This is a genomic window from Nonomuraea sp. NPDC049625 (assembly GCF_040675285.1).
GTDB lineage: Bacteria > Actinomycetota > Actinomycetes > Streptosporangiales > Streptosporangiaceae > Nonomuraea > Nonomuraea angiospora_A.
Genome location: NZ_JBFAOQ010000036.1, coordinates 1 through 56963 on the forward strand (window position 1 = coordinate 1; position 56963 = coordinate 56963).

At 70.0% G+C, this 56963-nt stretch carries 50 protein-coding genes and 3 pseudogenes; 27 read left to right on the top strand and 26 right to left on the bottom strand.

Annotated features, from left to right (window positions below):
* The coding region (locus AB0J87_RS62190) for an LLM class flavin-dependent oxidoreductase (protein WP_363985146.1) at nucleotides 1–389 on the top strand (389 nt) is incomplete at its 5' end.
* Between the two features lie 141 nt (nucleotides 390–530).
* Here AB0J87_RS62190 and AB0J87_RS62195 read toward each other — a convergent pair.
* The 3 genes from AB0J87_RS62195 to AB0J87_RS62205 form a co-directional block, all read right to left on the bottom strand.
* Nucleotides 531–1250: a GNAT family N-acetyltransferase gene (locus tag AB0J87_RS62195; RefSeq protein ID WP_363985148.1), complete on the bottom strand. Its 720-nt coding sequence runs from the start codon at nucleotides 1248–1250 to the stop codon at nucleotides 531–533.
* Nucleotides 1247–2359 carry an LLM class flavin-dependent oxidoreductase gene (locus tag AB0J87_RS62200; RefSeq protein WP_363985150.1) on the bottom strand — a complete coding sequence of 371 codons (1113 nt, stop codon included), beginning with the start codon at nucleotides 2357–2359 and terminating at the stop codon, nucleotides 1247–1249. The genes AB0J87_RS62195 and AB0J87_RS62200 overlap by 4 nt, the downstream gene beginning before the upstream one ends.
* A gap of 232 nt (nucleotides 2360–2591) precedes the next feature.
* Nucleotides 2592–3104 (bottom strand): flavin reductase family protein, encoded by a 513-nt coding sequence (locus AB0J87_RS62205; protein ID WP_363985152.1) that lies wholly within the window; start codon nucleotides 3102–3104, stop codon nucleotides 2592–2594.
* 306 nt (nucleotides 3105–3410) lie between these two features.
* On the opposite strand from AB0J87_RS62205, the gene AB0J87_RS62210 reads away from it, so the two are divergent.
* A complete protein-coding gene (locus tag AB0J87_RS62210; RefSeq protein WP_363985154.1) occupies nucleotides 3411–3923 on the top strand; it encodes a hypothetical protein in 513 nt (170 codons plus the stop codon).
* Between the two features lie 540 nt (nucleotides 3924–4463).
* Here the strand turns inward: AB0J87_RS62210 and AB0J87_RS62215 are convergent.
* Together AB0J87_RS62215 and AB0J87_RS62220 are read right to left on the bottom strand one after the other, a co-directional pair.
* On the bottom strand, nucleotides 4464–4685 hold the full coding sequence (locus tag AB0J87_RS62215; RefSeq protein ID WP_363985156.1) for a hypothetical protein: 222 nt from the start codon (nucleotides 4683–4685) through the stop codon (nucleotides 4464–4466).
* Between the two features lie 27 nt (nucleotides 4686–4712).
* Nucleotides 4713–5156, bottom strand: a complete 444-nt coding sequence (locus AB0J87_RS62220) for a MarR family winged helix-turn-helix transcriptional regulator (RefSeq protein ID WP_363985158.1) — start codon at nucleotides 5154–5156, stop codon at nucleotides 4713–4715.
* A gap of 105 nt (nucleotides 5157–5261) precedes the next feature.
* Between AB0J87_RS62220 and AB0J87_RS62225 the strand changes: the two genes are divergently transcribed.
* Nucleotides 5262–6647, top strand: coding sequence for an MFS transporter (locus AB0J87_RS62225; protein WP_363985160.1), 1386 nt, complete (start codon nucleotides 5262–5264; stop codon nucleotides 6645–6647).
* Nucleotides 6644–7045 carry a PPOX class F420-dependent oxidoreductase gene (locus AB0J87_RS62230; protein WP_363985162.1) on the top strand — a complete coding sequence of 134 codons (402 nt, stop codon included), beginning with the start codon at nucleotides 6644–6646 and terminating at the stop codon, nucleotides 7043–7045. Before AB0J87_RS62225 ends, AB0J87_RS62230 begins: the two co-directional genes overlap by 4 nt.
* Before the next feature lie 208 nt (nucleotides 7046–7253).
* Here the strand turns inward: AB0J87_RS62230 and AB0J87_RS62235 are convergent, their stop codons facing one another.
* On the bottom strand, nucleotides 7254–7439 hold the full coding sequence (locus AB0J87_RS62235) for a hypothetical protein (protein WP_363985164.1): 186 nt from the start codon (nucleotides 7437–7439) through the stop codon (nucleotides 7254–7256).
* On the opposite strand from AB0J87_RS62235, the pseudogene AB0J87_RS62240 reads away from it, so the two are divergent.
* Both AB0J87_RS62240 and AB0J87_RS62245 read left to right on the top strand, forming a co-directional pair.
* Nucleotides 7414–7662: pseudogene (locus tag AB0J87_RS62240) on the top strand (helix-turn-helix transcriptional regulator); the annotation flags it as partial. The gene AB0J87_RS62235 and the pseudogene AB0J87_RS62240 sit on opposite strands and share 26 nt — an antisense overlap.
* Nucleotides 7663–7801: 139 nt before the next feature.
* Nucleotides 7802–8253: pseudogene (locus tag AB0J87_RS62245) on the top strand (hypothetical protein).
* A gap of 194 nt (nucleotides 8254–8447) precedes the next feature.
* On the opposite strand, the gene AB0J87_RS62250 reads toward AB0J87_RS62245, so the two are convergent.
* Nucleotides 8448–9356, bottom strand: a complete 909-nt coding sequence (locus AB0J87_RS62250; protein ID WP_363985166.1) for an NmrA family NAD(P)-binding protein — start codon at nucleotides 9354–9356, stop codon at nucleotides 8448–8450.
* Between the two features lie 94 nt (nucleotides 9357–9450).
* On the opposite strand from AB0J87_RS62250, the gene AB0J87_RS62255 reads away from it, so the two are divergent.
* The gene (locus AB0J87_RS62255; RefSeq protein WP_363985168.1) at nucleotides 9451–10035 is read left to right on the top strand and encodes a TetR/AcrR family transcriptional regulator; all 585 of its coding nucleotides are present in this window, start codon (nucleotides 9451–9453) and stop codon (nucleotides 10033–10035) included.
* Here AB0J87_RS62255 and AB0J87_RS62260 read toward each other — a convergent pair.
* A complete protein-coding gene (locus AB0J87_RS62260) occupies nucleotides 10013–10306 on the bottom strand; it encodes a hypothetical protein (protein ID WP_363985170.1) in 294 nt (97 codons plus the stop codon). The two genes, AB0J87_RS62255 and AB0J87_RS62260, sit on opposite strands and share 23 nt — an antisense overlap.
* 664 nt (nucleotides 10307–10970) lie before the next feature.
* On the opposite strand from AB0J87_RS62260, the gene AB0J87_RS62265 reads away from it, so the two are divergent.
* From AB0J87_RS62265 to AB0J87_RS62280, 4 genes are all read left to right on the top strand, one after another.
* Nucleotides 10971–12209 carry a glycosyltransferase gene (locus AB0J87_RS62265; protein ID WP_363985172.1) on the top strand — a complete coding sequence of 413 codons (1239 nt, stop codon included), beginning with the start codon at nucleotides 10971–10973 and terminating at the stop codon, nucleotides 12207–12209.
* 331 nt (nucleotides 12210–12540) lie between these two features.
* Entirely contained in the window at nucleotides 12541–13197 is a 657-nt protein-coding gene (locus tag AB0J87_RS62270) for a dihydrofolate reductase family protein (protein ID WP_363985174.1), read from the top strand.
* 103 nt (nucleotides 13198–13300) lie between these two features.
* The gene (locus AB0J87_RS62275; RefSeq protein ID WP_350730763.1) at nucleotides 13301–13624 is read left to right on the top strand and encodes a YciI family protein; all 324 of its coding nucleotides are present in this window, start codon (nucleotides 13301–13303) and stop codon (nucleotides 13622–13624) included.
* A gap of 230 nt (nucleotides 13625–13854) precedes the next feature.
* Entirely contained in the window at nucleotides 13855–14094 is a 240-nt protein-coding gene (locus tag AB0J87_RS62280; RefSeq protein WP_363985176.1) for a hypothetical protein, read from the top strand.
* 127 nt (nucleotides 14095–14221) lie between these two features.
* Here the strand turns inward: AB0J87_RS62280 and AB0J87_RS62285 are convergent, their stop codons facing one another.
* Both AB0J87_RS62285 and AB0J87_RS62290 read right to left on the bottom strand, forming a co-directional pair.
* Nucleotides 14222–14656 (bottom strand): VOC family protein, encoded by a 435-nt coding sequence (locus AB0J87_RS62285; RefSeq protein ID WP_363985178.1) that lies wholly within the window; start codon nucleotides 14654–14656, stop codon nucleotides 14222–14224.
* Nucleotides 14657–14895: 239 nt separating this feature from the next.
* Complete coding sequence (locus AB0J87_RS62290) at nucleotides 14896–15018, bottom strand: hypothetical protein (protein WP_363985180.1); 123 nt, start codon at nucleotides 15016–15018, stop codon at nucleotides 14896–14898.
* A gap of 74 nt (nucleotides 15019–15092) precedes the next feature.
* On the opposite strand from AB0J87_RS62290, the gene AB0J87_RS62295 reads away from it, so the two are divergent.
* Both AB0J87_RS62295 and AB0J87_RS62300 read left to right on the top strand, forming a co-directional pair.
* The gene (locus tag AB0J87_RS62295; RefSeq protein ID WP_363985182.1) at nucleotides 15093–15419 is read left to right on the top strand and encodes a hypothetical protein; all 327 of its coding nucleotides are present in this window, start codon (nucleotides 15093–15095) and stop codon (nucleotides 15417–15419) included.
* 66 nt (nucleotides 15420–15485) lie between these two features.
* Nucleotides 15486–16379: an IS982 family transposase gene (locus AB0J87_RS62300; protein WP_363985185.1), complete on the top strand. Its 894-nt coding sequence runs from the start codon at nucleotides 15486–15488 to the stop codon at nucleotides 16377–16379.
* A 248-nt stretch (nucleotides 16380–16627) separates the two neighbouring features.
* On the opposite strand, the gene AB0J87_RS62305 is transcribed toward AB0J87_RS62300, so the two are convergent.
* Complete coding sequence (locus AB0J87_RS62305; RefSeq protein WP_363985187.1) at nucleotides 16628–17602, bottom strand: acyl-CoA desaturase; 975 nt, start codon at nucleotides 17600–17602, stop codon at nucleotides 16628–16630.
* A 217-nt stretch (nucleotides 17603–17819) separates the two neighbouring features.
* Between AB0J87_RS62305 and AB0J87_RS62310 the strand changes: the two genes are divergently transcribed.
* The 5 genes from AB0J87_RS62310 (at nucleotide 17820) to AB0J87_RS62330 (ending at nucleotide 26625) form a co-directional block, all read left to right on the top strand.
* On the top strand, nucleotides 17820–19151 hold the full coding sequence (locus tag AB0J87_RS62310) for a cytochrome P450 (RefSeq protein ID WP_363985189.1): 1332 nt from the start codon (nucleotides 17820–17822) through the stop codon (nucleotides 19149–19151).
* Nucleotides 19152–19153: 2 nt separating this feature from the next.
* The gene (locus tag AB0J87_RS62315) at nucleotides 19154–20740 is read left to right on the top strand and encodes a peroxidase family protein (RefSeq protein ID WP_363985191.1); all 1587 of its coding nucleotides are present in this window, start codon (nucleotides 19154–19156) and stop codon (nucleotides 20738–20740) included.
* Nucleotides 20741–20793: 53 nt separating this feature from the next.
* Nucleotides 20794–22902 carry a hypothetical protein gene (locus AB0J87_RS62320; RefSeq protein WP_363985193.1) on the top strand — a complete coding sequence of 703 codons (2109 nt, stop codon included), beginning with the start codon at nucleotides 20794–20796 and terminating at the stop codon, nucleotides 22900–22902.
* A 10-nt stretch (nucleotides 22903–22912) separates the two neighbouring features.
* Complete coding sequence (locus AB0J87_RS62325) at nucleotides 22913–23155, top strand: hypothetical protein (RefSeq protein WP_363985195.1); 243 nt, start codon at nucleotides 22913–22915, stop codon at nucleotides 23153–23155.
* Nucleotides 23156–23613: 458 nt separating this feature from the next.
* Nucleotides 23614–26625: an NEW3 domain-containing protein gene (locus AB0J87_RS62330; protein ID WP_363985197.1), complete on the top strand. Its 3012-nt coding sequence runs from the start codon at nucleotides 23614–23616 to the stop codon at nucleotides 26623–26625.
* 37 nt (nucleotides 26626–26662) lie between these two features.
* Here AB0J87_RS62330 and AB0J87_RS62335 read toward each other — a convergent pair whose 3' ends face one another.
* Both AB0J87_RS62335 and AB0J87_RS62340 read right to left on the bottom strand, forming a co-directional pair.
* The gene (locus AB0J87_RS62335) at nucleotides 26663–27670 is read right to left on the bottom strand and encodes an aldo/keto reductase (RefSeq protein WP_363985199.1); all 1008 of its coding nucleotides are present in this window, start codon (nucleotides 27668–27670) and stop codon (nucleotides 26663–26665) included.
* A gap of 75 nt (nucleotides 27671–27745) precedes the next feature.
* Nucleotides 27746–28516 carry a methyltransferase domain-containing protein gene (locus AB0J87_RS62340; RefSeq protein ID WP_363985201.1) on the bottom strand — a complete coding sequence of 257 codons (771 nt, stop codon included), beginning with the start codon at nucleotides 28514–28516 and terminating at the stop codon, nucleotides 27746–27748.
* A gap of 153 nt (nucleotides 28517–28669) precedes the next feature.
* Between AB0J87_RS62340 and AB0J87_RS62345 the strand changes: the two genes are divergently transcribed.
* A complete protein-coding gene (locus AB0J87_RS62345; RefSeq protein ID WP_350730796.1) occupies nucleotides 28670–29866 on the top strand; it encodes a cytochrome P450 in 1197 nt (398 codons plus the stop codon).
* 32 nt (nucleotides 29867–29898) lie between these two features.
* Nucleotides 29899–30531, top strand: a complete 633-nt coding sequence (locus tag AB0J87_RS62350; RefSeq protein WP_363985204.1) for a helix-turn-helix domain-containing protein — start codon at nucleotides 29899–29901, stop codon at nucleotides 30529–30531.
* Nucleotides 30532–30629: 98 nt separating this feature from the next.
* Here AB0J87_RS62350 and AB0J87_RS62355 read toward each other — a convergent pair whose 3' ends face one another.
* The 5 genes from AB0J87_RS62355 to AB0J87_RS62375 all read right to left on the bottom strand — a co-directional run bounded on the left by AB0J87_RS62355 (nucleotide 30630) and on the right by AB0J87_RS62375 (nucleotide 39510).
* A complete protein-coding gene (locus tag AB0J87_RS62355; protein WP_363985206.1) occupies nucleotides 30630–35489 on the bottom strand; it encodes a DUF4132 domain-containing protein in 4860 nt (1619 codons plus the stop codon).
* A gap of 218 nt (nucleotides 35490–35707) precedes the next feature.
* The gene (locus AB0J87_RS62360; RefSeq protein WP_363985208.1) at nucleotides 35708–36853 is read right to left on the bottom strand and encodes an NlpC/P60 family protein; all 1146 of its coding nucleotides are present in this window, start codon (nucleotides 36851–36853) and stop codon (nucleotides 35708–35710) included.
* A complete protein-coding gene (locus tag AB0J87_RS62365; protein ID WP_363985210.1) occupies nucleotides 36850–37155 on the bottom strand; it encodes a hypothetical protein in 306 nt (101 codons plus the stop codon). The genes AB0J87_RS62360 and AB0J87_RS62365 overlap by 4 nt, the downstream gene beginning before the upstream one ends.
* Nucleotides 37156–37429: 274 nt before the next feature.
* Nucleotides 37430–38530 (bottom strand): winged helix DNA-binding domain-containing protein, encoded by a 1101-nt coding sequence (locus tag AB0J87_RS62370; protein WP_363985212.1) that lies wholly within the window; start codon nucleotides 38528–38530, stop codon nucleotides 37430–37432.
* On the bottom strand, nucleotides 38527–39510 hold the full coding sequence (locus AB0J87_RS62375) for an NADP-dependent oxidoreductase (RefSeq protein WP_363985214.1): 984 nt from the start codon (nucleotides 39508–39510) through the stop codon (nucleotides 38527–38529). Before AB0J87_RS62375 ends, AB0J87_RS62370 begins: the two co-directional genes overlap by 4 nt.
* A gap of 91 nt (nucleotides 39511–39601) precedes the next feature.
* Between AB0J87_RS62375 and AB0J87_RS62380 the strand changes: the two genes are divergently transcribed.
* Entirely contained in the window at nucleotides 39602–40573 is a 972-nt protein-coding gene (locus AB0J87_RS62380; protein WP_363985216.1) for a YafY family protein, read from the top strand.
* Nucleotides 40574–40729: 156 nt separating this feature from the next.
* On the opposite strand, the gene AB0J87_RS62385 is transcribed toward AB0J87_RS62380, so the two are convergent.
* The 6 genes from AB0J87_RS62385 to AB0J87_RS62410 form a co-directional block, all read right to left on the bottom strand.
* Nucleotides 40730–41641 carry a carbohydrate ABC transporter permease gene (locus AB0J87_RS62385; protein ID WP_363985218.1) on the bottom strand — a complete coding sequence of 304 codons (912 nt, stop codon included), beginning with the start codon at nucleotides 41639–41641 and terminating at the stop codon, nucleotides 40730–40732.
* Nucleotides 41638–42552: a sugar ABC transporter permease gene (locus AB0J87_RS62390; RefSeq protein ID WP_350730815.1), complete on the bottom strand. Its 915-nt coding sequence runs from the start codon at nucleotides 42550–42552 to the stop codon at nucleotides 41638–41640. Before AB0J87_RS62390 ends, AB0J87_RS62385 begins: the two co-directional genes overlap by 4 nt.
* Before the next feature lie 5 nt (nucleotides 42553–42557).
* On the bottom strand, nucleotides 42558–43901 hold the full coding sequence (locus AB0J87_RS62395) for an extracellular solute-binding protein (RefSeq protein ID WP_363985220.1): 1344 nt from the start codon (nucleotides 43899–43901) through the stop codon (nucleotides 42558–42560).
* Between the two features lie 181 nt (nucleotides 43902–44082).
* Nucleotides 44083–45162 (bottom strand): LacI family DNA-binding transcriptional regulator, encoded by a 1080-nt coding sequence (locus AB0J87_RS62400; protein ID WP_363985222.1) that lies wholly within the window; start codon nucleotides 45160–45162, stop codon nucleotides 44083–44085.
* Nucleotides 45163–45219: 57 nt separating this feature from the next.
* Nucleotides 45220–46230: a LacI family DNA-binding transcriptional regulator gene (locus tag AB0J87_RS62405; protein ID WP_363985224.1), complete on the bottom strand. Its 1011-nt coding sequence runs from the start codon at nucleotides 46228–46230 to the stop codon at nucleotides 45220–45222.
* 276 nt (nucleotides 46231–46506) lie between these two features.
* The gene (locus AB0J87_RS62410) at nucleotides 46507–47016 is read right to left on the bottom strand and encodes a hypothetical protein (protein ID WP_363985226.1); all 510 of its coding nucleotides are present in this window, start codon (nucleotides 47014–47016) and stop codon (nucleotides 46507–46509) included.
* Here AB0J87_RS62410 and AB0J87_RS62415 point away from each other — a divergent pair.
* From AB0J87_RS62415 to AB0J87_RS62425, 3 genes are all read left to right on the top strand, one after another.
* Nucleotides 47006–48106, top strand: a complete 1101-nt coding sequence (locus AB0J87_RS62415; RefSeq protein ID WP_363985228.1) for a hypothetical protein — start codon at nucleotides 47006–47008, stop codon at nucleotides 48104–48106. The genes AB0J87_RS62410 and AB0J87_RS62415 overlap by 11 nt on opposite strands.
* Nucleotides 48107–48771: 665 nt before the next feature.
* Nucleotides 48772–49494: a GDSL-type esterase/lipase family protein gene (locus AB0J87_RS62420; protein WP_363985230.1), complete on the top strand. Its 723-nt coding sequence runs from the start codon at nucleotides 48772–48774 to the stop codon at nucleotides 49492–49494.
* An 85-nt stretch (nucleotides 49495–49579) separates the two neighbouring features.
* Entirely contained in the window at nucleotides 49580–52669 is a 3090-nt protein-coding gene (locus tag AB0J87_RS62425; protein WP_363985232.1) for a TIM-barrel domain-containing protein, read from the top strand.
* A gap of 224 nt (nucleotides 52670–52893) precedes the next feature.
* Here AB0J87_RS62425 and AB0J87_RS62430 read toward each other — a convergent pair whose 3' ends face one another.
* Both AB0J87_RS62430 and AB0J87_RS62435 read right to left on the bottom strand, forming a co-directional pair.
* The gene (locus tag AB0J87_RS62430; protein ID WP_363985234.1) at nucleotides 52894–53871 is read right to left on the bottom strand and encodes a hypothetical protein; all 978 of its coding nucleotides are present in this window, start codon (nucleotides 53869–53871) and stop codon (nucleotides 52894–52896) included.
* Between the two features lie 356 nt (nucleotides 53872–54227).
* A pseudogene (locus tag AB0J87_RS62435) lies at nucleotides 54228–54502 on the bottom strand (helix-turn-helix transcriptional regulator); the annotation flags it as partial.
* Nucleotides 54503–54763: 261 nt separating this feature from the next.
* On the opposite strand from AB0J87_RS62435, the gene AB0J87_RS62440 reads away from it, so the two are divergent.
* The 3 genes from AB0J87_RS62440 to AB0J87_RS62450 all read left to right on the top strand — a co-directional run bounded on the left by AB0J87_RS62440 (nucleotide 54764) and on the right by AB0J87_RS62450 (nucleotide 56777).
* Entirely contained in the window at nucleotides 54764–55018 is a 255-nt protein-coding gene (locus AB0J87_RS62440) for a hypothetical protein (protein WP_363985236.1), read from the top strand.
* 353 nt (nucleotides 55019–55371) lie between these two features.
* Entirely contained in the window at nucleotides 55372–56046 is a 675-nt protein-coding gene (locus tag AB0J87_RS62445; RefSeq protein WP_363985238.1) for a hypothetical protein, read from the top strand.
* 203 nt (nucleotides 56047–56249) lie between these two features.
* Nucleotides 56250–56777, top strand: coding sequence for a hypothetical protein (locus AB0J87_RS62450; protein WP_363985240.1), 528 nt, complete (start codon nucleotides 56250–56252; stop codon nucleotides 56775–56777).
* The last annotated feature ends 186 nt before the right edge of the window (nucleotides 56778–56963 follow it).

Here is a 56963-nt window from a genome sequence, read left to right on the forward strand (position 1 = left end):
ACCCTCCACTGGAGTTCGGGCTGCGCATCACCACGCTGGTGCGCGACACCACCGAACAGGCCTGGGCCGACGCCGAGGCCAAGGTCGAGGAGATGGCGAAAGGCGCCATCAAGCGCGACCCGAACCGGCACGCCGCCGTCGGCCAGCAGCGGCTGCTCGACCTGGCCGCGCGGGGAGAGGTGCTCGACGGCAACCTCTACACCGCCCCCGGCAGGTACGGGGGCGGCGGCGCGGGCACCACCTGGCTGGTCGGCTCGGCCGAGGACGTGGCGAAATCCTTGCGCGACTACCAGGCACTCGGCATCACCCACTTCGTCCTCTCCGACACCCCCTACCTGCCGGAGATCAGACGCCAGGGCGACCAGCTTCTCCCCTTGCTGCGCGGATGAGCGCGACGTTCTCGCCCGCGCATGGCTTTATCGCGCCATGCGCGACGTTTTCGCCCGCGCATGGCGCGATATGCCGACCGATGCCGCGTCTCAGGCCAGACCGCGCCAACCCCTCCGGCTCAACCGCGCCACGCGGCTCCACTAAGGGCCACCGGTGTACTCCAGGACGGGGTCCCGCGCCGGAACCCGTACGGTGCGGAAGTCCGTGGTGCGGCGCAGACGGAAGCCGAGCCGCTCGTACAGGCGGATCGCCCCGACGTTGGCGGCCGACGCGTGCAGGAACGGTGTCTCGCCCCGCCTCCTGATGCCGGCGGCGACGGCGAGCACCAGCCGGGTCGCCAGGCCGCGGCCTCGATGGGCGGGGTCGGTGCAGACGGCGCTGATCTCGGTCCAACCCGGCGGGTGCAGGCGTTCGCCGGCCATCGCCACCAGCACGCCTCCGGACCGTATCCCGAGGTAGACGCCGAGCTCGACGGTACGCGGCAGGAACGGGCCCGGCTTCGTCCGCCCGGCGAGATCCAGCATCTCCGGCGCGTCCCGTGGCCCCAGCCGGACCACGGCGGCGTCGTCCGCACCGGCGACGCGCTCGCCGGTGAGCTGGACTCCCGGCACGTTCGCCACCTCCTCCCAGCCGGCCGGAAGCGCCGATACCGTGCCGGGCAGGGACACCTGCCCGGCGGGTCCCACCAGCGCGGCGACATCGTCCCAGTCGGCCGGGCCGGGTTCGGGCGGCATCGACAGGAACGGCGAGACGTCGAGGGGATAGCGCAACACGCGGCCGCGCCGTTCGGTCAGATGGGCGTGCGCTCCCAGGAGCGAGGCCCGTACCGGGTCGTCCAGGACGGCCGGGGAAGCGGTCATGGCGCGACCGGACTCAGCCGCGCCCGGGCCGCCCGCTGCCGGTCCCGCTCGGCGACCCCCTCGCGGACCAGGGGGATCACATGCCGCCCGAAGTCGATGGCGTCGTCCAGGATGTCGTAGCCACGGGCCGAGAGGATCTCGACGCCCAGATCGTAGTAGTCCAGCAGGGCCTCGGCGACGGTCTCGGGGGTGCCGACGAGCGCCGTCGAGTTGCCCGCGCCTCCCGTGGCCGCAGCGGTCGGCGTCCACAGCGCGCGGTCGTGGCGCTCCCCCTTGGCCGCAACGCCGAGCAGCCGCTGCGAGCCGGCGTTCTGCGGGGGGCCGGACAACCGGCGCCGGTTCGCCCCCACCCGGTGCAGATCGTCCAGGATGCGATGGGCCTTCTCCCATGCCAGTTCCTCGGTCGGCGCGATGATCGGCCGGAACGCCACCTGGAATTTGGGCACGTCACTCCGGCCCGCCCGCGACGCCGCCTGTTTCACCGAGGCGATCTGCTGTGCCGTCTCGGCCAGCGGCTCCCCCCACAGGCAGTAGATGTCGGCCTCCGCCCCGCCTGCCGCGTAGGCGGCCTCCGACGAGCCGCCGAAGGACACTCTGGGGCGCGGCTGCTGCACCGGGAACACGTCAGAGACGAAGTCCTTGAAGGAGTAGTGCTCGCCCTCATGGTCGAACGGCTCCCTCGACGTCCAGCCCTCCTTGACGATCTGGATGTACTCCCTGGTCCTGGAGTAGCGCTCGTCCTTGGTCAGGACGTCGCCCTCCCTGCCCTGCTCCCGGTCGTTGCCGCCCGTGATGAAGTGCACCGTCAGCCGCCCGTCGCTGATCTGGTCGAGGGTGGCGAAGGTTTTGAGCGCGTACGTCGGGTAGGACACGTTCGGCCGGTGCGCCAGAAGAATCTGCAGGTCTTCGACCCTGGTCGCCACGTAGGCGGCCACCTGCGCCGGATCGGGCGAGCCCGAACCGTGGGCGAACAGCACCCGATCCCAGCCGTACTCCTGATGGGCGCGCGCGAGCCGCAGCGCGTACTGCTTGTCGAAAGAGGCGCCGGAGCGCGGCGAGGTCTCCGAGCCGTCGTTGGTCCCGCCGATCCCGAGGAACTCCACAGGCATGAGCCAAGGCCTTTCTGATGTTCGTCAGCGAACATCAGCTCAACACAGCCATCCATAACCCGTCAAGACCTACTTGTTTAGTGGGTTTCTATCGATAGACATCCTGCGGACCCGGCCCGCAGGCCGGACGCGGGCGCCTGCCGGGCGTCGCATCGTCCGCGGGCCTCATCGATGTCGTCTTGGTGCTCCCGCACCCAGTCGAGCAAGCCTCCCATCCACTCCGCCCTGGGGCTCAGGAGTCGGGGTGGGCCAGGAAGCGGCCGAAGCGGCCCTGGTGGTACAGGAGCGGGCGGCCGGCGTGCCGTACGTCGACATGGGCGACCAGGCCGACCACGAGGAAGTGGTCGCCGACCTCGACTCTCTCGTAGGGCCGGCAGATCAGGTGCGCCGAGACATCCTGCAGCAGCGGGGCGCCCAGCGCTCCGGGCCGCCAGCGGGTGGGCGCGGCGAACCAGTCGATGTCCTTGCGGGCGAAGCGGGCCGCCAGCTCGGCCTGGTCACCGGCCAGGATGTTGACCGCGAAATGGTCGGCGTCGCCCAGTTGCGGCCAGGTGGTCGAGGAACGGTCCACATAGAAGGAGACCAGGGGTGGTTCGAGGCTGACGGAGGAGAACGACGTGGCCGTGAGGCCGACAGGGATGCCGTCGTTCTGCGCGGTGATGACCACGACGCCGCTGGCGTGCACGGCGAGCGCCTTCCTGAACCGGTCGGCCGCGATGGCGCGGCCGGGCAGGGTGTCGGTCACGCGGGGATCCCCCTCCGGTGCGGGCGGTGACCGGGATGGCCGGATGTTACGGATGGCACGATCACGAGAGGGTTCCTCACGGGAGAAGGCATGATCACGCGGCCTCGGCGGCTGCCGGGGGCGCGAAGGCGTTCCGATCCCCGACGGCTCTGATCCCCCGACAGCGGACCAGGACCGCCCGGAACGACCGCCCCCTTGTCCGGAAGCGCCGGTGGCCGATCACCATGCGATAGGCAGCCGCCTCTCGTCTCACCTCAAGCCCCGTGCTAGCTTTTCCATGTCTTTCAAGTAGAGAAAGCAGGAATAATGAGCGCCGATCTCGCCGGACTCGCCGCCACCCACCGGCCGTACAAGCCGGAGGAGTGCGCCGAGCTCGCCCGCCGGGCCGCGGAGTTCATCGACATCGGCGAACTGCCGCAGAGCGGGCCCGGCGGGTATGTGCTGCTGTGGTCGGACGAGCACTCCATCGCGTGGCTCAACACATGGTGGGAAGCTCGCGACACCGGCTTCCACGACCACGACGGATCGGCGGTCGGCGTACACGTCCTGGCGGGCAGGGTTTCCAACGAAGGGCTCCCGATCGCAGGCCCGCGGCGGGTCGGATTCTACGGAGCGGGCGAGTCGTTCTCCTTCCCCGGAACCGGCATTCACCGGATGGATCACGAGGCGGGCGCGATCACGATCCACGTCTACTCGCCGCCGTTGCGCGGCATCGGGCACTACGAGGTGGTGGACGGGTTCCTGCGACGCACGCCCGGCTCCCCCGACGAGGCCTCACCGCCGAGCCCGGGGCTACGCGAGGCGCTCGGCGTCGGCTGATCGAGATCACCAGCGGTCAAGTCGTGGCCGACCTTCAGCACCGATGTAGCGACACAGACGGACCCCCATGGGGCCAAGGCATTCGACACCATCGCCTTCTACCGCCTGCCACCTTCGCCAATCCTCCGACGCCGCCCATCGCGGCGCTCCGTCCCCCGCGACCACCGACGCCACCCCAGCGCCCTCGTCTGCCTCGATCACCGCCAGGATGTACGGGCGCTGCCCAAGCGAGGGTGACGGTCTCGATGAAGTCGCAGGCCAGCAGCACCTCAGCTTGCGAGCGCAGGAAGTCAGGTCAGGTGCTGGACGCCCGCTCAGGTGCCGGATCAGTGCCTTCCTGCTTGAGGATCTCCCACACGGTGGAGGGCGCGACCTTGATGCCGAGCACGGTCAGCTCACCATGCACCCGCCGATATCTCCAAGACGGGTTCCCCGGACCAGGCGCAGGATGAGCGCACGGACAGAGCGGACCGTGGGCGGGCGCCCCGGCCGCTTCGGGCGGCAGGTACGGGCATGACGCCGTCTCCTCAGATCGCGGTATCAGCGCAAAACGGTGTCCGGGCGAACGAGGAGCCGCAGCCGGCGCAGGACCTTGCGCGGCAGTGATATCAGCAGGGCGGCGAGGAGGGCACGGTCCTCGGGGCCGAATCTCACCCTGGCGTCGGCGCCGAGCTGCCGTTCGAGAACGGTGATCTGGTGGCGAAGAGCGAGGATCTCGACGTCCTTGTCCCGCGCGCCGTCAGGTGGGCCCTTGCAGGCCATCTTGTGACCTGCCCGGAGAAGCGCTCTCTAGCGGGTCTGCGCGAGCAGGATAGTCAAGGTGTCGGCGACCCGCAGCCTGTCCTCCCCCGGCAGGTCCGCGGCCAGCGCCTCCAGCCTGCTGACGATCTCCCCGTGCACCCGCACGGCGAGATCCTCGCCCTCGGGCGTCAACTCGACCCGGCACGCGCGCCGGTCGGCGTCGTCGCGCACGCGGCGGACCAGGCCGCGCCGCTCCGCCCGGTCCACCAGCCCGGTGAGGCTCGGCTTCTCCAGGTGCAGGAGCCTGCTGAGGTCCGTCATCCCGACCCCGTCGCCGCTCGTCAGCACGCATAGCAGTTGCGCCTGCTGCGGGGTGACGTCCCGCTCGCGGCTGACGTCGGCGAAGACGTGCTGCACCAGGTGCGACATCCGCACCAACGCCGCGGCGAAGCCCAGCCCGGCCCGCGCCCCGGCGTCCGTCGCGCTCTCCATCCGCACCTCCTGCCGCCGAGTGTAGTTGCGAACAGTTCGTACTCCAAACTATGTTGTTAGGACTACGAACTGTTCGTAGTACTAATTATCTCTGGAGGTGAGACCATGCCGACATCCCCCCGGCAGATCGTGACGGCGCTCGTCACGACGGTCTTCGGCTACTCCCTGATGCAGACGGTCGTGGTTCCCGCACTCGGCCTGCTCACCCGCGAACTGCGCACCACACCGACCTGGTCGGCCTGGATCCTCAGCGCGTTCCTGCTGTCCAGCGCGGTGCTCACCCCGCTGCTCGGACGGCTCGGCGACCTGTACGGCAAGCGCCGCGTGATGGTCGGCGTGCTCGCCGCGTACGCCGTCGGCATGGCCGGCGCCGCGCTCGCCCAGGACATCGCCCAGCTCATCGCAGCCCGCGTCGTGCAGGGTGCGGCGCTGGCGGTGGTGCCGCTGTCGATGGCGATCCTGCGCGAGGCGCTGCCCAGACAACGACTGGCGTCCGCGATGGGCCTGGTCTCCGGCATCGTCGGCGCGGGAGCCGGAGCCGGGCTGGTGGTCGGCGGACTCCTCGCCGACCGGCTGTCGTGGCGCTACCTGTTCGTCCTCGGCGCGCTGCTGGCGCTGATCAGCCTGGGTATGGTCGCGCGATGGGTACCTCGCGGTGAGCACGCCGCCTCCGGCGGGCTCGACGTGCCGGGTTCGCTGCTGCTCGGCCTCAGCCTGGTCGCAGTGCTGCTCGCCCTCACCCAGGGCCCTTCGTGGGGGTGGTCCTCGGCGCCGGTGCTCGGCCTGTTCGCGCTCGGGGCGCTGCTCGCGGCCGCCCTGCTGGTCCTGGAGCGGCGCAGGAGTGACGCACTCATCGACGTCGCAGAGCTGACCGACCGGCCGATGCTGGCCACGCACCTGGCCGCGCTACTGTTCGGCGCGGGGTCGTACTTCTTCTACGTGGCGATCCCGCTGTTCGCCCAGCAGCAGCCCGGCCCGGACGGGGCCGGCTTCGGCGCCTCGGTCACGGTCGCCGGCCTGCTGATGCTGCCCGGCATGCTGGCCATCATCCCGGCAGGCATGGCGGTCGGCCGGATCTCGGAGGCGTTCAGCTCCCGCTGGCCGCTGGCGATCGGGTTCCTGGCGATGGCCGCGGGATCGGCGCTGATCGCCTTGGCGCACGGCGCGTACTGGCATCACCTGGTGTTCTACGGGATGGTCGGCGCGGGGTCCGGGCTCGTCATGGGGGCGCTGCCCAAGCTGATCGCCGACATCGTGCCACCGGCCAGGACCGGCACCGCGAACGGGCTCAACAACATCGCCCGCACCGTCGGCGGCGTCGTCGGCAGCCAGCTCGCCGCCGCCGTGATCGCCTCCGGCAGCGGCGGGCGGGCCGTGGCTGTGCCCGACTCGGCCTTCACCATCCTGTTCTGGCTGGCGGGAGGCGTGGCGGTCCTCGGGGTCGCGGTCTCACCGTACGCCGTGCGCGTCCTGCGGACGGTGCCGGCATGAGCATCTTCAGCGAACGCGAGCTGGCCTACCTGCGTGGCGAGCGGCTGCTGGGGCGCCTGGCCACCGTCGGCGCCAACGGCATGCCGCACGTCGTACCCGTCGGCTGGTCCCTCGACGAGACCGGCACGCTCATCGAGATCGGCGGGCGCAATCTCGCCCGCTCCAGGAAGTTCCGCGACGTCGCGCGCAACGGCCGCGCCGCACTGGTCATCGACGACGTGCTGCCGCCGTGGCGGCCGCGCGGTGTGGAGATCCGCGGAAACGCCGAGGCGATCGACGGCGACCGGCCGCTGATCCTTCTGCGCCCGGCACGGATCGTCAGCTGGGGCCTGCACAGCGGCGTCACCATCGAGGACACCTACCGCGTCCGCGCCGCAGGACAACCCGTCGACACCTGACTCATGGCCACGATCCGTGCCCATCGCCGAGGACCGGCGATCACTGCCCGCTACCGGCACAGCGTTCCGTCGCCGGCTACCGCGCCTGCCTCCGGTGAGTGAATTCGAACGGAATCCGGCGCGAGTCGCGTTCGGCAGAGGGAGAGCGGCGGCTCGCCGATCAGCGGAACCTCGGCAACGCCGGATCCCGTTCCAGTGGACCCCCGAGTCAGCCGAGCTTGAGCAGCACTTCGGTGAGCTCTGCCGACGTGGTGATCATGCAGTCGTGTCCCGTCTGCAGCTCCCATACCTGTGCCGGGCTGCCGTTGGGCTGTATCGCTGGGACGGGCCGCCGCTCGATGCCCTCCGGTACGCCGGCGACGCAGTGAATGTGGGTCCGCGGAATCGGGCGCACAGCTGGGTTGTCCAACCTTCTGGGTGATTACGTACGCGCCCGCCGGGAGCTCGTCACTCCTGAACAGGCCGGCATCCCCTCCGTTAGCGTACGGCGCGTACCGGGCCTGCGCCGGGAGGAGGTCGCGATGCTCGCCGGCATCAGCGCCGACTACTACCTGCGCCTGGAGCAGGGCGGCGACCGCAACCCCTCCGCGCAGGTCCTCGAGTCCCTCGCCCGAGTGCTGCAACTCGACGACGACGCGACGGCCTACCTGCTACGCCTCGGGCGGGAAAACCCCGGCGGCGGCGACGGCGGCCCCGGAAGGAGACTGTCCCTCCGGCGTCGCCAAGCTCGTCGTCGCGCTTCCGCTCCCCGCGTACGTGGAGGGCCGCTACTTCGACGTCCTCGCCGCCAACGCGCTGGCGACCGCTCTGTCGCCGCGACTCGTGGCGGAGGGCAACCGCCTGCAGGACGTGTTCCTCGACCCCGCCGAGCAGGCCCTCTACCCGGACTGGGAGCACGCCGCGCAGGGCACGGTCGCCGGCTTCCGCGAGTCCGTCGGCACCGACACCGATGACCCCCGATTCATCGAACTCGTCGGCGAGCTCTCCCTCGCCAGCCCTCACTTCAGCAGGCTCTGGGCCCGCCACGACGTGAACACGTGCGAAGCACCCCCAAGCACATCGACCACCCCCAGGTCGGTGGCCTGTGGCTGAACCGGGAGAGACTGGGCGTCAGCGGCACGACAGGCCAGACGCTCGTCGTCCACCCCGACCACGGCACCGACAGCGCCGACAAGCTGGCGCTCCTCGCATCCGTCATGCGGACATGACCCCGCCAGTGCTCGGCCACCCGGCCGGGTGGCCGAACCCGATGAGATCTCCGAGGCGCTCCGCATCCTCGCCTAGCCGCCGTCGATGACGGCGGCGCGGTAGGCGCCGCCGGCCGTGAGGAGCCATGACAGGGCCAGTGTCATGCGGTGGCGAGAGCCCGGACCGGGCGGGCACTCGACTGTCGCTCAGTGGGTCATGCCGCGGGCCGCAGGTGCTGCCGCGCCCATTCCTCGAAGCTGGTCAGCCGGAGGCCGAGGTCCCTGGCGTACTGGGGCCGGGCCGGCTGGCCGGCAACGTTCAGCCACTCGTGCGAGCTGCCCATCGCCGGCATGCCGGCGGCGAGTGCCTGCTCCTCGGTCATGTCCGGCGCGACCAGGGGCGTGCCCATCGCGCGGGAGAGGATTCCGGCGATCTCCGTCATCGGCAGATAGTCGCTCGCCAGTTCCAGTTCGACCCCGTCGAAGCGCTCCGGCGTGGCGATGGCCGCGGCGGCCGCCCTGCCGATGTCGTCGGTAGCGACGAGGGACAGGCGGGTCTGCGGCTTTATCACGCTCACCAGGCCGCCCGCGACGCCGCGCGGGAACAGGAACGCCATGGACGGCAGGAAGTTGTCCATGAAGAAGGCCGGCTTGAGGATCGTCCAGTGGGGAAAGCCGGCCGTACGGACGCGCTCCTCGATCGCGGCCTTGGCGTTCAGCGGGGCCGCCACCACCTCCCGGCCGGGGGCGTCGGTGTGGCGGCCGGCGCCGCTGGTGGACGTGTGCACGAACTGCGGCACTCCCGCGGCCTTCGCGCCTTCGATGAGGTTGACGGCCTGGGCCACCTCATCGTCGAAGTCGAAGCCGCCGGTGGTCAGAGGGGCCATCTGCACGGAGAAGACGGCGCGGGCGTCCTTGGCGGCCCGGATCACCGATTCGCGGTCGTGGAGGTCGCCGGTGACGAGTTCGGCGCCGAGTGCTTCGACGGCTCTGGCCCGGTCGGTGACCGGGTCGCGGACCAGGGCGCGGACGGGGATGCCGGCCGCGCGCAGGGCGCGGGCGGTGGCGCCGCCCTGTCTGCCGGTGGCGCCGATGACCAGGACGGGCGCGGATGGTGCGGGCATGATGCTCCCTAGGGCAATAAACGGCGTGGCCCGCCGATTTCTGTGCGATACGATACGGCGGGCCCCGCCACTTAGCAACACTGGAGATGACGCCATGCCCGACCGCCGGCGCGCGGACGCCCGGCGCAACTACGCCCGCATCCTCGCCGTGGCCGAGGAGGAGGTCGCCACGCACGGCGCCGGAGCCTCCCTGGAGCAGATCGCCCGCGTGGCGGGGGTGGGCTCGGCCACCGTGCGCCGCCACTTCCCCACCCGCCGCGCACTGCTGGAGGCGGTCTCCCACCAGCGGATCGAGTCCCTGTGCGCCCGCGCGAACGCGCTGGCGGGCGAGGGCGACAGCCGTGCGGCGCTCCTGAGCTGGCTCGGTGACGTCGTCGCCTACTGCGTCGCGGCGCGAGGGCTGGCGGCGGCGCTGTCCTACGAGGGGGCCGAGCCCGGCTCGGTGCATGAGAACACCTGCTCGGCGATGATGGAGAAGGCGGGCGATCAGCTGCTGCGCCGTGCCGTGCGGGACGGCGTGGTGGCGGAAGGCGTCACCGTCGCCGACCTGATCGCGCTGATCGTCGGGATCGTCCTCGCGACTGAGCACCATCCCGATCCCGCCGCCCGGGCGGAGCGGCTGTTCCGGCTCGCGGTGGCGGGCCTGAGCCCGCAGGTCAGCGCAGCTCGGCGTGCATGACCGGCGCCACCTCGGCGAAGAAGCGCTCCAGGTGGCCCCGCGTGGTGGCGGCGTCGGTGAAGAAGCCCTCGAAGCCGACGGCGCGCAGGCCAGCACCGAAACCACCACGGTGCGCGCGCAGCTTGAGGCTGCCGAGCGACGCAACACCGACCTCACCCAGCAGGTGGTCCAGGCCCGCCGCGCGGAAAGCGAGGCCCGCAACCTCGTGGCGGTCCGCAACAGCCGGATCGAGGCCGCCGAACGCGAACGGGACAACGCGCGCGCCGAGCATCGCTCAGCCGAACAGCGCGCCGAACAACTGCAGACGAACCTGCACCTGCTCCTGCAGAGGCTCCCCTCCCCCGCGGCCGAACCCGTCCCCCCGTCCCCCGCCGAACCCGACCCGGCCGGACGATGACCGACGGCGCAAACACACCACCGGGCCGCGGGTGCCATCCCGACCATTCCAACGCCGAGCACGGACAACGGCATCACGCGCGTGGCCTGCCGGACGCCCGGCTGCGGAAGGAATTCACCTGGGCAGGCAGGCGGCTCGTCGCGTCCCTCACCGACGTGAGCGCAGTGTGACGACAGGGACGGCGCGCCGTGATGCTCTGTGTCCGGAGCGGCGATAGCCGGCCCGGCTACTCCGCACACGCCGCTGTCCAAGGCCCGCCGGCCGCCACGCTGTCGGCCAGTGCCTCAGGCCCTCCACCCGTGTCCCTGCGACCAGCCTCAAAGTAGCTGTGCGTAGTTGTGGTTATCCACGGGCTGCCGCACGATCACGGCGAGATGGAGGAGGCCACCTACTGGACGGCGAAGCAACAAAGGCAAGGGGAATATCCACTCCCTGCCACTACCAACCTATAGCGCATGGGGGGACTTGCCACAAGGCCCCAGTCGTACCGCACAATCGCCCTTCGACACCGGAACGCACGGAGATCGGGGACTGCGGAATGCGCGTTGTGTTGGTGACCTACGGGTCGCGCGGGGACGTCGAGCCGATGACGGGGCTGGCGGTGCGACTACGGGAGCTGGGCGCCGAGGTGCGGGTGTGCGCGCCGCCGGACTTCGCGGAACTGCTGGACGATGTCGACGTGCCGCTGACTCCCCTCGCCTGGCCGATCCGCGCGCTGGCAACGGGGGCGATCCCCGGAAAGGCGAAGGCGGGCCTGTCCGACATCTCCGCCGAGCTGACCGCCATGGCCTATGAGACGGTCGCCGGGGTGGCCGAGGGCTGCGCCGCGGTGGTGGCCACCGGCTCGTTCCCGGCCCTGGCCGGTACGCGCACGGCGGCCGAGAAGCTGGGCGTGCCCTATGTGTTCGCGTCCTTCTCCCCGTGCTACCTGCCGTCGGCGCATCACCCCCCGCTCCGCCGGCCGGGCCAGGTGATCCCCCCTGAGGTGACCGACAACCGAGAGCTGTGGGACCTGCACGCCGAGAACATGGAAGCCCTGTTCGGCGACACGATCAACACCCACCGGGCCTCGATCGGCCTGCCGCCGGTGAGCGGCGTCCGCGACCACGTCTTCACCGGCCACCCGTTCCTGGCGGCCGACCCGGTCCTGGGCCCGTGGCAGGAGACGCCGGAGCTCGACGTGACGCAGACCGGCGCGTGGATCCGGCCGGACGGGCGCCCGATCCCGGCCGGTCTGGAGGCGTTCCTGGCCGCCGGTCCAGAGCCGGTGTACGTGGGCTTCGGCAGCATGCTGGTGCGGGGCGCGAACGCACAGGAGGTCTCCCGGTCCGTCATCGAAGCGGTCCGGACGCAGGGTCGCCGCGTCCTGCTCGGGAGCGGCTGGGCTGACCTGGCCCTGATCGACGACCGGGACGACTGCTTCGTCGTCGGCGAGGTCAACCAGCAGGCGCTGTTCCGCCGGGTGGCCGCGGTCGTGCACCACGGCGGCGCGGGCACCACGACGACGGCGGCGCGTGCCGGGGCGCCGCAGGTGATCGTGCCTCAGGTCGCGGATCAGCCGTACTGGGCGGGCCGGGTAACCGAGCTGGGCATCGGCACGGAACACGACGGTCCGACACCGACCGCCGAGTCCCTGTCGGCCGCGCTCCAGATCGCCCTGGCCCCCGAGACCGGTGCCCGCGCGGCCGCCGTGGCCGAGACGGTCCGCACCGACGGGGCGGAGCAGGCCGCGAAACTTCTGCTCGACATGATCGGCCGGAGCGGGTCCGCAGGCTGATCCCCGGAGGTCACACAGGTAGGCACCCCGCCGGTTTGCGCGTGCCCGCGGCCGCGTCGGGCACGACGAGCATCGGAACGGAAAGTCCCGTCAGCGGAGCTCAGTTGAGCGGCTTGCCGCGACTTTTCCGTTCGGATGCGGCCTCGCAAGAGCGTTTTCGCAGGTCACGACTTGCGGCAGGGCGATGGGGCCGTAATGTGCGACGGCGGGGACTGCGCAGCCGGCCGGGGTCGGCTTCGGCGGCGATGCGGGCAGCATAGGCACGGTACGTTTTGCGCTCGGCCGGTCCGGCGCCGTCAGCAAAGGCGGCGCACTGCTCCAGCGCGACCTGGTGGAGCGCGAGCAGAGCCGCGAGGTTGCCCACGCGTCCGAGCCGTTCGACGCCCGCCACCACTGGTCAGGATCTTCGCGATCGACCGTGGAAGGAACCGCGATCATGAAGCTGACGACCGTGACTCAGGTGACCATCGATGGAGTGGTGCAGGGAAACGGCGGTGCGTCGGATGAGGATCGCAGGAACGGATTCGAGCGCGGCGGATGGGCCCTGGGGGCGGGTGACGATGAGACCAGGACGTTCATCACGCAGGCCTACCGGCGCACCGAGGCGTTCCTGTTCGGCCGGCGCACCTACGAGTTGTTCGCCGGCTCCTGGGGATCGATCGGCCGGATGCGCGCACATCCCGTCGGCGTGGCCTTGAACGAGGCCCCCAAGTACGTTGCCTCGACCACGCTCACCGCGCCACGTTGGGAGGACACGACCGTTCTCCGCGGTGACCTCGCGGCGGCCATCAGTGAGCTGAAGGCCAAGCCCGGGGGTGAGCTGCAGGTGCACGGCAGTGGCACCCTGACCCGGTGGCTGCTGGAGAACGATCTGGTCGACGAGATGACTCTGATCGTGGTCTCGGCCAGGGCACGCGATTGTTCCCGGAGACCGGCCCGGATCTTGCGCTCGGCCTGGTCGAGTCGCGGGTCGACTCCAAGGGCGTGACGACCCAGGTCTACCGGCCGGCCGGGCGCCCGCGGTATGCAAGGGTCTGAAGTCCCTGACCACCGAACCACGCTGTCTTGACACCACAGGAGATGATCCTCAGATGCGGTACCTGGTTTCCGTGATCGATGACAAGAGCAATCCCGGCAGCACGGACAGGCTGCCTGCCATCAGCGCGTTCAACGAACGACTGATCGCCGAGGGCTACTGGGTTTTCGCGGGCGGACTCGCGGACACCGACGCGGCCACGGTCATCGACAACCGGGGCGAGCAGGCGGTGTTCAGCGACGGGCCTTTCGTGGAGTCGAAGGAGTACCTCGCCGGCGTCTGGGTGTGGGAGGCCCCTGATCTGGATGTGGCGCTCAAGCTCGCCGCCGAGGCGTCGAAGGTCTGCGATCGGAAGATCGAGGTGCGGCCGTTCCAGTGAGCGACGTCGAGGGGGCGATCATCCGGGCCCACCACGACGAGTGGGCGCGGGTGGTGGCACCCTGACCAGGCGCTTCGGTCGCCGAGGGGGCAGCGGGCGAGGCGTTCACGACCGCCGTCGAGCGGTGGCCGGCCGACGGCCTGCTCCCAACCCGGGCGCGGCTGACCACCACCGCCAGCCACAAGGCCATCGACCGGGTCCAGCGCGACGACAAGCACACGGAGGCTCAGATGTCCTACGACGACGCCCCGCCCGAGCCTGTCGGCGCCATCGACGACGACCGGCTCCGGCTGATCTTCACCTGTGACGATCTCCGAGCCGTTCCAGGCAAAGATGATCGGGATGTTGCGGGGTGTGCCGTCCTTGGCGACATGGGCCAGGCGGGTCACGTCGCGGGCCAGCAGTTCCCGGCTGAGCGGCCGGTTCAGAACCTCGGTTACCTCGTTCGGCTCCACGGTCGTTTCTCCTAGGATCCTTTTCTTGATCCGCCCCGGCTTTTCTCCGGGCTTGCGGGATCGAGGGTGATTGCTGAGCGCGGGAAAGGACATGCGTCTGGTGTGCGCGAGCCGGATCGCCCTGGTCGGCCGCGACGGACCGTCAGCCGAGTTGCTGGGCCAGGCCGACGATGATGCCCTCGGGGCCGCGGACGTAGCAGAGCCGGTAGCTGCCCTCGTACTGCTCCAGCGTGCCGACCAGTTCGGCGCCGTGGGGGCGCAGGCGGGCAATGACGTCCTCAATGTCGTCGACGACGAACATGACGCGGCGAATGCCCAGCGTGTTCGCCGGCGCGTCCTTCGGCTCGGCGCTTATCGCCTTCGGCGTGTGGAACATCGCCAGCTCGATCCCGCCGACGCCGCCCGGGATCCGCAGCATCGCGATCTCCTGCCGAACCCCGTTGAGCCCGATGACACGCTCCGCCTGCTCCGCCCAACGTCCCTCGATCGGCGCCCTGCCCTCCAACTCCATGCCGAGTTCGACGAAGAACGCGATGGCGGCGTCAAGGTCGTCGACAACGATGAGGACGTTGTCCATCCGCTGGATTGTCATGCTCGGTCTCCTTCATCACGCGGCCGGTTCGTGGCCGCTGGTGTTCCTGGGACGGAGCCGGCATCGCATTCTCGACATCCTCCACGGCTCGTGCCCTGACTTTTTTCAGCGATCGTGCCGCTGCTCGTAGGCGCGCCCCGCCCCAACACACCCACTGCAGGTCAGAGCCAGGTCCGTTGGATGTTCGGCCAAGACCATGGGGATCCCATCCCCTTCGGCGTGTGCTACTTCGCCGGCACGATCCGGCCGTGGCCGTCCGGAGTCCGCATCATCGCCACGTCGACCCGGTGGTCGTCGAGACGCGCCGCCCAACGCCCCTCGTCGACGACGATGCCGACGTTGTCCATCCCCTCTGCGCTGCATGCTTCCGGGACGCCCGCAGCCTGCGGGTGGCTCGCGGCGTCGTATTCGTGCTCGACCTGTGGTCGGCGGAGGCGAACCTGCGGCCGTTCTACGAGCCCGGCGGACCGCCCGAGGCCGGGCCGCAACCAGCGAGATCCCGCTGGACAAGCTGCTGACCAGGCAACGGTTCCTCGCCCTCGTCGGCCGGATCGCGGCCGAACTGCTCGGCATCTCCGTGGTGCTCGCCCGCGCGGCCGACCTCGCGGAGCGCGGCAACCCGACCGCGCTCGACCTGGCCGACATCGCCTGCGCCGCCGCCGGACAACGGCTGGACGGACTCTGGTCACAGCTCGCCGCCGACACCGGACGCCCGGGAGCCGACCCGGCGGCGCTCGGCGACACCTAGACGAGTAAGTCCTAAGTCCCTGCAGAGCGGAGTGTGGACATAGCGAAGGGTGTTGACGATCGGTTTGTGAAGACAGACCTCAACACCCTTCTCACCGCACTGTACGTCAGGATCGACGACTGGCTCGGGCGCCGACCACGCATGGGACGCAAGCCGAAACTGACCGATGCCGAACTGCTCACCCTGGCGGTGGCACAGGTCCTGCTCGGCGTGCGTTCCGAGGCGCGCTGGCTGCGCTACGTCCCCGAACACCTGCCCGGCGCCTTCCCTTACCTGCCCGGCCAATCCGGCTACAACAAACGCCTGCACAAGGCCCTACCCCTGCTCAAACAAGCGATCCGGGCACTGGCCACCGACACCGACCTCTGGCACGACAGCGTCTGGGTGAGCGACTCCACCCCCATCGAGTGCGGCCGCTCCCGCCCCACTGCCCAGCGATCAGATCTGGCCGGCTGGGCCGGCTACGGCTACTGCCGCTCCCACTCCCGCTACTTCTGGGGCCTGCGCCTGCACCTCATCTGCACGCCGGCCGGGTTGCCCATCACCTGGGCCCTGGCCAGCCCGAACATCGACGAACGCCAGGTCCTGATGGCCATCTGCGACCACGACCCCACCTTGCTGGCCGACCGTCCCGGCCTGCTGATCATCGCCGACAAAGGATACGTCTCCGCCGAACTGGACGCCTACCTCGCCGAACGCGGCGTGCGACTGCTTCGCCCGTCCTACCGCAACCGCACACCCCGACCCGGCGAGCACTTACTCAAGCCGATCCGCCAGCTCATCGAATCGGTCAACGACACCCTCAAGGGCCAACTCGACCTCGAACTGCACGGTGCACGTACCGTCACCGGGGTCGGGGCCCGCATCGCCCAGCGCATCCTGGCCCTGACCGCTGCCATCTGGCACAACCGCCGCACCGGCCAGCCCATCACCCGGTCACTGATCGCCTACGACCACTAACCCGACTTAGGACTTACTCGTCTAGCTGCGCAGCACCGACCTCGACTTCCTCATCACCGGCTCCGGCACCGCCGGCCTCTACAGCGTCTGGAGCCGATCATGAACACCACTGCCGAGCCGACGCCCGGAGGGCCGGCGAGATGAGCGACACAGCCGACACCCGGCCACGCGGAGCCGCCGAAGAACTGGTCGCCGCCATCTGGTGCGACGTGTTCGACCTGGAGCGGATCAGGCGGCACGACGACACGTCATCGCAGGGAGTCGGCCCCGCTATCGGGGCTGTGGTCCGGACTGCGGTCGGTGCGGTGGGTCGTCAGGCGGTCGGCGTTCGGCCAGCGTACGCCGTGAGCCCAGCCCGCCCGCTCGAACCAGCGGATCAGCCGCGCACTGGGGTCGAACTGGCCCCTGAGCACACCGTGCCGGGCACACGTCGGCTCCACATGATGCCAGTTGTGCCAGCCTTCGCCGAGCGTCAGCATCGCCACCCACCACACGTTCGACGAACGATCCCTGGTACGGAACGGACGGTCGCCGAAGGTGTGCGCGATCGAGTTCACCGACCAGGTGACGTGATGCACCACGGCATAGCGAACCAAACCACCCCACAGGAACGCGCTCCACACGCCCGACCACGACATCGACCACAGCCCGCCCGCGGCGGCCGGGAGCGCGAACGACAGGACGACCACCGCCGGGTAGGCGGCGTCGAAACGCCGCACATCCGGGTCGGCCAGCAGGTCCGGCACCCAATGCCGCCGGCTGGAGCGCTGACGGGCCGTGTAGAACCAGCCGATGTGAGCGTGCAGCATGCCACGCAGCAGGGCCAGGCCGCTGTCGCCGTAGCGCCACGGCGAGTGCGGGTCACCTTCACGGTCGGCGTACTTGTGATGACGGCGGTGCTCGGCGGCCCACAGCGTGACAGGACCCTCGACGGCCATGCCACCGGCCAGCATGAGCGCGATCCGCAGCCCCCGGTTGGCCTTGAACGCGCGGTGCGTGAAGAGACGGTGATAGCCGATGGCGATCCCGAAGATGCTCACCAGATACATCACCACCGCGATGACCAGATCGCGAAGGCCGATACCCCACCCCCAGGCGGCCGGCACCGCGAGAGCCAGCAGCAACACGGGCAGCACGACCAGGACGACCAGATACGCGGTGCGGCGGCCGGTGGTGACCGTCACCGTCTCCGCCGTACCCGGCTGCGGCATGGGTGACGACACGTTTCCTCCCATGAGCGGTACAGGACGATCAGGCTCCTAATTGAACGGCCAGGCCCATGGACTGCGGCAATGTCCTGACAGTAACGGAGCGATTACCCTGGGGAAGCAAAACACTGCACTCGGTCGTCATGAAGAAAAGGCGCGACGCATCCCTAGATTGTGATTGCACAACGTGATCATCATTGTGCGCTCCGACATCAGGCGGAAGGTCCACGGAATGGGTGCTGTCGATCAGGCGACCACGGGCGGCCATCTCGAGAGATACGACGAGGCGCTGGCCCGGGACCCGATGTCCGCGTTCAGTCTGGTCCGGGAGTGGATGCGTACCGACTGGCGGAGCCTGTTCGCCGAGCTGCGCGAGCGCCGCCCCATCTTCGCCACCCCCGCCTTCACGGTCGTCACCCGCTTCGCCGACGTCACCGAAGTGCTCTCCCACGAGCAGGTCTTCTCGGTACGCGCCTTCGGCCCCCGCCTCGACGCCGCACTGGGCTCCCCGTTCATGCTGGGCAGGGACGCCACCCCGATGAACTGGCGCGAAAAAGGCCTGATGCAGCTCATACTCGACCCGCGCGACGCGGCCGACGTCCGCGAGCTGACCGGCCGCCTCGCCGACGAACTGCTCGACGCCGCCCCGCCCGACGGACACCTCGAAACGGTCAACGGGCTGTTCCGCCCCGTCGCCCTCGGCGTGTGCGCACGATACTTCGGCATACCCGGCCCCGGCCCGCAGACCCTGGGCCGATGGACCCGCGCCATCGTCGCCGACGGCTTCGCCAACTTCCACGGAGACCCGCAGATCCAGGCCGCCTCCGTCACAGCGGGCACCGAACTGGTCGCATACCTGCGAAACCGCCTCGCCGACCACCGGGCCACCCTGCGAGCCGGACGCGACCTCCCCGACGACATCTTCACCCGCCTCGCCCGCTCCTCCCTGCCCGCCGGCGCCTCCGTGACCGACGACCGCATCGTGATCAACATGGCCGGACTGCCACTGGGCTTCGTGGAAAGCGCGCCAGGAGCCATGGTCGAGGCGGTCGAGCAACTCCTGCTACGCCCGCACATACTCGCCCAGGCCACGGCCGTCGCCGCAGACCCCGAACAGTTCGACCCGTACGTCTGGGAGGCACTGCGGTTCAGCCCGTTCTTCAAACTCCTTCCCCGGCTGTGCGAACGCGACCACGTCCTGGCCGCCGGCACCCCGCGCAGCACGCTGATCCCCGCAGGCACCTTCGTGCTCGCGGCACCGGCCTCCGCCATGTTCGACGCGGCCGTGGTGCCGGAACCCGACGAATTCCGCCTCGACCGCCCCCGCCACCATCACCTGTTCTTCGGCTCCGGCCATCACGCCTGCCTCGGCGTGCACGTCGCCGACGTAGTGATCGCCGAGACCGTACGCCGCCTGCTCCTGCGCCCCGGCGTGCGCCCGCTCCCGCCACCCGCGGGCCACGTCGAACGGACACTCGGGATCTTCCCCGACACCTTCACCCTCGCGCTCGGCACCGAAGAGCCCGGCACCGAAGAGCTCGGCACCGACAGGCGGGAAGGCTGACGATGGCGGCAAGCCGATCACGCGCACGCACCATCGCCACGGATGGCCTCGCCAACCGGCTCAGATTCCTGGCCCTGACCAACGGCCGGCCAATCTGGGACCTCCTCCAGAGCAGCCGGCCGATCCGGCGCCGGATCAACGCCTCACTGATCGACCACGCCATCCGCGAGATGCCACCACGCCCCGAGCCGCTGAGCACCATGGCCGACTACACCTCGTGGACCTCCCTGACCGACCGCACCTACAGCGGCAGACACCTGCCCCCGGTCCCCGCCACCGAAGAGAACCGTCCCACGCCCGAAAGCGCCGGCAACCTGTTCACCCGCGGCGAATCCATGATCCCCTGCCCGCGCTCCACCGTGCTCTTCGCGTACTTCGCCCAATGGTTCACCGACGGATTCCTGCGCGGCGACACCAACACCCCGCGCGACCCACGCAAGAACAGCTCCAACCACCACATCGACCTGAACCAGGTGTACGGCCTCAACGACGCCGCGACGGCCGCACTACGCACATTCGACGGCGGACTGCTCAAGAGCCAGCTCCTCAACGGCGGCGAGTTCCCGCCCTACCTGTGCGAGAACGGCAAGATCAAGCCGGAGTTCACCCCGCTCAGCGTCATCCGCTTCGACCAGCTCACCGACGCGCAACGCGACACGCTGTTCGCCACCGGCAGCGACCGCGGCAACGGCCAGATCGGCTTCACCATGCTCACCGTGCTGTTCCTGCGTGAGCACAACAGGATCGCGCGACTGCTCACACAGGAACACCCGCACTGGGACGACGAGCGACTCTTCCAAACGGCCCGCAACATCCTCATCGTGCTGCTCATCAAACTGGTCGTCGAGGAATACATCAACCACATCACCCCCTACCACTTCCGGTTCACCCTCGACCCCCGGCTGTCGGCGACACTGGCCCACGCACCCTGGCACCGGCAGAACTGGGCCTCGGTGGAGTTCAACCTCGTCTACCGCTGGCACAGCCTGATCCCGTCCCACCTGTCAGTAGGCGGACACGACCTGCCGATGACCCAAACCTTCTTCGGCAGCGCACTGATCCCCGGCCCCGGCCTCGGACAACTCTTCGAGGCCGCCTCCCGCCAACGGGCCGGCCGCATCAGCCTGTTCAACACCGACCCCGTGCTACGCGAGATCGACGTGGCCAGCATCGCCGACTCCCGGGCACTCGACCTGGCCCCCTACAACAGCTACCGCGAACACTGCCGCTTCCCCAAAGTGCGCACCTTCGAGCAGATCTCCAGCGACCAGCGGGTCAGCAGCGCACTGCGCGAGCTCTACCACGACGTGAACGACATCGACCTGTACGTCGGCCTGTTCGCCGAAGAACCCGGATCCCCCACCGCGATCCTGCCTCCACTCCTCACCAAAATCATCGCCATCGACGCCTTCTCCCAAGCACTCACCAACCCCCTGCTGGCCCCGCGAATCTTCAACGCCGCCACCTTCTCCCCCCAAGGCATACGGGTCCTCGCCACCACACGCACACTCTCGGACATCCTGCGCCGCAACACACCGGAAGACCCCACCCCCCGCCACGTCAGCATGTCCCACCGGACCCCATCATGACCGCAAAGAACGACCCGACCGCCGCACGACTGCGCACCATGGCCCGCGAACTCGTGGACATCGCCGTCACCGTCCAGGACGCAGCAGCACACACCACCACCGCACTCACCGACAGCGCACTGCTACGCGCCCTACCCCACGCCCCCTCCGCAGCCCAACCCGCCTACCGCGCGCTGCTCAAGGCCACAACAAACAAACAAGGCCTCGGGTACGCATTCACCGGCAACCGACTCGCCACCGCAACCGCCAAAGCAGGCGCCATACTCGGCGTCGAAAGCCTGGCCATACGCGTACTGGCCACATCGCTCCGGCTACGCATAGCAGCCGTCGCACTCACCCACCCCGAACTGACCGAAGACCCCATGCTCACCCGGCTCATCAACGCAGCCGCCGCCGACCGCGACCTCGAGGCCATCCGAGCCCTACGCGCCCTGCTCAAAGACCGCGGCACCGTACACGCACTCAGCCAACTCGCCCCGATCTTCGGCGAAGTCCTCGCACTACGCGCACTACTCGACGAGAACCCACTCAACGACACCACCGCCTGGCTCATCGCAACAGGAAAAGGCTTCGCCACCGCCGACCCGATCACCGGCATCAGCAACAAAGCCATCGCCATCCTCGACACCGGAGAAGGCGCCGCACGCCGAATCGAACTGACCACAACCGAGTCCGCCCAACTGTGCACACACGGATCACTACTCGGCTTCCTGACCAACATCAGCACCATCGGCACCACCGGACGAGCCCTCATCCAGAGCATCCAAGGACCCGACGGCGTCATCCGCCACGTCCTCCACGCACCAGGCATGCGAGCAGGACGCCCCGACGGCCAATCACCCCAAGACCTGCTCGGCGCCTTCAGCAGCGCCGTCCTGTCCAGCAGCCCCTACAGCCGCGCCCTCGCCCAAGCCGTCACCGACTACGGACCCCCTCCAGGCGCCGAACTCGCACTCATCGGGCACAGCGCAGGCGGAGCAGCGATCATGAACCTCGCGCAGGACCCCGACTTCTGCACCCGCCACACCATCACCCACGCCGTCGCCATCGGCTCACCCATCGACTTCAAACACCCCGCCGACCCACGCACCTGGGTAGCCAGCGTCACCAACCAGCACGACATCATCCCCACCCTCGACGGCCAGGGCGCCGGCACCTGCTTCGACCTGCACCCAGACTGGTACGTCGTCGACTACGGCGACTCCACCCACCTGTTCCCCCACTGCCACAGCATCGAGCACTACCTCGCCAACATCACCCACGACCTCCCCGAAGCCCGCGACCACATCGACGAACGCCTCACACCCTTCCGGGGACAAGTCGTACGATCCCAGGCATACCTCCTGTTCGACCGCCCACCCGACCCCGACGAGTTCCCCTTCCTCACCGTGCCCACCCACCCCATGGACACCCCCGAAGGAACCATCGAACTACCCATCAGAACCCGCGACGGCAACGCCCTCACGGCATACTTCACCGCACACCCGACAACCACGGCCGACCTACTGGAAGACACAGGCCTCGGCCCCGCCGTACAAGTGGCAGGCCGCACGCTGATCGCCATACACACCGCCTGGAACCGACACACCAGCGCCGGCCGTTACGGAGAACTGCACATCGGCATCGTCATACCCGGCCCCTTCCACCGACGCTCGTGGCCCAACCCGCCGAGACGACGCCCCAGCATCACCGCCTGGCCCGACCTACTGCGAGCCGCGGACCTACGCCACTCCGGCAGCTTCCTCATCGGCTCCGCAGTCGACACCACGATCGTCCGCGCCCTCGGCCCGCAACTGTGGGGCGGCCAGACGTACCTGACACCCCTCGAACTCCAGCTCAGCACCCGCACCGCCCACGTCACCGCCGACCAGATCCTCACCCTGCGCGGACGACTCGGCCCGGGACTACCCCTGAACGACCCCGGCCTCGTCGGCTACACCCGCGACACCGGTACCGTGCTGCGATCCTCCATACGGACCCGCGGGCAAGCCCGGCTCCACCCAGCGCCATCACTTCGGCTGCTCATCGAACCACAGTCGACCCACCCACTGGCCAACCAGCTCCGCCAACTGGGACTCGACGGCGCCCGCCCCCTGCTGTGCCTGTCAGCCACCACCCGCCAGACGCTCCGTGACGCCGCCGTCCCGGTACCGCCCATCTGACGGAGGAGCCATGCCCGCCCACATCGCCGCGATCACCGCCCACGCCGAAATCCTGCGCTCAGACGCCCGCGCACTCGCCGCCTGCGCCGAGCGCCTGCGCGCGATCCAGGCACGGCTGAAGGCCGACGGCGAGGCACCGCCTTGGCTGCACGCATCGGTCACCGCCCACCTCGCAGCCTGCACCGCGGCCGCCGCCGACCTGGAGACAGCCGCGCAGCGCCTGAGCCGCTACGCGGATGAGGCGAGCCGATGACCGGGCCGAGATGAAGTGAGAGAGCCACCCTGGACCACCCCCGGCTCAGGCCAGTGCGTCCATCAGAGCGGTGACATAGGCATCCAGCCGCTCCTCCACGGCACGTGTCGTCAACTCTGCCCTCCCCGCCTCCCTTCATGGCTGCGACACCAACCGCACTTCTTCTGAGCACGCCGGCCCGTCCCGCACCTGCCAGTACAGCCGCCCCCGCGGTCGCGGCCAGCGCACCGCCGGCCTCCTCATACGCCTCCGCGAACCGCGGACCCCACGCCGGGCCGTGCAAGAGTGCGGGATTGGTGGAGCAGTACGCCACATCACGTCGGCGCGCATTCCCGGACAGATCTTGCGTTTTCGCTCGCGACTGGTCAATATGTGGTCAATATCGGTCAGATTCGATCCACGTGTGCGATCGGATCTGAGCGGTCTACTGTCACCCCCCGAGAACGCTTGAGGTGACCATGAGACGCACGGCTGCGGCGCTCGCGATGCTCGCGGCGCTGGTCGCGCCGACCGCCCTGACCATCACCCCGGCGAACGCCGCCACTCCGAAACCCCCGCCGGTATACCCCGAGGTCGGCCCGGGCACCGCCTTCCTCGACCACCGGGCGCTGCTGGCCGGATACGCCGAGCCGGAGTGGTACGAGGCGAACATCCCCTTCCTGGAGGTGCCCGACCGGGAGATCCAGGACGTCTACTACTACCGCTGGAGCACCTACAAGCGGCACATCCGCTACACCGACTCCGCGACCGGCGACATCATCACCGAGTTCCACAACGCCCCCGGCTACGCCGCGCCGCTCGGCGGCATCGTCGCGGCCGCCGGCCACCACGTGTACGAGGGCCGCTGGCTGCGCGACAGCCGCCCGATCGACGACTACCTCACGTACTGGCTGCAGGGCCCCGGCAGCAGCCCCAAGCCGAAGGAGGAGTACCTCAACAAGGACACCGACGACTGGGCGCACCAGTACGCCTGGTGGGCGGCCGACGCCGCCTACCAGCGCTATCTCGTCACGGGCGACGCGTCCTTCGCCGAGCGACTGCTGCCCGACCTGGTCCGCCAGTACGACAAGTGGGGCGGCCAGTACGACAAGGACCTGGGCCTGTACTGGTCGGTGCCGGTGTGGGACGCGATGGAGTACACCGCCTCCTCCTACGAGACCGACCCGGCCGATCCCTACCACGGCGGCGCGGGTTACCGGCCGACGCTCAACGCCTACCAGTACGGCGACGCCAGGGCGATCGCCGCCATCGCCCGGATGCGCGGCGACGGAGCCCTGTCCAGGACGTTCGAGCGGCGGGCCGCCTCGCTGCGCGACGCGCTGCACCGCTACCTGTGGGACCCGGAGCGGCAGTTCTTCTACCACAAGGCCCGCGCCGACCTGGACCCGCAGCGGAAGCTGGTCTCCACGAGGGAGCAGATCGGGTTCGTGCCGTGGGCGTTCGGCATGGCCAAGCCCGGGACCGAGAAGGCGTGGGCGCAGCTGCTGGACCCGCAGGGGTTCGCCGCGCCGTACGGGCCGACCACGGCCGAGCGGCGCAGCCCCTTCTTCATGCGGGACGCGCTCGGCGGCTGCTGCCGCTGGGACGGCCCGAGCTGGCCGTACTCGACCTCGACCACGCTCACCGCCATGGCCAACCTGCTCAACGACCGCGACCAGGACGTCGTCACCGCCGCCGACTACTACCGGGCGCTGCGCGGCTACGCGCTCACCCAGTACAAGGACGGCCACCCGTACGTCGCCGAGGCGCACCACCCCGACGAGCCGCGCTGGATCTACGACGCGCGGGGGCACAGCGAGCACTACAACCACTCCACCTTCGACGACCTGGTGATCAGCGGCCTGATCGGGCTGCGCCCGCAGGCAGACGGCAAGGTCGTGGTGAACCCGCTGGCACCCGCGGAGTGGGACCACTTCGCGCTGGAGAACGTGCCGTACCACGGGCACAACGTGACGGTGCTGTGGGACCGCGACGGCACCAGGTACGGCCAGGGCAAGGGACTGCGCGTCTACGTGAACGGCAGGCTCGCCGCCGCGCGGTCCGCGCTCGGCGAGCTGACCGCCCGGGTGCCGGCCGCCGTCGCGCCCGACCGCTCCTCGCGTCCCGGCAACGACGCCGCGAATCCGTACGGAACCGGCTACCCCAAACCGTTCGCGTCGTACACCAACGGCATCGACAACGTGTGGGACGCGGTGGACGGGCGGATCTTCTACGACGACATCCCGCACAGCCGCTGGACCAACTACCGCTCCCCGAACCCGGAGGACCATCTCGGGGTGGACTTCGGCGTTCCGACCCAGGTGAGCGACGTACGGTTCTACGCCTACGACGACGGGGGCGGGGTGCGGGCGCCGGCGTCGTACCGGCTGGAGTTCTGGGACGGGTCGGCGTGGCGGGAGGTGCCGGGGCAGGCACGCACGCCGCGAGAGCCGGGTGCGGCGCTGAACCGGATCACGTTCCCGGCCCTGACCACGACCAGGATCCGGCTGGTGTTCGGCAACCCGCCCGGCGCGTACGTCGGCGTCACCGAGCTGCAGGCGTGGTCGCCCGCCGCGGGCGACACCCGGCTGGACGCGGCCGTCACCGAGCAGGGCGTGCCCGCCGTGGTGACCGCCACCTTCACCAACGACGGCCGCAAGCCGGCCACGCACGTCAAGGTAGCGCCTGCCGTGCCGCCGGGCTGGTCGGCCGAGCCGCTCGGACACGCGGAGACGCCCGTGGTGCGGCCCGGCGGCCGGTTCGCGGTGCGCTGGCGGGTGACGCCGCCGCCCGGGACCTCGCCACGCCCGGACGCCTACCCGGTGCGCGCCTTCGCGACGTACGACCGGTCCGCGCGGGCCGCCAGCGCGTACGCGCACGTGGAGGTGCCGCTCGACCCCGCCTCCTATGCGAAGGCCGAGGCCCAGGACACGTTCGCCGCTGACACCTCGGCGGGCTACACGGTGCACCAGCCCTTCGACGGCGAGGCCAAGCCGGCGACCACGGCCGGCGGCGGCCGGTTCGCGGGCAGCGGCGCGCAACCCTTCTTCGGGTTGGTGGCGGGCCCGGCAGGGCCGTCGTCGGCCGAGGCGATCAGCGTGGTGACGGTCGGCTCGTTCGCCGGCACCGGCAGCCCGGAGGACAGCGTGTTCGTCGGCTGGGTCAAGGACCGGGACACCTACGTGACCGCCTGGTACAACAACACCCGCAAGCAGTCCGGCATCAACGTGCGGGTCGGCGGCCGCTTCCTGGACACGCCCGGCGACGCGCCGCTGACGCTCGCGCCGGGCGACCGGTTCGCGCTGGTGCTGTCCGGCGACACCATCACCTCCTTCGCCCACACGGGCGGCCGGTGGCATCGGCTCCGCACGGCCGGCATCGGCGCCACGCTGGCCACGCCGCAGGCCCGCGAGGGCTTCCGGTACGGCTTCGGCCTGCGCGCCACCTCCGGCACGATCACCATCGCCGGTTTGGAGGGCCGCGCCGCCTGACCGCCGGCCTGCGCGCGGGCCCGGCGTCGGGTTCCGGTCAGGCTCCGGCGGCGTCGAGGCGGGCAAGCTGCTCTGCTGTGAGCTTGACGTCGAGCGCCGGTAGCGCCGCCTCGTACTGCTGGAGCGTGCGCGGCCCGATCAGCGGCACGATCTCCGGCGAGGTCTGGTGCAGCAGCCAGGCGAGGACCAGCGCGTTCGGGGTGACGCCGGTCTCAGCGGCCACCTCGGCGGCGACGGCGAGCCGGGCCTCGGCGTCCGGGCCCTGGTACGGGTCCATCACCCCGTGGCCTGCGCGCTTGGCGGAGCTGTCGTAGATGCCTTTGAGGATCGGCGAATAGGCGACCAGGGTCAGGTCGTCGTGTGCCTGCAGGTAGTCGAGCTGCTCGTCGTCCACGATGGACGCGTGCCGGAGCCCGGCCCGGCGCCGTAGGTAGGAGTGTTGCTGCTGGAGCGCCACCGGCGCCGGCCAGCCGTGCTGGGCGCACAACTGGCGGATCCGCTCCAACCGCCAGGTCCGCACGTTGGACCAGCCGATGTAGCGGGCCTTGCCGGCCTGGACGATACCGGCCAGCGCCTCCAGCGTCTCCTCCAAGGGGGTCGCGCGATCGTCGACGTGCACGTAGTACAGGTCGACATGGTCGGTGCCGAGCCGGCGCAGACTGCCGTCGATGGCCTCGCGCAAGGTCTTCGCCCCGGCCCCGACGAACGTCCGGTAGGCGGCGTCCCAGTCAGGCCGGCCCTCGGACCAGACCGCGTCCAGGTCGCTTACCACGGCGCTGCCCTTGGTCGCGAGGAACACCTGCTCACGCCGCCCGGTCCTGGCCAGCCAGCGACCCAGCAGCTCCTCGCTCTCGCCGCCGTTGCTCCCCCGGTTCTCCCACCAGCAGTAGCAGTCGGCGGTGTCCAGGAAATTGCCTCCGGCCTCGAGGTACCGATCGAGGATCGTGACGGCTTCGTCCTCCGGTGTCGCCGTTCCCATGATCATGCATCCCAGGGCGAGCTGACTGACCTGCTCGCCCGTACGGCCAAGCTGCACTGTTCTCACGTGATCTGCTCCCTTCTCGGTGCCACCGACGCTAGGAGCTGGAGCGCGCTCCAGGTCAAGGAAACGTGGAACGGGTCAAAGGCGCCGCCGCCGTCGGCAGATCAGGGCGGTGGTTTCGTGCTGAATGCGTACATGGCCGCCTAGGGACTCGATTGTGCCGTGCACCACCCGCAGCAGTGCCGCGAGCCGCTCGGCCCCGAGTCGGAGGTGGTCGCTCGACGTCGCGACGAGCCCGACCCACTGATCGGCGGTCAGAACGCGTTCCTGCCGGTAGACCTCCTCCTCGATCGGGGAGAACGCGTCGCGGCCGGAGAGCGGCACGCGTTCGGAACGGGTCGTGTCCCGTGGTCCCCAGACCCAGACGATCTCCGGCGCGTGCTGCGCGTACACGCGGGCGAACGCCGCGGCCACCGGCTCCTCGACCTGCGAGGAGTTCCAGAACCACGCCATGACGCCGCCGGTGGCCAGCACCCGTGCGGCCTTCGCGATGCCGGCGTCGGGGTCGATCCAGTGCCACGCGTCGCCGCAGGTCATGAGGTCGAAACGACGCCCCGCGCCATCCCAGGTCTCGAACGGGGCGACCTCCACCTCGACGCCGTGGCCCCGTGCGACGTTCGCCATGCGCTCGTCCACCTCGACCCCCAGCACCGCCAGCCCTCGTCCGGCCAGCGTCCGGGCCACTTTGCCGGTGCCGCACCCGACGTCGAGCACGCGGGTTGGATGGCCCGCCGTGAGTTCGTCGATCAGCTCGTCGGGGGACTCCGGGCGATACCGGTCGTACTGCTCGGCCACCGAGCCGAAGGACGTGGCTCGTGCGCGGTCCAGATGGAGCTCGTGGGATTCCATGATCCGACGATATGAGAGCCCACGGGAAAGGATCCAGAAGGCTGTGCTGCGGGAACGCGCCACGTGCCCGGTCGCCGCCCACCCCGGGCAAGTGATGGACTACTATCATTTTTGAAGGGCGTTTCCGGCACATCGGCCTCTCCAGGAGATGACATGAGCGATCCTGTGACTCTGCCCCTGCATATGCGGCGCACCGCGTTCGATCCGGTTCCCGAGCTCGCGAAACTGCGCGACAGCGCGGGCATCGAGCGGGTGCCCACGCCGTTCGGGCTCGAAGCCTGGCTCGTGACCCGCTTCGCCGACGTCAAGGAGATCCTCGGAGACGCCGAGCGGTTCAGCAACAGGCGCCCGCAGAACCTCCCGGCCCCCGGCATGCAGGGCCTGAGCCCCGAGCAGGTCGCGAAGATGCAGGCGGGCAACCTGCTGCTGTTCGACCCGCCGGAGCACTCCCGGCTGCGCAGGATGCTGACGCCGGAGTTCACCATGCGCCGCATGCGCCGGCTGGAGCCCCGCATCCACGACATCGTCAACGACCACCTCGACGCGATGGAGCGAGCGGGCTCGCCGGTCGACCTGATCAAGACCTTCGCGCTGCCCATCCCCTCGCTGGTGATCTGCGAGCTGCTCGGTGTCCCGTACGAGCACCGCGAAGACTTCCAGCAGCGCACCAACACGCTGCTCGACATCTCCAGGTCCCCCGAGGAGCGCACGGCGGCCTCGCTGGAGTCGCGTGCCTACATGTCCGAGCTGGTCGCCCGTGCCAAGGCCGAGCCGGGCGAGGACATGCTCGGCATGCTGGTGCGCGAGCACGGCGACGATCTGTCGATCGACGAGCTCGCCGGCATCTCCAGCCTGTTGCTCCTGGCCGGCCACGAGACGACCTCCAACATGCTCGGGCTCGGCACTCTGGCCCTGCTGCGCCACCCCGACCAGCTCGAACTGCTCATGAAGGAGCCCGAGCGGATCGGCGCCACGGTGGAGGAGCTGCTGCGCTGGCTCAGCATCGTGCACTCGGGCGTGGCCAAGGTGACCACCACCGACGTGGAGGTCGCGGGGCAGCACATCCCGGCGGGCGATCTGGTGATGCTGGCGCTGCCCTCGGCCAACCGCGACCCGAAGTACATCTCCGACCCCGACCGCTTCGACATCACCCGCGGCGAGATGGGCCATGTCGCCTTCGGCCACGGCGTGCACCACTGCCTCGGCGCGCCGCTGGCCAGGATGGAGCTGCGCATCGCCTTCCCCGCCCTGTTCGAGCGCTTCCCCGGCCTGCGCGAGAGCGGGGCCCCCGCCGAGTTCCGCTCCTTCCACATCGTCTTCGGGCTGACCAGCTTCGAAGTCGCCTGGTGAACCCAGGGCGCGTCGGCTGCTAGCGTTCACATGTGCACGAGCAGCGACAGCGAGCCGACGCGCTGCGTAACGCGGACAAGATCGTCCGGGCCGCCATCGCGAGTCTGCGCGAGCACGGCCCGGACGTGTCGCTCGAGGAGATCGCCCGGTCCGCCGGCATCGGCAGCGCCACCGTCTACCGCAGGTTCGGCGACCGCGACGGCGTGATCAGGGCGGCCTTCCAGACGTACTTCGCCGAAGAGGTCGAGCCGCTGGTCCTGGCCGCCCGCGACGCCGACGACGCCGGACGGGCGCTGACCGAGGCGCTGACCGCCTCGGTCGAGACCCTCGCAGCGCACCGCGCGCTGCTGCGGGCGGCGCGCATGTCGGGGGCGTTCACCGTCGACATCGCCGTGCGGTTCATGGGGCCGCTGGGCGTCGTGCTGGCCAGGGCCCAGCGGCAGGGCGCGGTACGCCACGACCTGATCGTCCGCGACCTGGCCGCCATCCTGGTGATGGCGCTGGCCACCATGCATTCGGGTGACCCCGAATGCGGAGATCTCCGCCGCTACCTGGCGCTGCTGCTGTCGAGCCTGCGGCCGTCGGACGACGAACTGCCGGCCCCCTCCACCCGGTCGCACCACATCCTCGACTCCTCCCTGACTTCGCGACAGATCGGACACTGAACCCGCCTGATCCCGGCCTTCCCGTCGATTCAGGCAATACTGAGCCGACCGTGAAGGCGGCTGGACATCATGGCCCGCACCGCGCACCTCCGGGAACGTCACTTCAGCCGGGCCGCGGCCTCCATCGGCTCGGACGAACGGAGGAAGCGCAAATCCTCCATGACCAGGGCGACATCGGTGGCGCCGCCGCGGCGGAGGGCCGGGCCCAGCGCGTCCAGGTCGGGCCAGCGCGACGGGCGGAGGTGGACGCGGTAGCCGTCCCCGGCGGGCTCCAGGGTGAGGGCTTCGCCGATGGCGAGCCTGCTCTCCGGGAGGTGGGCCGCGGTCGCTCCGGCGGCCCGTTCCAGGGCGGTGACCGAGGTGACCCCGGAGGCGATGGGCAGGGTCGTGTCCGGGCCGGTGACGTGTTCGTGCAGGTCACGCAGGCGGGCGGCGGCGGTCGTACGGGCGGGGTAGTCCTTGGGCAGGCGGTCGGCCACGAGCCTCGCAGCGCGGGCGATGTGACCCAGCGGCGGTACGGACGGACGCTCGCCGAGCAGGGCGATCAGCGCCTCCAGGGCGTCCTCGGCGCCGGAGGCGAGGGTGACCCACTGCTCGGCGGTGAGCGGGGTGAGCCTCGGGTGGCGTTCCGTCCAGTACGCGACCGCCCGGTCCAGGTCGGGGCCCGTACGCCAGAGGTCGGCGGGGTCGTCGGGCATGAGCAGCTCGACGACCTCGACGGCCTCGTCGGTGGTGGTGAGCGCCTCCAGGGAGAGCGCGGCGATGCGCAGTTCGGTCTCGGTCAGGTCGAGTTCGCGGGCGCGGGCGGCGTCGCCCTTGCGGAAGGCGGCGACGCGGCCCCGTGCCCAGCCGTCCGGCCAGGAGAGCGTGCGGGCCGAGGTGGACAGCAGGATCAGGCACTGGGCCGGTGACAGGCCGGTGGCCTCGGCGAACGCCCGTACGGTCGCCTCCCGGTCCACGGGCGGCGGGCCGTTCTCGGCGATCAGGTCGAGCGCCTGCCGGAGCCGGTCCGGGTCGCCCCAGCCGCGGCAGGTGCGCAGCTCGACAACGCGGTTGCGGGTGAACAGGAGCGGGTCGGGGCCATCGGGGGTGTGGAGGAGCGCCGTGACCGCGTACCCGTGCCCCACCTGCTCGTAGTCGGCGACGGCGGCGGCCATGATGGGGCCGCGGCCCGAGTGGATCTGCCCGAGGTCGTACTCCGGGCGCAGCCGGGCGACGTGCCAGGTGCCGTCGGTACGGAGGAGTTCGGGGACGGCGGCCAGTTCCAGAAGTCGCGCGCGCCCGCCGCCGTTGCCCCACGCGGCCTCCAGGACGGCGGCGCCGAGGCGGCCCAGCGTGTTCTCGACCCCCTTGACGGCGGGGGCGTCGAATCTCGCGATCGTCTTGTCGTACGGCACATCGACGGCGGCGCGGGTGAAGTGGACGATCCTCTCGTATGCGGACTCAGGCCCCGGATCGTCCGGCTCGGGGGACTTCTCGGACGGGACGGCGGGTGCCGCGGAGGCGGGCGCCGGGCGCAGGTGGGGCGGCGGGATCAGCGCCAGGCGTTCCAGCAGGGCGAACGCGCGCTCGCGGCATTCGACGGCCGTCCACACCAGGAACGTGACGCCCTTCCAGAGCGACTCGTCGGTGATCTCCGGCAGGAGCGGGTGGAGCCGTCCCGCCAGCTCGTCGCGGGCGGCGTCCTTCTCCGCGTACCCGCTCTCGGGGTCCAGCACCCGCATGAGGTCGGCGGCGAGCGCGGCGTCCGCGACGTCGATCAGGGCCTGCGCCTTCTTCTCGTCGACGGCGCGCAGTGCCCTGGATCCTTCGGGATCGCGCGGCCGCATCGCCGACCACCGGCCGGGAGGCGCGACCAGTCGGGTCCCGGACGCGTAGCGGTGGTGCTCGACCGTGCTGATGTTCTCGGCGCCGTCGTGCTCGGGCACCCTGCCCCAGCCGCGGACGTAGCGGCCGATGGTCCGCCCGGCCAAGTCCCGCAGCTCGATGATCCGGCCCTGGCCGCGCCACACGGTGGCCTCGGCGCCACCGGGAAAGGCGACCCGTTCGCCGTCGGCCGGTACGACGCGGCGGGCGGCGGGGTGCGCGCTGCCGTGCGGGCAGTGTGGGCCGCCGTGGTCCAGTACGGTCACCCGGCCGTTCACGGCGATCAGGCAGCGGTCGTAGAGGTCGCGCGCCTCGGCCCGTTCGTGGGACCGGCTGGAAACGGACTCGTACGTGCCGAAGCCGTGGGACGGGCCGACTCCATCCGGTGTGACGACGGAGGCGCGGAACTTGTGCTCCCAGAGCCGGCCGGACTCGATCAGGAGCAGGTCGGTGCCGCTCTCTTCCAGGTAGTCGGTGATGGTGTTGACGTGTCCGGGGACGAAGGCGGGCAACTCCAGTTCGTCGAGGACGCCGCCGCTCAGCGTGGCGGCGAGGGCGCGGGCCGGGTCCGTCCCGGTCGCGATCGTCCGGACGCTGTCCAGGAGGGGGCCCGGGATTCCGGCGATGGTGAACCGTTCGGCGTCGCACAGGGCGGCGTGCGCGTCCGGAAGCCCTTGATCCGGGACCCGCTCGGCATGCTCGGCCAGGATGGCGGCGACGATCTGCGCCGTTCCCGGTGTCGCGGTCAGGGCCCGTACGGTCTCGGGGGCGGTCTGCTTCGGGACGGCGGGCTCGGTGACGTTGAGCTGGTTGGTCACGTTGCCCACTATCGCGTCGCGCAGCAGCGGAGCCCAGTCCGGGTCGGCGGCGACGGCGGCCAGGTCGGTGCCCGCTCCGGAGGCGAGCCGGTCATACAGCTTGAACGTGTGCAGCAGCCGGGGCCGCGCGAGCGGGACGCCGCGGTCCAGCAGGAGATCGAGGAGCGGGAGGTCGGCGGCGGTCTCCTCCCAGCGGTTGACCTCGTCCTCGTCCGCTCCCAGCACCGCCTCATGGTCGTCGCAGGTGAGGCCCTCCGCGCGCAGCCGCGTACCGGCGTCGTGCAGGAGGTCGCCGAGGCCGGCGACGGGGAGTGCGAGCCCCGCGTACAGCTTCAGGAAGCGGCCGAGCCAGTCCTTCACCGCCGCCCCCGCCGGCCCGGGGGACGTGGTGAACGGGGCGGTCAGGCCCGCGCCCGCGAGGTTGCCGAGGAGGAGCGACACTGCCGCGCTCTTCGCCTTGGGGTTGTCCGTGGCGGGCAGCGGCAGGATGCCGAGGAGCGCGCGGCCGATGCCCGCGTCCGCCCGTGCCATCGGGCCGAGCAGCGGAAGGACGAACGTCCAGAGGGCCTGCGGTGCCGACGCCATGCACCCGCTCTCCAGCAGGGCCCGTACGGCGCGTTCGTCCTCGGGCCCGCCGAGCGCGTGCCCGGCGGCCTTCGCCAGCGCCGCCCAGCCGTCGGCCAGGGCCAGCGCGCCGTCCGCGCCGTCCGGGACTTCCTCGCACCACTCGGTGAGCAGGCCGCGGTGCCAGCGGTACGCGCCGGGGGCGGGATGGCGGGCGGCGAGCCGCTTGCCGTGCTTCTTGAGCGTGGCCGTTCCGGCGGCGTCCGGTCCCGCGGCGAGGTGCGCCGCGACGAGCGCGGCCTCGTCGACCGGCAGCGCGTGCGCGTCCTCGGCGGCGCGGGCCTTCTCGAAGAAGGCGGCGGCGAAGCGGGCGCTGCCCGCGGCGGCCATGATCCGCGCGCACTCCTCGTAGAACGGCGGCAGCAGCTCGGGCGCGTGCGTCTCCAGGTCGTCGCCGGTACGGGTGAGCGCGGTGCGCGCGAGGCCGGGCTTGCGCGCGGCCAGGCCGCGGGCGGCCCGCAGGTCGGTGTGCGCGGCCAGGATGCGGGCGCGGTGCGCCGGGTACCAGAGCAGGGCGGACGCGAGGAAGCCGAGCGGGCCCGCGTGCACGGTGCCGACGCCGGTCTCCGCCACCGGATCCAGGTCGTACAGCGACTTCTCGGCCTTGTCGCCGTCGACGGCCGCGCACCGGACGAGTTCGACGACCGGCTCGTCCAGGACGGAGTGCTCGTAGCGGACGGCGACGCACGTGTCCTCGTCGGAGCCGGCGGGCGTGCCCGGCAGCACCGCCCCGGCGCGCAGCAGCACGTCGCGCGTCGGGCCGGTGATGCCGGAGGGCACCACGGTGCCGGGCTCGCCTTGGTGGGCGTCGCAGTAGTGGGAGTACGCCTCGGCTGCCTCCACCACCGGCTCCGTCTCGTCCACGGTGCGGTCCGCGTACAGAGCCATGAGAATGCGGATGCCCTCGGACCAGGCGATGTCGCCGATCTCCCGGCCGCCCGCGGTGAAGCTCAGCCCCGCCATGTAGGCCGGGCTCATCGGCCCGCTCCAGTCCAGGTCGATCTCGATGCCGAGCGGCTCGGGCGCGTGCACGGTGAACCGCGCCCTGTCCCCCTTGATGCGCCCGCCCAGCTCGTGCACGCGGCGCTCGAACGCGGCGCCGCTCTCGTACCGGGCGTCCATGTATCCGAAGGTGTCGACCACGCCGAACGTACGGTCCATGCTCGCGGGACGCGTCCACACCTCACGGCGTACCTGCTCGACAACCTGCGTGAGGTTCCGTCCCCGCCAGTTGGGCAGCTCGTCGCTGAGCAGCAGCGGGTGCGGGATCGCGAAGGCGTCCGCGCCCGTCCACGCGCCCTCGCGCAGGAGCGCGCAGCGGCCGAGGTCGGGCGTGCCCTCGATGATCGGGGCGATGACCAGGTCGGTGAGCGTCTCGCGCCACACCGGGTCGTCCCACACGGCCGCGAACACCGCGGCCGGGACGGGCAGCGACCGCACCATCCAGGACTCGACCCGGTCGTGCACCGCCCGCGCGTGCTCGCCGAGCCGGTCGCAGAGGGCGGCGAGCCGTACCGCGGTCGGATCCTTCCTGACGTTGGCGGGCACCTTGGCCAGCACGTGGCCCGCGGCCGTCCGGCAGGCGAGCACCGGCCGCCGCGTCCCCTCGACGGTGAGCTCGTGGCCCGTCGTGATCCCGATCCATCCCATGGGACGCCATTCTTGATCATCCCTACGACATTCTGCGGGAAACGGATGATTTACCCGCAGTGGCGGGGGCGGCCGGTAGGGCGGGGGAGATAGCGATCTTGTCTTTTGTCATCGCGGGCGTCGGCGCGCTGCCGGCGTTCGCGTCGGATGCGAACTCGGGGACGTCCGGGATAAGGCTTCTTCGGCCACGTCGAGCCGGGCTCCAGGTGTGGCCGGGGTCAGCTCGTTCCCGGGCGGGTGAAACCCATGGGGGGGCGGCTGTAGGGGGCGATCTTGACTTCGGAGCCCGGTCTGGGCGCGTGGATCATCGTGCCCTTCTCGGGGTCGAGCACGATGCCCACATGGTCAGCGGTGCCGTCACCGTTGTTGTCGAAGAAGACAAGGTCTCCGGCCTGCACATTGCCATCAGGGATGCGCGGTCCGCGCAGCCACTGGTCGTTCGCGACCCGGGGGATGGCGGTCCCCGCGGACTCGTACGCGCGCAGGGTCAGTCCGGAGCAGTCGAAGGAGCCGGGTCCTGTCGCTCCCCACACGTAAGGGTCGCCGATCTGCTTGAGGGCGTAGTCGATGACGGCCTGGGCACGAGGGTTGGGCGCCAGGTTGTGGGCGTTCGGCGGGACGGCCAGCGAAGGCGCGCCACCGCCGCCGCCTCCACCGCCTCCACTGCCGCTCGACCCGTTGACGCCGTTCCCGATGCCATCGCCGGGCGGCAGGCCGTTGCCGTTGCCGTTGTAGGACGCCAGCTGCGTCTTCGGGGTGTGCGGGCGGAAGTCCGGGTCGGGGATCCAGGGCATCTTGGCCTTGTTGCCCGGAACGAAGTCTTGATCGCCTGGAGCGGGGATGCCGGTGAAGAACCGCACCTCGCCGAGGTATTTGCCGATCTCGCTGGTGGCCTGACCGAGTGCCTCGGCGGCCTTGTCCGTGTGCACCTTGGCGCGATCGAGGGCGTTGGACACCTGGGACCGGATGCTCGTCATCGAGATCGTGGTGCTGTCGGGGTCGTTGCGCTGCTCGTCCAGCCAGGCGCGTTTCTCCCGGTAGAGGGCTTGGACCTCGCCCTTGGCCGTCTCCAGTGCGCTCCCGGCGGCATCCAGCTTGTCGGCGCAGCTGGTCAGGGCCTCGCTCAGTGCCGTACCGGACTTGGGGTATCTGGCCATGTACTTGGCGAAACTCTCGGCGGCGGCGCCGTTCCACGCGCTGTCCACCCGGTTGACCGCGCGTTTGATCACGCCGTTCTCTGTGGTGATGTCGCCTGCCAGCGTTCGCCACTGCCCCGAGATCTTGGAGATCTGGGCCTGGTCGCCGCTCAGGTCGTCGATGACGCGCTGGATGGGGCTGAGGTACTGGTCCCAGATGTCCGTCACACCTGCTCCGTCCGGGGAACGCCGGGGAGGTCGGCCGTGCGGACGTTGGTGACGACCTGGTGGATGGCCGCCTCGACCTTGGTCAGGTTCTGTTGCGCGTGGCGTATCTCGGCGTCGATCTTCTTTTCGAAGTCGTTGACGGCCTTGGCGAGCTTGTCGGAAACGTTCTCCAGGGTGCCGAAGCAGGAGGTGCTGACGCTCGTGGGGCCGTCCTCCGCCGCACTCTTGAACTGGTTGGCGACTCCCTTGGCCTTGGTGGCGCACTCTTCGAGCGTGTCGAAGTAGATCTCAAACCCTGCCACGTGAGTCACGCCTCTACTGTCAGATCAACATCAACCGCCCGACAATCTAACACTCTCGGCCTCTTCGCCCGGCCGCGATCTCATGGCCGCCGCGATGCCGGACCGTACGGCACCCTTCGCCCGATCTGACCCGCCGAGGCGCCGATGCTGCCGAGCGGCGGTCGGGTGCCGGTGATCGCCCGGCCAGCAGCCGTAACCTGCGCGAGCCCGGCCTGCCGCGAATGGTCAGGGGTACGTTCCTGGATGACGATCCGGCGGCGATCGAACGCCGGCGTCAGGATGTCCGGGTCGCGGTCGGGCTGCTGTAGGACACGTTCTTGCCTCCCACGAACGGCAGCAGGCGCTCCGTCTCCTGCTCCAACGCGGCCCGGTCGGCCGCGGTCAGAGGGCGGAATGGCGTGAGGTGCAGGGTTTCGCCGTCGAGAGACCAGGTTCCGTGCACGTGGCCGTCCACGAGGAAGGTGGGCCGTACTTGTGCCTGGCCGGGCATCACGTGTTTGCGGTCCTCGTCGCTGATGATGCGGGTCCGGTCGGCGTGGCCGAGCAGGGCGTTGTCGAAGGCGGGCAGCAGTCGCACGGGGGCGGGCGTGTCGGGGTCGGGCAGTTGCGCGTCGGCCAGGTCGATCAGTTCCCGGCCGTCGGGGTCGCGGTAGTGGCGCAGTTCGGCGCGCATGTCGGAGACGATCTCGCCGAGGCGGGTCAGCCCGGACCAGGCCTGTACGTCCATGATCCCGGCTGGGCCGAACGCTGCCAGATAGCGGCGGATGAGGTCCTTGGCGGTCGCCGGAACCATGGGCCGGCCGAGCCAGGTCTCGGCGGGCGTGACGCAGACGGCCGACCGGGTGCCCCAGGAGCCCCACGTACCGGTGGCCGGGTTGTGGACGAGGGGGGTCCTGAGCTCGATCTCCCCGGCGAGGACGCGCCCGTCGCGGTCCGGGTGGCGTTCGGACAGCCGCCGGGCCAGCTCCTTTCGCGGTGTCGTCCCGCCCGCCAGCAGCTCAAGCCCGGTGGCGATCAGTGAGGCGGTGTCCAGGCCCGCGCTGTTGCGGGCGAAGTAGGGCGAGCGGGCGGTGCGGTCGAGGACGGGCTGCAGCAGCGGCCGCAGCCGGCGGAAGTCGTCGGCCGCGGCGAGGTGCTGGGTGCTGCGGAGCAGGCCGGAGCGGACCACCCTCCGGTCCTGCAGCAGCGTGGTGAGCTCGGAGTGGGTGAAGCCGCGGATCCTGCTCCACAGCCCGACGTAGGGCCAGTTGGGCTCTTGAGCCTGCATCGCGACCAGGCGCCCGATCACCTCAAGCGGGGTGTGATCGGTGCGGGCCAGCAGGAACTGGCGGTCCAGCAGGGCCCGGTTCAGGGCCCTGCTCGAGAGAGTCGTCATGACAGCCGCACCGAGACGTTGCCACGGTAGGAGCCCTGGAGCAGGGACAAGAACGCCTGCGGCACGTCCTCGAGTTCGCCCTTGATGACCGTCTGCGGGTAGACGAAGCGGCCCTCGCCCAGCCAGGTGCTGAAGTGTTCCCGCCAGGCGGCGATCTGGTCGGGGGTGTGGTAGCAGGAGAACGGCAGCAGCTCGATGCCCCTGGCCTGGGCCGCGACGTGGTCGGGCGTGGGGAAACGCTCGGCCGCGTCGCCGAGCTGGCTGGACAGCGAGCCGCACAGCGCGAACCGGGCGCCGGGCCTGGCCACCTGCAGCGCGGCCTGGTACTGCTCGCCGCCCACGATGTCGAAGAACACCGAAATGCCCTCGGGTGCGAGTTCTCGGAGCCGGTCGACCGGCGAGCCGTCGTGATAGTCGAACGCGGCGTCGTAGCCGAGCTCGTTCACCAGATAGTCGACCTTGGCCGGGCTGCCGGCGCTGCCGATCACCCGTGCCGCGCCCAGGCACTTGGCGATCTGCCCGGCCAGTGAGCCGACCCCGCCCGCCGCGCCGGAGACGAACACCACGTCGCCCTCGCCGACGCCCGCCACGTCGGCCATCCCGTAGTAGGCCGTCGGCCCCTGACCGAGGTAGTAGCCGGGGTCGGCGATGGGGTCAAGCTTGGTGTACTGGGCGGCCGGGCCCGCCGAGTACTCGCTCCAGCCGGTCATCGACTGGACCAGGTCGCCAACCGCGAGCTCGGAGCTGTCGGACCGGACGACGGTGCCGATGGCGGCCACACCCACTCGCTGGCCCGGCTGCCAGGCCGGTACCGGGATGGTGCAGTCCGCGCGCATCAGCTCCAGGTAGGTCGCGGCGAGCCCGATCTGGTCGGTCCGCACCACGACCTCGCCGTCCACCTCCTTGGTGGCGACGGTGAAGTGGTCGAGCGTGGGGGTGCCGGCGACCTGTGCGGTCAGCTGGATCTCACGGGTGATCATTTCTTGTTCCTTAGGTCGGTACGGCCTTCGAAATCGACTCTAAACAGGCTTCCGGTCACTTTTTGACCGGAAGTCGCGCGAGGATGGCGACATGGCGAACACCAGCTCACGGACCCTCCGACTGCTCTCGCTGCTGCAGACCCACCGCCACTGGCCCGGCACGGAACTGGCCGAGCGGCTCGGGGTATCCGAGCGGACCCTGCGCCGCGACGTCGACAGGCTGCGCGAGCTCGGCTACCCGGTCAGCGCGGCCCGGGGAACCGACGGCGGCTACCAGCTCGCGCCCGGCGCCGTCCTGCCGCCGCTGCTGCTGGACGATGAGGAAGCGGTGGCTCTGGCGGTGGGCATCGGTGACGCGGCGCAGAGCGGGATCGCCGGGATGCAGGAGGCGTCGCTGCGTGCGCTCACCAAGGTGATCCGGGTCCTACCGCCCCGGCTGCGGGCCAGGGTGGACGCCCTGCGGGAGATGACCCTCTCCGTCGCCCCGGCCGGGCCGGTCGTCGCGGCGCAGGTGCTCACCGCAGTCGCCCAGGCCTGCCGCGACCAGGAGCGGCTGCGCTTCGGCTACACCGCCAGAGGCTCCGCCCCCACCCGGCGCGAGGTCGAGCCGCACCGCCTGGTCGCCCTCGGCGGACGCTGGTACCTCGCCGCCTACGACCTGACCCGGCACGACTGGCGCAGCTTCCGCCTCGACCGGCTGACCGAGCCGGCCGGGACAGGCACGCGATTCCGGCCGCGTCCGCTCCCGGCCGAGGACGCCGCGGCCTTCGTCCAAGCGGCCGGCGGGGCCCCGGCGCCGTACACGGTCCAGGCGCTCGTCCACGCCCCCGAGGCCCGGGTACGGCAGGCGATCGGCCAGTGGGGCACGATCGAACCGCTCAGCCAGAGCACCTGCCGGATCACCATGACCTCGACCTCCCTCGATTGGCCGACGCAGGCGCTGGGCAATGTGGGCGCCGAGTTCGAGGTGCTGGGGCCGCCGGAGTTCGCCGCGCACGTACAGGAGTGGGGCGCCCGCTTCATCCGGGCCACCGGCGCGCCCGACAGGCCGTCCGTGCCGTAGCCGGGAGGCATCGTCGACGTCGGCGTGCCGCTCGATCCGGTCGCGGACGGCGGCCGGGAAGAGCCGCGGAACGTACACCTGGCGCATGGCGAGCAGGGCCTTCGGGCGGCGATGGGTCACAGACGGGTCCCCCGGGTTCAGCAGGTGTGGTGGTGGTTACTTGAGGCTGCCGAGCGTGATCCCCGAGCGCCAATAGCGCTGCAGGGAGATCATCAGGGCGACCATGGGGATCAGCGAGATGATCGAGCCGACGACGACCAGGCCGGTGAGGTCGGTGGAGTTGTCCACCTTGACCTTCAGCCACGAGTACAGGCCGAGCATGACCGGCCACTTGTACTGGTCACGCAGGTAGACCAGTGGGCCGAAGAAGGAGTTCCAGGACCCGACGAAGCCGAGCAGGAAGATCGTCGCGGCGCCGGTGGACATGAGCCTGGCGCCGATCAGGAAGAAGATGCGGTACTCCCCCGCTCCGTCGATGCGGGCGGCCTCGAGCAGTTCGGGCGGGATGGCGCCTTCGGCGTAGACCTTGGCGAGGTAGACGGAGAAGGCGCTGAAGAAGCTCGGCACGATGATCGCCCACGGCGTGTCGATCAGGCGCAGGTCCGTGTAGAGGAGGAAGGACGGGATCGTGAGCAGCGCGCCCGGCACCAGGAACGAGCCGATGATGGCGCCCATCATGACGCCGCGCCCGCGGAAGCGGTACATCGCCAGGCCGTAACCGCAGGCCACGCTGACCAGGGTCATGCCGGCGGTGCCGGCCAGGCCGTACAGGAGCGTGTTGCCCATCCAGGTCAGGAAGATCCCGTCCTGGTAGGTGAACAGGCCCCGCAGATTGTCCCAGAGCCGGAACTCGGCGAACCACAGCGCGTTGGTGGTGTACAGGTCGGACTGGCTCTTGGTGGCGGCGACGACCAGCCACCAGACGGGCGCCACGGAGTAGACGGTGAAGGCGACCAGGCCGGTGATGACCGCGACCCTGGTCCTGGCCCTGTGCGGCCGGGTGTGCCGTCCGGCCGGTGTGGCGGGGGCCGGCGCGGCGGGACGCTTCGCGGTGGTGGCGGTCGTCATGAGGTGGGTGCCTTGTCGGTGAGGCGGTAGAAGACGGCCGAGGCCGCGCCGACCACGAGCGCCAGGATGACGGACAGGGCGGCGGCGTAGTTGAAGTCGCCCTGCGCGAAGGCCCAGTCGTAGATGGCCATGATCGGCGTGAAGTCGCGGGTGATGGTCTCGGGCGTCATCGAGCGGAAGAGCATGGGGTCGCTGAAGATCTGCAGGGTGCCGATGATGCTGAGCACGGTGGTCAGCACCAGCGAGCGGCGGATCATGGGCACCTTGATGGACCAGGCGATCCGCGGCTCGGAGGCGCCGTCCACGCGGGCGCTCTCGAAGATCTCGCGCGGCACCGACTGCAGGTCGGCATAGACGATGAGCATGTTGAAGCCGATGGCTCCCCAGGCAACGAGGTTGCCGATGGACACCCAGATCAGCTCGCCACTGTAGAAGTCGGCGTCGATGCCGAGCAGGGCGAAGAACGGGGTCAGCGGGCCGACGTCGGGGCTGTAGAGGTAGATCCAGATCAGGGTGGCCACGATGCCGGGGATCATGTACGGGATCAGCAGCGGCAGCCGGAAGCGCGCGGCCACGCGCCGCGAGGCGGCGTCCAGGAGCAGCGCCATGACGACGCTCACGATCTGGATGAGCGGGATGCTGATGGCCGCGAAGAGACCCACGCGTCCCATGCCCGCCCAGAACTTGGCGTCGGCGATGCCGCGCAGGAAGTTGTCCAGCCCGGCGAACTCGACCGTCTTCGGGCCGAAGCCGAGGCCCGAGCTCTTCTCGGTGAACACGCTCTCCCGCAGCGCCAGCACGATCGGCACCACGCTGAACAGCACGAACCCGAGGAAGAACGGGATGGTGAACGAGGCGCCCTGCAGCGCGGCGGTGCGCCGCCACGCTTTGGGGCTCGCGGTGATGGCCATGACGTTCAGCCCCGCACGTTGATGTTCTTCGACTTCAGGTCGTCGACGGTGAACTTCTGCATGTGCTCGAGGGCCTGGCGGACGGTGATCTCCTTGGTGACGATCTTGGCCCACTGGTCCTGGAGCTCGGAGAAGACGCCCGTGAAGTTCGGGCCGACCACCCAGGGGTCCCGGCCGGACTGCGTCGCCTTGAGGATCACGCCCTTGGCCTCGCCCTTGCGCTCGCCGAACAGCTTCTCCGGCACCACCGAGTCGATCCAGGGAGACGGGTCGGGAACGGCGCCGGGCCAGGCGTACTGCCTGGTGTCCTGCTGGTAGGAGGCGTCGATGGCGTCCTTGCCGGTCGTCATCCATACGCCGGCCTCGACGGCCTCCTTGATGTTCGGGCAGCCCTTGGGCACCAGCAGCGCGCCGCCGTGGGCCGGGGTCACGAACGCGGGGGCGTCGGCGAACTGGGGCAGGTCGATGGGCTGCCAGTCGCCCAGCGACCTCTTGTAGTTGAGCTCGTAGTTGCCGAGCTGCCACGTCGAGGTCGGCAGGGAGACCATCTTGCCCGAGTCGAAGTAGCTGATCAGCGCGGGCCGGTCCTGGTAGGTCTGGTTGGCCACCAGGCCGTCGTCGACCAGCCGCTGTACGACGTCGGCGGCCTTGAGCGACTGCGGCGACAGGAAGTCCACCTTCCAGCTGTCGCCCTCGATCGCGTACCACGACCCGCCGGCCTGCTGAACCAGGTTGATCAGGGTGGAGGGGTCCTCGCCGGCGAGGTTCATCACGTAGACGCCGTGCTTCTTGAACTCCTTGCCCGCGGCGATCACGTCGTCCCAGGTCTTGGGCACCGCGACGCCGTGCTTGTCGTACACGGCCCGGTTGATCATCATGAACGACGGCGCGAAGCCGGTCGGGATGCCGTAGAAGCGGTCGCCCGCCTTGGCGCCCGGGAAGGATGCCTCGTTGAACAGGCCCTTCGTGGTGTACGGCTGGAAGACCTCGGTGATGTCGGCCAGCAGTCCCTCACCGACCAGACCGGGCACCTCGCCGAAGGCCTTCACCAGGCAGGGCACGTCCTGTCCCGCGGCGACGACGTTGCGCAGGTTGGCCGCGGTGCCGGGATTGTCGGCCTGCTTGACCACCTTGAGCTTGATGTGGTTGTGGGTGGCGTTGAACTTGGCCACGACCGGGTCGAGGAACTTGCTCTCGTCCCACGACCACCAGGTGAGGGTGACCGGCCCGGTGCCCGCGCCCGCCGTGGCGGCGGGCTCCTGGGCGGTGGGCTCCGGGGAGCCGCAGCCGGTCAGCACGACGGCCATCGTCAGGCCGGCGGCGAGGGCGCTCGTTGGGATGCGGTTCACGGCACCGCTCCTTCGCAGAATGGGGGGCGGCTATAGAAAGCGTTATCTATGGAGACCGTAGAACTCCCTTACCGTGAGGGCAAGATTTCAGGCGGATAAATTTCCCATTACGCCCGATGTCCCTGGTGAAGGCACGGTGCAGCACTGTCGCGCGACGGCGTTCTCGCGCCGGGAACGCTGTCTACGCCGGGGAGGGCCGGTCGGCGGACCGGCGGATGACGACGTGGGCGCCCAGCATCTGATGCTGCTCCGCCCTGCCCGCGGGCCGGTCCAGGGCGCTGCGCACGGCCGCGCGGCCCAGCTCCTCGTACGGCACGTGGACGGTGGTCAGGCCGGGACGCAGATCGGCGGCCAGGGGGATGTCGTCGTAGCCGACGATGGAGACGTCTTCGGGGACGCTGAGACCCGCGTCGAAGACGGCGGCCATCGCGCCGCCGGCGATCACGTCGGTCTCGGCGAAGACCGCGGTGAAGTCGCGTTCCCCCCGCAGCCGGGCGCTGACACGCTCGTAGCCCGACGCGCGGGTGAAATCCGTGCCGAGCTCCAACAGGCTCTCGTCCACGGGGCAGCCGAGGTCGCCCATCGCCCGGCGGAAACCGGAGAGCCGTCCCGCGGTGGTGGTGAACGTGGAATCCCCGCCCACGTAAAGGATCCTGCGGTGGCCACGGCCGACGAGGAAGCTGGTCAGCGCGTAGGCGCCGCCCTCGTTGTCGTACTCGACGACGGTTACCGGGATCCCGTCCCCCAGAGGTGGGCGGCCGCACAGGACCAGCCGCGAACCGGAGGCGTCGAGCGAGCGGGCGATGTCGGCCATCCGGGCCCGGTAGGCGGCGTTGTCAGTGGCGCCGCCGATCAGGAACACCGCGGCGGCCCGCTGCTCGCGCATGAGCTGGATCGCGGCCAGCTCGCGGACGGGATCTCCGTCGGTGGTGGCCACCAGGCAGATGTGCCCACGGCGCGCGGCCTCCTGCTCGACGCCGTGCACCGCCTCGGCGAAGGCCGCGCCGCGCACGTCGTTGACGATGAAGCCGACCGTGCGGGCCGATCCGCCGCCCAGCACGCGGGCGTGGGTGTTGGCGACGTAGTTCAGCTCCTCGATCGCCCGTTCCACCCGCGACCGGGTGGCCTGGGCCACCGGGTAGTTGCCGGCCACCACGCGCGAGACGGTGGACAGCGAGACGCCGGCGAGCTCGGCCACATCCTTGATCGTGCTCTGGCGGTGCTCGGGGTCGTCGAGCGCGTCATTCCTTCGTCTGGCCACCTCACCAGTGTAGAGAACGTTGTCCGTATATGGTCACCACGATGACGCCGCACGCGTCTACCCTCCGGTCGACTCGCGGGCGACGACGGAGAAGCGGCTGATGAACTCGCGCGCGACCTGCTTGTTCTTCCCGTTCTCCGCGATCCGCTTGGCCAGGAAGCCGACGGCCGTGCCGGCCATGAGCGCATGGTCGGGATCGACGGACGACAGCGACGGCACGAGGTAGGCGCCCTCGGCGATGTTGTCGAAGCCGATCACCTTGACGTCCTGCGGGACGCGGATCCCGCAGTCGGCCAGGCCGCGCAGCGTCCCCATCGCGACCGTGTCGGTGACGCAGAACACGCCGTCGAACGCGACCCCGGAGCCGGCCAACCGGCGCGCGGCGGCCGCTCCCGTCTCCATCGTGAGCGCGTCGATGGGGACCACCAGCTCGGGATCGAAGGGTAGCCCCGCCCCTTCCAACGCCTCGCGGTAGCCGTCGTGGCGCAGGCTGGAGACGTCGACTTCGCCCCGCTGCGGGCCGTCGACGACCGCGATGCGGCGGCAGCCCCGCTCGATGAGGTGCGCCGTGGCGGCCCGCGCGCCCTCGACATTGGGCATCGCGACGTGGTCCACAGGGCCGTCGAAGATCCGCTCCCCCAGGATCACCACCGGGAAGTCGACCTTGAGCAGGTCGGTGTCCGCCGGGCCGAGCCCGACGGTGCTGAGGATGAGGCCATCGTAGAGGCGGTTGCGCGACAGGGCCAGCGCGGCGAGCTCGCCCTCGCGCGAGGCGCCGGTCTGCTCGATGGCGACCCTGAGATCCCGCTTCGCCGCCGCCGCGATGATCTTCGCAACGAGCTGGCCGTAGTACGGGCGGTCGATCTCCGGGACGGCGAGCCCGATGGTCCCCGTACGCCCGGTGCGCAAGTTGCGCGCCGCCACGTTGACCCGGTAGTCGAGCTCGTTGATGGCCCGCAGCACGCGCTCGCGCGTCTCGGTCTTGACGTGCGGGTGGTGGTTGATGACGTGGGAAACGGTCATCGGCGAGACCCCTGCGGCCTTCGCCACGTCCTGTATCGTCACCACCTCGACATCCTTTCACGGCCTCAACCCTTGACACTGCCGTCGGTGGTCGGGCGGAGCCGGTAGCGGTCCTGCGCCGGCGGCAGGGAGGGATCGGCCGGTCGGCGCCCCAGAGCCGAGGGCGGTTCAGCCGCCGACGGGCCGACCCCGGATGTCATGAGACTCTGGTTGTATCGATACAACTCGTTTAGGGACGCCTCAGGAAGGCGTGAGAGCCGCGGCCTCGTCGAACGTCACCGCCGCGCCGACGAGCGGTGCGGCGCAACGGGTGCTGTCGTACTATCCGGTCCGGATGCGCGGGGCGAGCAGGTCCACACGACGGACTGGGCCGACGCCGTTCGCTCGGGCAGCCGCCGCATCGAGATCTGGCGCAGCGACGACCTGCTCGAATGGGGAGAGCAGCGGCACGTCCTGATGTCCGGCGAGGCCGCCGGCATGACCTGGGCGCCGGCGGAACTCGGGCACGGGTGGCTGATGTTCGCCGATCACTTCGGGCTGGACTTCCATGGATACGTCCCGTTCGCCAACCGATGTCACCACGGACGCTTGGCGGTGCGTACCGGCCGCGATCACGCCCAACACCAAGCACGGCGCGGTCCTGCCGCTGTGCGTCAGCGAATACGAACGGCTGGCCGGCACGCGGTTTCCTTCATAGAAAACGTTCGCTACGACGGAAGCGGCAGGTGAGCACCGATGGCGTCGAACCGGCGAACCCAAACACTTACCCTTTTCTCGAACAGATCCCATCTCATCGCCGGGCGCCGGTTTAATCCCGATCATGAGATCCATCCGACAGGGGGCCGTACTGGCCGTGGTCACGGTCATGACGGCTGTGGTCACTCCAGTGGCCGCGACAGCCGCGCAGAGCTCGTGCGAGGCGCCGCCACGGAGCAGCCCCACCTACGACGACTTCGTGCTCACGTACAAGTCCGAATGCGCCACGAAGAAGAACTACGACCGGACGTTCCAGGACGTCACGGCGTCCGTCCTGGTCGACAAGCGCAACAAGCTGTCGGTCACGACGTCGACGGCGCTGGCCGGCGCGATCGCGTCGGTCAAGGTGAACAACAAGGAGTTCATCTCCAGTGGCGGCCACGGCGCCGCATTCCAGTACGCCTTCCACGCCTGGCAGGAAGGTAAGGCGGCGACCGAGTGCTACAACCCCACGCAGGCCGGTACCCGCATGGACGACGTGGACCAGCCGCCTCCCTACCACGGTCCCAGCACGAGCGCGCTCTACACCATGGCCCGGTCCGGCAGCTCCATCCGCACGGCGGGGAGGCCCGCGATGTTCGTGACCCTCGCGGACACGAAACCGGGCTGGGGCAACTGCCGCAGCGCCGACCACCAGGACAAGCGCTCCCCGTTCACCATGGGACTGTCGCCGTACTGGCTGCAGACCGAGATCGAGCTCGCCCCCGATCATGACGTGCCCGCGCTGGAGAACGTCTTCCGCGCCACCGCCACGATCACCTCGGACGACGAACCATATGACCACTTCAGCGGCGTCTTCGTCGCCTACCTGCAGCCGGACTTCACGAAGGTCTTCGCCTACAGCCCCGCCACCGGTCGCCTGTCGCCCAAGCCCGTGGAGTCCCACACGAGCAAGGACCCCATGGTCCGTTGCACGGACGACGACCGCTACTGCCTCGGCATGTACATCAAGCCCGAAGTTCTCAGCGGCAAGGCCTACTACTACACGATGACCCGCCCGCCCATGGACTACAACGGCCACTTCGGCGAGAACACCATCCAGGTCACCAGCCCCGGTGGAGCCATGGACAAGGGCGACAAGGTCAACTACGAGACCTACGTGGTCGTCGGCGACAAGAGCCGCGTCGAGCAGACCATGACCCAGCTCCACCGCGCCTTCAAGTAGTCGGCCCTTGGTCGGGCCTTCGCGCCCACCCTCAGAACCCGAGCCGCTCGCGTGAACCCTCATAACCACCCGCGAGTGTTAATGAGGGATTCACCGCGTTCTCGCGTTGGCTGGAAATGATCACCCCGGCGAATGCGGAGGCGTGCGTGAAGACGCGAAGAACGACTGGCGGAAGTGGCCTTGCTCATGTCCATCGGGGCGACCTCGTTGCTGGGCCTGGCACCCCCCGGCGACAGCGGCCGACCGGGACTTCATCCTTACCCTCAACGCCTCTGACCTCGGCATGGATCCCGCTGACCCGCGGGACATCGTGCCGGAGATGCAGGCAGACATCACGGAGCACGGCGGGCTGGGCCCCGCGATCAAGCAGACGCTCGCCGACAACCAAGACGGCGCCACCATCGATACCTCGGAGTGGCCGAATTTCGACGGCACGGTGAACATGACCTCCGACAACGCCGGCCTGGCTGTCACCATCCCGGCCGGGAGGTCACCACCTCCTGGTCCTCGAAGACGATTGCCGCCGGGGTGATCGCCTGGACCACGGGGTACGGGATCAGGTCGCTGTGCATCTCGGCCATGGTGGCCAGCCGGGTGGGCGCCGCGACCTTCCGCTGATCTGCACTCCCCGCCAAGGCGTCGTTACCGGCATCATGGGACCGCTCATGATGAACGCGTTCAACGGAACCCGGGGCACCCCCAAGGCGGCTTCCTGCGGGAGAAGCGTGGGCGAAGGAGAATTTCGCCCACGCCATACAGAACGTCGGTACCTGGAGTTGTACGCCTATCTGAAGGACAGCTGGAACCGCGTCGACTTCGTCGGGTCGGTGAAGGCCGGCGAGATGAGTGACAAGGACGACCAGGGTCACCCGGGCAAGCGGATCGGCGAGATCGCGGCCTTCGCCTGTTGCACCGTGCCGCGGTATCAGCCGAACGTGATCACCCTGCACGCCGGCACCAATGACCTGAACCGGAACTACAACCTGCCGGCCGCGCCCACCCGGCTCAAGAAGCTGATCAACCAGGCGCTGACGCACTCACCACGTGCCACGGTGCTGGCCGCCAAGCTCATCCCGACCGGCAAGGCCGGCTGCAGCCGCGCATCGACGCGCACCCGACGGACGCGGGCTATGCCAAGATGGCCGGCGGCGGACGACAAGGGCTGGATTCAGACCCCGCTGCCCGAGAACGCAGCCAACGGCTGCAACCCGGCTGACTCCCCCGTCGACGACGACCCGGAACCGCGGCGGCAACTAGACAGTCGCTGGAAGGGTGCCATCTGCATCCGCCCGCTCTCCGCCGACCGCGTCCCACTTCTCGTCCTGAACCGCCCACGACCAGCTCAGACCGAGCCATCCCCTCCCCGATCGAGACGCGCCCGTTCCTGACCGATTAGGCCCCACTCGATCTTGTCAGGAGCTCAGCATTGGTCGATAGTGGCGGCAAAGCGATCAGATTCGGTCGGGAGTCGTCATGAGATCAGGCCCCTTCCAGCGCATCGCCGCCGCCGCGATCATCGCGGCGGCGATGTCAACCGTCGCCCCCGCTCCGGCGGGGGCGGCCCACGACACCCGGATCAAGGCGGTGACCTCGGGAAACGCCCGTTTCCAAGTGCTCTCCCCCACCCTGATCCGGACCGAGTACGCGGGCGACGCCAAGTTCGTCGACGCGCCGACGTTCAACGCGGTCGGCCGCGACGCGTTCGCGCCCGCCTCCTTCACCTCCAGCACGTCGAACGGCTGGCTCACCATCAGGACGAGCGCGCTCACCCTGCGCTACCAGGTCGGCTCCGGCCCGTTCACCACCCGCAATCTGTCGGTCGGTCTCAGGACCGCCACCGCCGCGCCGTGGCAGCAGCTGACCTGCTCCGCCGGAGCCCTGTGCGAGGCCGAGGACCTGTCGTACAGCGGCCTGGCCGTCGCCACCGACCACGCGGGGTTCACCGGCGCGGGGTTCCTGGCCGGGTTCGAGGGGGCGGGGAGCTCCCTGTCCGCCGACGTCGAGGTCACGGCCGCGGGCGCGTACCAGTTCGCCATGCGTTACGCCAACGCGGTGGGCGGCGACGGCCAGCACACCACCCGCACCCTGAGCCTGTCGGTGGACGGCGGCGCGGCCCAGGCCGTGACCCTGCCGACGACCGCGAACTGGGACACCTGGGCCGTCACCACCCCCGCGCTCCAGCTCGCCGCGGGCCGCCACACGATCACGCTGGCCCGCACGGCGACGGACTCCGGCAACGTCAACATCGACAGCGTCGCCCTCCTGCAGCCCGACGCCGCGTACCCGCCGACGTCGGCCAGGGCGACCATCGACTGCGCGTACGGGGTGAGCTGCGAGGCCGAGGCGGGCAGGCTGGCCGGCACGGCGAAGGTGGCCGCGGACCACGCGGACTACTCCGGCAGGGGGTTCGTGGCCGAGCTGAACCAGGGCGCCGGCGTGGCCGCCCGGCTGGTGAACGTCCCCGCCGACGGCACGTACACGCTGCACGTCCGGTACGCCAACGGCGTCGGCGGTGACGGCCTGCACCAGACCCGCACCGCCACCGTCACCGCGGGCTCCGCCACGCAGCAACTGACCTTCCCCACGACTGCCGACTGGGACACCTGGGCGACGGCCTCCCTCCCGGTCACCCTCAAGGCGGGCGCGAACGACATCACCCTGAGCTGCCCGACCGCCTGCCGCGTCAACCCTGACACGCTCGCCGTGACCGCCACCGGCACGCCAGCGCCCCCGCCGCACCTTCCTCTCGGCGGGTACCGACGCAGCCTCGACAACGTGAACGGCGACAACGGCCCTCCGCCGACCACCCCTGGCCTCCTGCACAAGGACGGCTGGTACCTGCTCGACGACACGCCCTCGGCCCTGTACGACCCGGCCACGAAGAAGGTCACCCAGCGCTCCGCGCAGCGGCCCTACCAGGACGGCTACTTCTTCGGCTTCGGCCGCGACTACAAGCGGGCCCTGTCGGACCTGGCCACCCTGACCGGCCCGCCCGCGCTGCTGCCCCAATGGGCGTACGGCGTGTGGTACTCCGAGTACATCGACCGCACCGCGGCCGACTACCAGAACACGATCCTGCCCAGGTTCCGCTCCGAGGGTGTCCCGCTGGACGTCCTGGTCACCGACACGGACTTCAAGTCGCCGAACACGTGGAGCGGCTGGCAGATCGACCGCGCGAAGTTCCCCGACCCGAAGGCCTTCTTCGACTGGTCCGCCTCCCAGGGCCTGCACAACACGCTCAACACCCACCCCAGCATCGTCGGCGACGACCCCCAGTTCGCCCAGGCTCAGGCCACGGCCAAGGGCAAGCTCCGCAAGGGCGGCTGCGCGGGGGCGGCGGGGCCGAACTGCCACACCTTCGACTGGGGCGACCCCGACCAGCTCAAGGCGTACATGGACCTGCACAAGACCATGGACCAGCAAGGCAACGACTTCTGGTGGCTCGACTGGTGCTGCGACGCCTCGCAGTCCTCGCTGCCCGGCGTGACCCCTGACGCCTGGATCAACCAGCAGTACGCGGCTGCCAACGGCGGGTTCGTGATGTCCCGCGCGTACGGTTCCCTGCAGACCGGCTCGTACGCCGGGCGCTCCGGCCTGCCGACCGGCCCGTGGGCGGACAAGCGCACCACGCTCCACTTCACCGGCGACACGTCCTCCACGTGGGGCACCCTGCGGGTCGAGGTCGGCTCCACGCCGGCCGAGTCGGCGGCCACCGGCATGGCGGCCATCAGCCACGACATCGGCGGCCACAACGACACCACCGGCCTGCAGGGCTCGGAGACCTACATCGTGAACGGGCAGACCAGGCGGACCACCAAGCTGCCCGACGACCTGTACGCCCGGTGGGTCCAGTTCGGCACCTTCCAGCCGATCGACCGCCTGCACAGCAACCATGGCGACCGGCTGCCCTGGCAGTACGGGGCCGCGGCGAAGGACTCGGCCAAGAAGTTCCTCAGCCTGCGGGAGAGCCTGGTGCCGTACACGTACACGCTCGCCAAGGAGGCCAACGCCACCGGCGTCCCGATCGTTCGCCCGACATATCTGGAATATCCCGAAGAGGAGGCCGCCTACGCCACGGCCGCCACCCAGTACTTCTACGGCCCCGACCTCCTGGTCGCCCCCGTGACCACGCCCGGCGCCACGGCCACGACCTCGGTGTGGTTCCCGCCGGGGCAGTGGACCGACTACTTCACCGGCCAGACCTACAGCGGCGGCACGACCCGGAGCATCACCACCGGCCTCGACACGATGCCCGTGTTCGTCAGGGCCGGAGGCATCGTGCCGACCCGTACCGCCAAGGACAGGATGACCGTCAGCATCGCGGCGGGGGCCTCAGGCTCGGTCACGCTGCACGACAAGACCAGGATCCGGTACTCGGAGTCGGGCGGGCGGCACACCGTGAGAATCAGCGGGAGGACGACCGGCCGCCAGTGGACCCTCTCCCTGCGCAACGCGGCACCGCCCACCAACCTGCCCGCGAACGCGTACCAGTACGACAGCGCCACCCGCACCCTGACCGTCACCCTCCCCCAGCACAACCCGGTCACCTTCACCTACAGGTGATACCGCCGGCGCCGTGAGCGCCCGGCGGGCTCGCAGGGGCCCGCCGGGCGCTCCGACGTCTCAGGTCACGCCGACCATGACCGCCAGGGCCTCAGCCGGGTACGACACCTCGCCCTGCCGCTCGATCACCCCACGGATGGCCCGCAAGACTGCAAGGCTCGGCTCATGGATGAGCAGCACGAGCCGACGACGACCTGCGGCCGGTTACGTCGAAGACCGGGCGCCTAGGAAAGCCCCAGGTTCCGGCGCGCCCGGGCGTAGCGGCGTCCTGGCATGAGAGACGCCGCCGACCACGGCAGGATTGCCGGCATGCGCCTGCCCGCACCCGCCAGCAGGCGCTGCGCGCGGGTGAGGTGCCCGCCGAAGTAGAACGCGGCACCGAACAGGTGCATGGCGTCCAAGGCACGCGGATGCGGCCGGTTGCCGTCACGCCACTTGTCGGCCGCCTCGATCAGCGGGTCCGCCACGTCGGAGTTGCCGAAGTAGGCCTCCAGGATGTCCTGAGCGGATTGCTCGGTCTCGTTGATCTCATTCCACACGATCTCGAAGTGCGCCAACGGCAGCATGGCCGTCACCGGGTCGCCCGCACGCGCCGATGCCGTCACACCCCGAACGAAGGCGAGCAGCTCTTCGTCGGAGCCGTACCATTTCGCGCACAGTGCCTGGACGCGGCTGTAATGCCCGAGGTACAGGTGCGGATCACGAGCGGTCAGCTCCTTCCAGACACGGTCGAGCTCCTCTCTGCCGCTCTGCATGCCGATCCCATGCCACTGCAGCCGGTCCCACGGCACAGGATCGTCCGGCAGCGCCTCCGCCGCCTGCTCCAGCGGCCCGGCCGCGCTCGCCAGCACCTCCCAGAAACGGGCGAAGCGCTCCTCCCCCACGTACGGGGCCCGGAAGGCACCGCGAATCGCCCACGCCTGCTCGATCCGCGCGGCGCCGAGCCAGAGCAGACCGTCGGCGTTGTCTCCAGCCAACCGGCCCAACGACTCGGTGTGCGAGGCGCCGGCGATCGCCAGCTGTTCGACGCGGAGTGCCCGCAGTTCGTTGTCGCCGCGGGCCTGGTTGATCAGTTCCAGGCCGGGCTCCAGTCGCCCGGCTTTCACCTGCGGCAGGACCTGCTCCAGCGCCGGGTCGTCCCAGGACCTTCCCAGCCGCATCCGCGACGTCTTGTCGAGCAGATCAACGACCGTCCGGATCACCCTTATCAACGACATCCGTGATCAATAGCGCAAGCGGCCGTAGAGCCGCAACACGAGCTGGAACGTCTCCTCCCAAGGACCTTGGCGGCTCGACGGTCTTGAAGACGACCCCGCCGTTGACGCCGGCGGAGGGGCGATCGGTCCGGCTGCCGTCAGTATCCGGACGGGGTACGAGGCGTGTACGGGGTTTCCAGGAGGTGGGCCTCGTCAGCGGTGAGGTCGATGTCGAGGGCGGCGACCGCGTCGGCGAGGTGCTCGGGGCGGGTGGCGCCGATGATCGGGGCGGTGCTCAGCAGGCTCGCTCGTACGGACGCGGCTGCCGCGCGGGTTCGGCGTTTCGTGCCGGGCCGGATCGCGCGGGCCAGGTCCGTCAGATGTTCCCGTTCCGCGCCGTCCAGCCGCAGCGCCCGGGCGAGCGCGTCCAGCACCGAATCCGATGCCCCGGCGACCTGCCCGCGTTCAAGGCGCGTGTAGTAGTCCACGCTCACCCCGGCGAGCCCGGCGACCTCGTCGCGCCGCAGTCCCGGCACCCGGCGTGCGCGCATCCCGTAGTGCAGCACCCCCGCCTCCCCGGGGTCAGGCGGGCGCGGCGCGACATCAGGAATTCGCGCAGCTCACGTTTCGGATCCATGCGCTTCACGCTATGTACTACCTGGACCGTTAAGGCAGGCCCTGCCATTACCTGCATAACCGCGCCCTGCCCAACCGGCTGAGGGCCGGCTCGGATTCACCGTACTCGTAGGCGCCCGAGACGCAGGCCGCGGCGCCCACGCCGTCGCCGCCCTCACCACGGACGGCATCGACGCCCGCCCGCCGGCCTTGGACGTCACCGACGACGCCTCCATCGCCGCCGCCGCACGCCAGGTCGAGAACGAGATCGAAACACCTGGACGTGCTGGTCAACAACGCCGGCATCGCCGAGCCCAACCCCGCCCCCAGCCAGACCACCCGCGCCGATATGCGGCAGGTGTTCGACGTGAACGTGTTATGTTGCGCAACCGGCCTCAACGACCACACCGGCCTCCGCTCCGCCGACGACGGCGTCTCGGTCGTGATCACTCTCGCCACCCTGCCCGCCGACGCGCCTACCGGGCAGTACTCGGGCACCCTGTTCGCCACCGGCCTGAACGGCGCAGCCGCCTGGTAGCCCCGTACGCCTGGACAAGATCGTGACCGCTCACGATCATGCTCTTCCGGTGCCAGGGCATCGACACCTCGCCCCTGGTCCTGCGGCCTCCTCAATAGGTCCTGTTGCGGGCGGCCCTTACCGCGGCACTATTTGCGGGCGCTCGCGCGGGGCGTACGTTTTGCTGACCCGACCGTTTTTGGAACGGTCCGGCACGAGGACGAGGTCGACGGAGCCCTATCAGTTCTTCACCCCCCCTTCCCGCCGCCACCGCCGACCGCGACACCGTAAAGGTGTGGTTCTTCCAACGAAAGGTCCAGGTCAGCGCCCTCTGTTCCGGCCACACCCCGAGGTCGGGCTTCAGCCTGGACACGATGACCGCCCTGAGGAGCAAGCTCACGACCTACGAGAGCAGGGTCGGCCTGAACGAGATGACCCCAGGCGCCGCGATCACCCAGTTCCAGCAGTGGCTGGACGCCTACGGCGACAACGGAGCGTGGCAGATCTACGTCGACGACCAGGCCCGCAAGGACAGCGCCGAGCGGGAGCGCCAGCGGGTCGAGGTCGAAGCGAGGAAGATCAGGGACGCCGAGAACGCGGCCCGTTCCACGGCCACGGGCATCTGCGATCGATACCGCGCGGGGCTGCTGAGCAGCAGAGCGAGCGAGACACCGGTGGGACGAGTCGTCTGCGGCTTGGCCGTGATCGGCTCGCCCGGGGTGACCTACGAGGGTTTCAGCGGCCAGGACCTGCACCAATACGCGACCACCCCTCTCATCACCGCACTGGTCAGCGGCATCACGCAGTCGGAGAAGTGGCCGCCGGAGTCCTGCGCCGAGGTGGACGCGCTCAAGCGCTGGCTGAACGGCCCCGGCGCCGGCATCAGCTCGGTCGAGAAGATCCCCGGGGACACCTTCGTCTTCCATGCCCGGGTGTGGCACCCGGGAGGCAAGTGGGGCGGTAAGGAGACCTCGCCGGGCTGGAAGGACCGCGGCGCCTGCGTCTACTGCCAGCACTGGATCAGGCGCATCGGCGCCAGGAGCGTGTGAGCCCCGGCGGGCGTCCCGCGGGGCGCCCGCCGCAGACTCCATCCGCTGGTACGCGTATCGGCGTGACCCAGCGCGCACGGCAGCCTGGCGGCCGGTCTCCGCCTGCGGGCCCGGTCGGCCGTGTGCCATCGAAGTCCGGTCGTCGCGATCGTACGGATGTCCCCTCGCGTTCCGCCGCAGTCCCCAGGGCTTAGCCTGCATGGATGCAGCGCATCCTCGTAGTTGGCATCAGCGGGGCGGGTAAATCCACCATGGCACGGGCCCTGAGCAGCCAACTCGCCGTGGCCTATCACGAGATGGACGCCCTGTACTTCGCCGGTCCCGGTTGGGCCGTGAACGAGCGGTTTCCCGCTCAGGTCGCAGAGATCGCCAACTCACCGGCCTGGGTCTTCGACTCGTTCGGCTACCCAGAGGTCCGTGACTTGCTATGGGAACGCGCCGACACCGTCGTATGGCTGGACTACCCACGGCGGGTCATCATGCCTCGGATCCTGCGGCGGTCACTGCGCAGGACACTTCTCCGCGAATCAATCTTCAACGGGAACCGCGAGACCGTGGCGGAATGGTTCCGGCGAGATCACCCCGCATGGTGGGCATGGTCCCAGCACGCGGCGCGACGAGCGGACATACAGCAGCGCATCGATGACCCACGCTTTGCTCCCTTGCAGGTGATCCGCTTCACCACGGCGTCCTCGTCTGCGACCTGGCTCGGTTCCATCGGGCATCGGTGACACCGGTCCGGCTTCGGTGGCACGGGACAGTTGGCCCTACGCCGCGATCTTTGTCCGTGCGGAGTACCAGCGGGTCGATGAAGGAATCTCCGGCGCGGCTCGAACCAATGAGCGTTCAGTGGCATCCAACAAGGTCACGGTATCTGAAGGGATTCATGTGATCATCGGGTTGAACGGCGCCTCCGG

Excerpts from the sequence above, each read along its gene's own strand:
- AB0J87_RS62195 (WP_363985148.1), bottom strand. The coding sequence starts at position 1,250 with ATGACCGCTTCCCCGGCCGTCCTGGACGACCCGGTACGGGCCTCGCTC.
- AB0J87_RS62200 (WP_363985150.1), bottom strand. The coding sequence starts at position 2,359 with ATGCCTGTGGAGTTCCTCGGGATCGGCGGGACCAACGACGGCTCGGAG.
- AB0J87_RS62210 (WP_363985154.1), top strand. The coding sequence starts at position 3,411 with ATGAGCGCCGATCTCGCCGGACTCGCCGCCACCCACCGGCCGTACAAG.
- AB0J87_RS62215 (WP_363985156.1), bottom strand. The coding sequence starts at position 4,685 with ATGGCCTGCAAGGGCCCACCTGACGGCGCGCGGGACAAGGACGTCGAG.
- AB0J87_RS62220 (WP_363985158.1), bottom strand. The coding sequence starts at position 5,156 with ATGGAGAGCGCGACGGACGCCGGGGCGCGGGCCGGGCTGGGCTTCGCC.
- AB0J87_RS62225 (WP_363985160.1), top strand. The coding sequence starts at position 5,262 with ATGCCGACATCCCCCCGGCAGATCGTGACGGCGCTCGTCACGACGGTC.
- AB0J87_RS62230 (WP_363985162.1), top strand. The coding sequence starts at position 6,644 with ATGAGCATCTTCAGCGAACGCGAGCTGGCCTACCTGCGTGGCGAGCGG.
- AB0J87_RS62250 (WP_363985166.1), bottom strand. The coding sequence starts at position 9,356 with ATGCCCGCACCATCCGCGCCCGTCCTGGTCATCGGCGCCACCGGCAGA.
- AB0J87_RS62255 (WP_363985168.1), top strand. The coding sequence starts at position 9,451 with ATGCCCGACCGCCGGCGCGCGGACGCCCGGCGCAACTACGCCCGCATC.
- AB0J87_RS62260 (WP_363985170.1), bottom strand. The coding sequence starts at position 10,306 with ATGCTCGGCGCGCGCGTTGTCCCGTTCGCGTTCGGCGGCCTCGATCCG.
- AB0J87_RS62265 (WP_363985172.1), top strand. The coding sequence starts at position 10,971 with ATGCGCGTTGTGTTGGTGACCTACGGGTCGCGCGGGGACGTCGAGCCG.
- AB0J87_RS62275 (WP_350730763.1), top strand. The coding sequence starts at position 13,301 with ATGCGGTACCTGGTTTCCGTGATCGATGACAAGAGCAATCCCGGCAGC.
- AB0J87_RS62280 (WP_363985176.1), top strand. The coding sequence starts at position 13,855 with ATGTCCTACGACGACGCCCCGCCCGAGCCTGTCGGCGCCATCGACGAC.
- AB0J87_RS62285 (WP_363985178.1), bottom strand. The coding sequence starts at position 14,656 with ATGGACAACGTCCTCATCGTTGTCGACGACCTTGACGCCGCCATCGCG.
- AB0J87_RS62290 (WP_363985180.1), bottom strand. The coding sequence starts at position 15,018 with ATGGACAACGTCGGCATCGTCGTCGACGAGGGGCGTTGGGCGGCGCGT.
- AB0J87_RS62310 (WP_363985189.1), top strand. The coding sequence starts at position 17,820 with ATGGGTGCTGTCGATCAGGCGACCACGGGCGGCCATCTCGAGAGATAC.
- AB0J87_RS62315 (WP_363985191.1), top strand. The coding sequence starts at position 19,154 with ATGGCGGCAAGCCGATCACGCGCACGCACCATCGCCACGGATGGCCTC.
- AB0J87_RS62325 (WP_363985195.1), top strand. The coding sequence starts at position 22,913 with ATGCCCGCCCACATCGCCGCGATCACCGCCCACGCCGAAATCCTGCGC.
- AB0J87_RS62330 (WP_363985197.1), top strand. The coding sequence starts at position 23,614 with ATGAGACGCACGGCTGCGGCGCTCGCGATGCTCGCGGCGCTGGTCGCG.
- AB0J87_RS62340 (WP_363985201.1), bottom strand. The coding sequence starts at position 28,516 with ATGGAATCCCACGAGCTCCATCTGGACCGCGCACGAGCCACGTCCTTC.
- AB0J87_RS62345 (WP_350730796.1), top strand. The coding sequence starts at position 28,670 with ATGAGCGATCCTGTGACTCTGCCCCTGCATATGCGGCGCACCGCGTTC.
- AB0J87_RS62355 (WP_363985206.1), bottom strand. The coding sequence starts at position 35,489 with ATGGGATGGATCGGGATCACGACGGGCCACGAGCTCACCGTCGAGGGG.
- AB0J87_RS62370 (WP_363985212.1), bottom strand. The coding sequence starts at position 38,530 with ATGACGACTCTCTCGAGCAGGGCCCTGAACCGGGCCCTGCTGGACCGC.
- AB0J87_RS62375 (WP_363985214.1), bottom strand. The coding sequence starts at position 39,510 with ATGATCACCCGTGAGATCCAGCTGACCGCACAGGTCGCCGGCACCCCC.
- AB0J87_RS62380 (WP_363985216.1), top strand. The coding sequence starts at position 39,602 with ATGGCGAACACCAGCTCACGGACCCTCCGACTGCTCTCGCTGCTGCAG.
- AB0J87_RS62385 (WP_363985218.1), bottom strand. The coding sequence starts at position 41,641 with ATGACGACCGCCACCACCGCGAAGCGTCCCGCCGCGCCGGCCCCCGCC.
- AB0J87_RS62390 (WP_350730815.1), bottom strand. The coding sequence starts at position 42,552 with ATGGCCATCACCGCGAGCCCCAAAGCGTGGCGGCGCACCGCCGCGCTG.
- AB0J87_RS62415 (WP_363985228.1), top strand. The coding sequence starts at position 47,006 with ATGAGATCCATCCGACAGGGGGCCGTACTGGCCGTGGTCACGGTCATG.
- AB0J87_RS62410 (WP_363985226.1), bottom strand. The coding sequence starts at position 47,016 with ATGGATCTCATGATCGGGATTAAACCGGCGCCCGGCGATGAGATGGGA.
- AB0J87_RS62420 (WP_363985230.1), top strand. The coding sequence starts at position 48,772 with ATGATGAACGCGTTCAACGGAACCCGGGGCACCCCCAAGGCGGCTTCC.
- AB0J87_RS62425 (WP_363985232.1), top strand. The coding sequence starts at position 49,580 with ATGAGATCAGGCCCCTTCCAGCGCATCGCCGCCGCCGCGATCATCGCG.
- AB0J87_RS62445 (WP_363985238.1), top strand. The coding sequence starts at position 55,372 with ATGACCGCCCTGAGGAGCAAGCTCACGACCTACGAGAGCAGGGTCGGC.
- AB0J87_RS62450 (WP_363985240.1), top strand. The coding sequence starts at position 56,250 with ATGCAGCGCATCCTCGTAGTTGGCATCAGCGGGGCGGGTAAATCCACC.